Origin of the sequence: Streptomyces sp. 2114.4, from assembly GCF_900187385.1 — a bacterium.
In the GTDB taxonomy this organism is placed as follows: Bacteria; Actinomycetota; Actinomycetes; order Streptomycetales; family Streptomycetaceae; genus Streptomyces; species Streptomyces mooreae.
In genome coordinates this window covers 6992455-7049259 of sequence record NZ_FYEY01000001.1, presented here as the reverse complement: position 1 = coordinate 7049259, position 56805 = coordinate 6992455, and the positions used below count along the sequence as shown (strand labels likewise).

Genomic DNA, 56805 nt, shown 5'->3' with positions numbered 1-56805 from the left:
ACTGCTGGCGTCGGAGATCGCCCGCTTCCCCCAGGCGTGCCTGCGCAGTGACCGCGCCTCCCTGCTGGACCAGGAAGGCCGGGACGAACAGTCGGCGATGGCCGCGGAACTCCGCCACGGCCAGGCGGTGCTGGCCGAGTCACTGGAGGGCGCGGCCCGGTTCGCCGCGGGGGCGGGGCGGCACGGGGCGCCGGACGGGGAGCCCGGGGGCTGAACGGGCGTCAGGGGGTGCCGGACGGGAGTCAGGGGGCGGACGGGAACCAGGAGCAGACGGGAGTCAGGGGTGCCCGGCCGGGTCTGCCCCCAGGGGCTCGGCCCGTCGAGCGAGAGCGCCCCGAGCGGACCGGACCGGCGGCCGTGAGCGTGGCCGATCACTTACGGTCCTCGCAGCACCGTCTACGGTCCTCGCAGCACCGTCTCGCTTACGGTTCTCCGCATCACCGTCGCCTCCCCCGCCCGCCCGTCACTCGTCCGTCCGCCCGTCGTCCGCCCCCGAGGAGCCCGTCCCATGACCGACCTGAACTACCCCGAGCAGGGCGGCACTCTGCGCACTCCTCTGCCGCCCGGCTACCACCACCTCCACGAGGAGCTGCGGATCGGCCGCGGGCCGGCGGTGCTCGGCGCGGCGGGCGAGGCGATCACCAGCTTCCGGATGCATCGCGCGGCCGGTGCCCGCATCCGGTGCGATGCCCCGCGGGCCGCGCCGGGGGTGGGCGTCGAGGTGTCGCTGGGTATCGGCCCGTTCCGGCTGCGGGCGCCGTGCAGCGTGGTGTGGACGGTCACCGAGGAGGACCGGATCGGCTTCGGGTACGGGGCGAGGAAGGGGCATCCCGAGTGCGGCGAGGAGGCGTTCGTCGCCGAGCTGCGTCCGGACGGATCGGTGTGGTTCACCGTGACCGCCTTCAGCCGGCCCGCCCGGGCGGTCACCCGGCTCGCCGGCCCGCTGGTACCCGTGTTCCAGCGCCGGTACGCGCGCCACCTGGGCCGGACGCTCCGGCGCCTGGCGAACCCGTGAGGGTGCACTGAACCCGCACTGCCGGGAGAGGTCCGGGCCTCCCCCTCACGGCGGCCGGTGCACGCTCTCACCGTCTGGTCCGGCGATCCGCTCACCGCCTGATGGCCCCTGGAATACGCTTTGTTACCGGTGCGTAGCCGCAGAACTCGTGATCGCCATACGTCCACCCCGGCTTCATCATTTCGTCACCATCACCTCTGCCGGTCGTGAAAGAAAACCAGGCATGTGTGAAGACGAAATGATCCCGCCGCAGGCGGACATGACCGAGCGGGAGTGGCTGCGGACCGGCTCGGCGGCGACGGCCGGGGGGACGCCGGTGCGTACGACGGGGCGCGTTCCGCAGTGGGTGAACCGGCGGACCCTGCTGGGCGGTGCGATGGCCGGTGCGGCGCTCGCGGTATTGCCGTCGCCGGGCCAGTCGCCCGCGTCCGCCGCGCCCCGCCGTCGGCCCCCCGGGGCCTTCCCGTTCCCCGAACACCCCAACGGTGACGGCGAGTTCGCGATTCTGGTCACCGGTGACGCGGGGACGGGGGACGAGGCGCAGTATGCGGTGGCGTCCGCCGCGCGGGATGTCTGCAAGGCCGAGGGCATCGGCCTCGCGGTGGGTCTCGGCGACAATATTTATGAGAACGGCCCGGAGTCCGATGATGATTCCGAATTCCAGGACAAGTTCGAGAAGCCGAACAGCGGCATCGATGTGCCCTGGCTGATGGTGCTGGGCAACCACGACTGCTCGGGGCTGATCCCCGGCAGCGGCGGTGACCCCTCGCGCGGTGACCGCGAGGTCGCCTATGCCGCCACCTCACGGCGCTGGTACATGCCGAGCCGCTACTACAGCGTGCCGCTGCCGGCCGCCGAGCCGCTGGTGGAGTTCTTCGCGATCGACACCATCCCGTGGTCGTCGTACGTCGCCCAGCTCGACCCCCACTACCGGTGGGACGGACCGTACATGCGCGAGCAGCGAAGCTGGCTGGACGGTGCGCTGCGGGCCTCGCGGGCCCGCTGGAAGGTGGTGATCGGACACCACCCGTACCTCAACAACGGCAAGCACGGCAGCGCCGGTTCCTATGACGGTTTCGAGATCGGGAACTACACCAGCGGTGTCCACCTGAAGGACATGTACGAGAAGGTGGTGTGCGGACGGGCCGATCTGATCCTGTCCGGCCACGACCACACGCTGCAGATCCTGGAGCCCACGGCCCGTACGGGCGGCACCCGGCAGGTGGTGTGCGGTGCGTCGGCCAAGACGGAGGACGGCACGGCGCACTTCCACAACCCGGCGGCCTGGCAGAACTTCTCCGACCACGGGTTCATGGTCCTGAAGGTGTCCGGCGCGCGGCTGACCATCGATGCGTACACGGTCGACGTGGCCACGCGGAAGGCCACTCTGCGGCACCGCGCCCGGCAGACCCGGCCGGTCGCGTCGGTGCCGGCACCCGCCTGAGAGCCGGGGGCCGTCCCGGGGGGCCTGCCCGGGACGGCTCACCGGACGGGACCGGACGGCGGCTGTGCGGGACCGGACGCCGGCCGGGTGCCCACCGGGCGCGTCCCCCTCTTCCGTCCCCCTGGACGGCATCCGGAGCACCGGACATGCGGGGCTTCCGGCCCGCGCCTAGGGTGAGCGCATGGCCGCGTTCCGGTGGATATCGGCCCCGGTCAACGGCCCGCGACCGTGGGCACGAGGCAGGCTCGGCCCGGCGTCGCCGGCTGCTGCCGCGATGCGCCGATGCCGCGGACGCGCGCGTGCGGAGGTTCTGCGACGCACGCACCCGGAGGTCCTGCGACGCATGTGTGTGGAGGTCCCGCGCCGCCCGGCCCCCAGACGTGGCACGCCATGACCGACGTCCCCCCGCACCCGTTCGACGAGGGCTACGACCCCCGGTCCAACCGGGACTGGCGCCTCGTCGAGGAGGACGCGCCCGCGGTGTCGCGCCATGAGCCGATCGGACTGCGCGAACGGCTCTCGCTCAACCGGATGGGCACCTTCGACTGGAACCTGGACCGCGGCTTCATGGATCTGGACCCCGGTGCCATGGACGTCTTCGATCTGCGCCCGGACGAATACGACGGCGCGCCGGCGTCCCTGGTCACGCGGGTGCCGCCGGCGGAGGGCCGGCGGCTGGACGAGGCGCTTTCCCAGGCCCTGCTGGACGGCCACTCGTCCTACGGCGCCTACTTCCGGGTCCAGTGCCGCGACGGCACCCAGCGCTGGACGCACTCCCAGGGCCGGATTCTGCACACCGCGGACGGGGTGCCGTACCGGGTCATCGGCATCGTCCGGGAGGCGACCAGCGAACTGGCGGACTCCGCGCTGCTGCGCTCGCTCCAGCAGGAGCGGCAGCGGCAGACGGTGATGGTGCAGCAGACCACCGCAGCGCTGGCCCGTGCGCTGTCGGTCAAGGACGTGACCCGGGTGCTCACCGGCCCCGGCGGCGCCCGGCGGTTCGGCGCGGACGGGCTGGTCCTCGGCCTGGTCACGAACGACCGGTTCGAGGTCATCGCCACCGCCGGGCTGGAGGGCGAGGTGCCCGACAACATGATGACCTCGCGGCTCGACGACACCCTGCCGCTGGCGGACGCGGCGCGCTCGCGGCGCCCCATCTTCCTCAGCACCCGCGGCGAGCTGATCGCCCGCTTCCCGCGACTGCGCCCGTACACCGGGGTGCTCCCCGCGGGCAGCGCGGCGTTTTTGCCGCTGGTCGCGCAGAACGCCGTCATCGGGGCACTGGGGCTGTTCAACGCCGAGCCGGCGGTGCAATCGCCGGAGGCCAGGAACCTGGCACTGGCGCTGGCCGGTGTCGTCGCGCAGTCGGTGCAGCGGGCGACCCTCTTCGACCAGGAGCGGGAGTTCGCGACGGGGCTGCAGGCGACGATGCTGCCGCGCCGGCTCCCGCCCATCGAAGGCGGCGCGGTCACCGTCCGCTACCACCCGGCGAGCGTCGGGCGGGACATCGGCGGCGACTGGTACGACGTGATCGCACTGCCCCAGGGGCGGACCGGACTGGTGGTGGGCGACGTACAGGGCCACGACACCCATGCGGCCGCCGTGATGGGCCAGCTGCGGATCGCCCTGCGGGCTTACGCCAGCGAGGGGCACTCACCGGAGACCGTGCTGGTACGGGCGTCCCGGTTCCTCGCGGAGCTGGACACCGAGCGGTTCGCGACCTGCACGTACATCCAGGCCGATATGGAATCGGGAGCGCTGCACCTCGCGCGGGCCGGCCACCTCGGCCCGCTGATCAGCAACAGCTCCCGGCACATCGACTGGCCCGAGGTCCGCGGTGGGCTGCCGCTCGGCCTGGCCACGGTCTTCGGGCACGACCACTTCCCGGAGACCCAGCTGTTCCTGGAGCCCGGGTCGACGCTGCTGCTGTGCACCGACGGCCTGGTCGAACAGCCCGGCCAGGACATCTCCCGCGGTATCGACGCGCTGTCCGCGGCGGTCCGCACCGGGCCCACGGACCTGGAGGCGCTTGCCGACCGGCTCTCGGACCATCTGTGGGCCGACCCCGGCTCCGAGGACGACATGGCCCTCCTGCTCCTGCACCGGCTGCCCGGTTCCGGTGCCGTCACCACCCCGCGGCTGCGGCTGCACGTCCATCAGGCCGACCCGTCGGGCACCGCGGAGGTCCGCTCCGCGCTGCGCCGGACGCTGGACCAGTGGCGGGCGGGCGCCGTCATGCACAACATCGAGGTCGCCGCCTCCGAGCTGATCGCCAACGCACTGACCCACACCGAGAGCGGCGCCCTGGTCTCCATGGAGCTCCTGCCGGGCACCCCGCGCCGGATCCGGCTGGAGGTCGAGGACCGTTCCAGCCGGTGGCCGCGGCGGCGCAGCCCCGGCGAGACCGCCACCTCCGGACGCGGGCTGATGCTGGTCGAGGCGCTGGCGGACGAATGGGGCGCCGAACCGCGCGGCGCGGGCAAGGCACTGTGGTGTGAGTTCGCGGTACCGGACGGCCAGGAGGCGGTGTGGTGAACACCGGGCCCGCCCCGGAGCGGTGAACCCGGCAGGATGACGGCCCGTCAACTCATCTGCTGGATCCGGGGAATGAGCCTCCACATGAGGCCCGGCAGTGGCCGAGCCGACCAACCTGGCCGTTGGCCGACTCGACCTGACCGGAACGTACACCTTCACGTCCATGACGCAAACCGCTCCGGCACATGCGCCCTCCCGGGGCGACCGTTTCCGCCACCCGGCTCGGTCTTCTGTCACCGGCTCAGGTTCGCGGCTCGGGGTTTGCGGCTCGGGGTTTGCGGCGCCGACCCGGGTTCCTGCCTCAGGTCCCGGCACCGGCTCAGCTCTCAGGTGCCGGGCCAGGTTTCCGACTCATTCCCGCGGTGCCGGCTCGCTCCTCCGGTACCGGGTCATTCCGCCGGCTCCGGCTCATTCCTCAGCCGCCGGGTCACTCCTCCGGCCCATACCACAGCGTCGTCATATTGCAGAACTCCCGGATGCCGTGCCCGGACAGCTCCCGCCCGTAGCCGGAACGCTTGGCCCCGCCGAAGGGAAGGCCCGGGTGGGAGGCGGTCATCCCGTTGAAGAAGACACCGCCGGCCTCGATGTCGCGGGCGAGGCGCTGCTGTTCCTCGGGGTCCCGGGTCCAGGCGTTGGAACTGAGGCCGAACGGGGTGTCGTTGGCGAGGCGCACCGCCTCGTCGAGGTCGGCGACGCGGTAGAGCGTGGCGACCGGGCCGAACGCCTCCTCGTGGTGGATGCGCATCCCCTCGGTGATGCCGGACAGCACGGTCGGCTCGTAGAACCAGCCGGCGCTGTGCTCGGGTGGCCGCCGGCCGCCGCACAGTGCGGTGGCGCCCTGGTGGACCGCGTCGTCGACAAGCTCCTCCAGGTCGGAGCGGCCCTGTTCGCTGGAGAGCGGTCCGATGTCGGTGTGCTCGTCCATCGGGTCGCCGACGGTCAGCGCGGCCATGCGGGCGGTGAACCGCTCGGCGAAGGCGTCGTAGATGTCCTGGTGCACCAGGAACCGTTTGGCCGCGATACACGACTGTCCGTTGTTCTGGACACGGGCGGTGACCGCGACGCGGACCGCCTTGTCGAGGTCGGCGGAGGGCAGGACGAGGAAGGGGTCGCTGCCGCCGAGTTCGAGGACGGTCTTCTTGACCTCGTCACCGGCGATGGACGCCACCGCGCGGCCGGCCGGTTCGCTGCCGGTCAGCGTGGCGGCGACCACCCGCGGGTCACGCAGGATGTCCTCGACCGCGCCGGACCCGACCAGCAGGGTCTGGAAACACCCCTCGGGGAAACCGGCGCGCCGGAAAAGCTCCTCCAGGTAGAGCGCGGTCTGCGGCACGTTCGAGGCGTGCTTGAGCAGCCCGGTGTTGCCCGCCATCAGGGCGGGCGCGGCGAACCGTACGACCTGCCAGAGCGGGAAGTTCCAGGGCATCACCGCGAGGACGGGGCCGAGGGGGCGGTAGCGCACCACGGCACGGATCGCGCCGGAGTCGCTCACATCGGCCGGATCGGGGTGCTCGTCGGCGAGCAGCGCCTCGGCGTGGTGGGCGTACCAGCGCATGGTCTTGGCGCACTTCGCCGCCTCCGCACGCGCCTGGGCCAGCGGTTTGCCCATCTCGGTGGTCATGGTGCGGGCGATGCCGTCCTGGTCGGCATCGAGCAGGTCGGCGGCCGCGAGCATCCGCTCCCTGCGGTAGCCGAAGCTGGTGGTGCGGTGCTCCTGGAAGGCCTGGTCCGCCCGAACCAGATGATCTTCGATCTCACCCTCGTTGAGGGCGTCGAAGGTCTTCAGGGTCTCGCCGGTGGCCGGGTTGACCGTGGCGATGGCCATGATCAGCACCTCCTTGGTGGGTGCGGGAGCGGGGTACCCCCGGTGAAGGGGGCGACAGGCCCGGGCGGCTCTCCTAGGAGAGCGGCGACGGCTGCGGGGACGGCTCCGGGACCGGATCGGGATCGGGTCCGGGCGGACGGGGTATCGGCGACGGCTCCGGCGGAATGGGATCCGGTTGCCCAGGCGGGCTCGGTGGGCCGGGAAGCGGGTCCGGGACGGGCGGCGGGCCTCCCGGATCCGGGGGCGTGGGCTGCGGATCGCGGTCGAGCGTGCGCTCACTGCGCGTATGCGGTTGCCGCTGCACGGTGGGCCTCCAGACTGAGATGGCTAGTGGCACATGAGCCCCCGTACCCGAGTTTCGCCCGTCCATGGCCCCCGCGCACGGCGGATTGCCTCGGACGGGTTGCGCACGGCCCGGGGGCGGCGTATATGACCTGATCGGGCGGCGCCGGGCGGGCCTTTCGCGCTCTAGATTGCGGTCATGCCCATGATGCGTACGAGGATGACGCGCCTGGTGACGGGCGGGAGCCCGGCCGCGGCCGGGCGCATGGTGCGGGCGGCGCGGAGGGTCCGGACGGAGCGGAGGGTCCGGACCGTAGGGAGGGTGCGGGTCGCGGTCCGGTCCCGGGGCCGGGCCGCCGCGTCGCTGTCCGGGCTCGCCCTGGCGCTGCTCGCGCTCGCCGCGGCCGCCCCGGCGGCCGACGCGTCCGCCACCGCTCCCGTCCACCATGCGCCCCTTCCCGTCCACCACATCCCCCTGCCCGTCCTCATGGCCGACACCGGCGGCGGCGAGCAACTGATCACCGCCCGTGCGCCCACGACTCGCTCCACCACCGGGACCGTGCGGTGGTGGCAGCGGCGCAACGGCCGCTGGCGGCAGGAGGGTTGGGCGCCGGCCCGCTTCGGGGCCGGCGGGCTGACCGAGGGCAGTACCCGGGTGCAGGGCACCTCGACCACCCCGACCGGGCTGTACGACCTGCCGTTCGCCTTCGGGACCGCCCCGCCGCCGCCCGGCACCGGCGCGCCGTACCGCCGGGCCGGCGCGGACTCCTGGTGGTGCGAGGACAACGCCTCCGCCTCCTACAACCGCTGGGTGGCGCCGCTGCCGCCGGACTGCGCGGCGGGTGAGTCCGAACGGCTGGCGGACTATCCCACGCAGTACGCCCGGGCCCTGGTGATCGGCTTCAACTACCACCGTCCGGTGCACGGCCGCGGCGCCGGGATCTTCCTCCATGTCAACGGGAAGGGCGCCACGGCCGGCTGTGTCTCCGTACCGGCCGGGTCCATGGCACGAATCCTGTCCTGGATCCGGCCGTCCGCACACCCGCACATCGCCCTCGGCACGGCGCACGGGCCGACGGCCCTCACCCGTTACTGACGGCGGGCACGGCCGCCTGCCGCCGCTTGCCGGGCGCTTGACCCGCTACTCCGTGGTACTTTGTAGCAGTACTCGGTGCTACGCAGTACCCAGGAGAACCGAAGAGGACCGGCGATGGACGATCTGACGGAGATGCTGAAGGGCACGCTTGAGGGCTGCGTGCTGCACATCATCGGCAGCGAGGAGACCTACGGGTACGCCATCACGCGTCGGCTGAACGAACTCGGCTTCACCGACGTCGTCGAGGGGACGATCTACACCATCTTGGTGCGACTGGAGAGGAACGGGCTCGTCCAGGTGACGAAACGACCGTCCGGATTGGGTCCACCGCGCAAGTTCTTCGCGCTCAACGACGCAGGGCGCCAAGAACTCGCGAAGTTCTGGGCGAAATGGGAGTACCTCTCCTCACGAATCGACATGCTCAAGGAGGGCGGGCGATGAACTTCTGGGAGACCATTACGGGCAGCGACCTCACGAGGGACTGCAAGGCGTTCGAAGCCCGGGCCGAGGCACTGCCGGCCGACTATCGGGCGGCGTGGGAACAGATCAAGGTTCACCTCTCCCCCCACTCGGACTTCACGGGTCGCAACCTGATGCCGATTCTTGACGGCGTCCTGGGGCTGCTCGAAGAAACAGCGGCGGAGGGGCAGAGCGTTCACGAGGTGCTCGGCGACGACATCAATGGCTTCTGCGTGGCGCTGACCGGCGGAGAAGGGGCCCGGAGCCATCGCGACCGGTGGCGCGAGCAGTTGAACAGGAACGTCGCAAGGAAACTGGGCCGGCTAGGGGGCTGACATGGGCATCCAAGACATCATCCAGGGCAAGCAGCAGTGGCGGGCGCACCTGGCGCGGGTCCAGGCGCTGCCGCCGGACTACCAGATCGTTTACAAGGAGATCCAGAAGTACCTCTTCAAGGTCGGACCGGTCGACTTGCCTGACGGGCGCCTGCTCTCAGGAATTGTCGACTTCTTCGAGGAGGGCGTGGCGGCCGGCAAGGGAGTCCTTGAACTCCTCGGCGGCGATGTCGCTGCCTTCTGCGACGACCTGGTCAAGGACTCGCGCACCCACGCGGATATCCCTCAGGATTCCCTCGGCGGAAAGCCCGGAACGGCCGAGAAGTGACACCACCGTCGATTCGGCCAGTGGCTCAGTGCATCCCCTCGGGGTCGACCCCGGTCAGATCACGGCTCGCGTCCCACAACCGCGCCGCCGGGGAGGGGTCGGCGAGGTGGTTCCACACCGGTTCCCGTCGGGGCTCGCCGCGCAGGCCGAAGACGCGCGGTCCCCACAGCTGGCCCCCGCGCACGGCCGGGTCGAGCACCGCCCGGACCGCGGGCCACGCACCGGCGTGCTTGCCCTGGACGAGGAGAGCCGCAGGTGCCGCGCTCAGCCGTGCGCCGGTGGTTCGCACATGGACCGGTGGCCGTGAGGGGGTGAGGGAGTCCAGCGCGCCGCCGGGGTGGACCACCACGCTCGCCACCGTGCTGCCGGCGGCGCGCAGGCGGCGGTCGAGTTCGACGCCGAAGTACATCTGAGCCAGCTTGGAGCGTCCGTAGGTGCGCTTGGGCCGGTAGTCCTGCCGGGACTGCAGGTCGTCCAGGTCGAGCCGTTCGGACTTCGCCGCGAAGCTGCCCATGGTCACGACGCGGGCGGCCGGCGCGGCTGACAGCAGCGGCATCAGCCACCGGGTCAGCGCGAAGTGCCCGAGGTGGTTCGTGCCGAACATCAGCTCGTGACCGTCCCCGGTCTCCTTGCGCGGCGGGTCGTCAAGCGCGACACCGGCGTTGTGGACCACCGCGTCGAGGCGGTCCACGCCCAGTGCTTCCACGACTGTACGCAGCGACGAGAGGCCGGCGAGGTCCAGCCGTACGGCCCGCACCCGCGCACCCGCGACCCGCGCACGTATCGAAGCCGTGGCGGCCTCGGCCTTGGCCGGATTCCGGCTGCCGAGGACGACGGTCGCGCCGGTTGCCGACAACTGCTCCGCGACGAAGTACCCGATGCCGGCGTTGCCGCCGGTGACCAGGAAGACGCGGCCATCGGCACGCGGCAGCCGTTGGACACTCCATGGCGGGGTGGGGGATGCGGAGGACATGGTGACGGGACTCCCTTACCGGTGAAGAGGGCTGCGGCTGCTTGCCGGGCCACTCGGCACTCACGGTTCCAGCGGCCACCGACACGTCGCCCACGGATCACCGACAGTCCCGCCGGCCGGCCGACATCCCGCCGACACGGTGCCGGCCCGTCGCCGCACCATGCCGGTGAACCTCACAGGAACGTCACGTCGGCCAACCGGAGCGTTCAAAGGCGCCCCGGGGCGCTCGGCCACCGGAGAGGAAAAGGCAGGCTATGGCTGCGGATCCCGTGCGTCGTAGCGGGCGAAGGCGCGGCGGCCGAGGCCCAGGCCGGTCACCACCAGGACACAGGCCAGGCCGCCGCCGATCACCGTGGTGGCCGGGGAGGTCAGATCGGCCATGGATCCGGCGAGGAAGTCGCCCAGCCGCGGCCCGCCGGCGACCACGACGATGAAGACGCCCTGGAGCCGGCCGCGCATCGCGTCCGGCGTCGCGGCCTGCAGCATGGTGCTGCGGAAGACCATCGAGATGGTGTCCGCGCAACCGGCCACGGCGAGGAAGAACAGGCCGAGCCACAGCTGCCGGGAGAGGCCGAAGGAGGCGATGGCAGCGCCCCAGGCGGCCACCGCGATCAGGATGGCCAGGCCGTGCCGGCGGATCCCGCCGAGCCAGCCGGAGAACAGCCCGCCCAGTACGGCGCCCACCGCGGGCGCGGCCACCAGGAGGCCGACGGTCTTGGCGTCCCCGGCGAACCAGAGCACCGCGACCGCGGGAAACAGGGCGCGCGGCTGGGCGAGCACCATCGCGGCCAGGTCCGAGAGGAACGTCATCCGCAGATTCGGCCGGGTGGCGAGGAAGCGCAGGCCGTCCAGTACGGAGGCCCGGCGCCGTGGCCCCTCCCCCTCGGGCCGCATGGACGGCAGCCGCCACATCGCGTACAGCGAGCCGCTGAAGGCCGCCACATCGATCAGATAGGCGGCCTGGTAACCCCACAGACCGACGATGACCCCGCCCAGCATCGGCCCGCCCATCATGCCGAGGTTGCTGGTCAGGGAGTTGAGGGCGTTGGCGGCCGGCAGCTGTTCGGTGGGCAGCAGCCGCGGGATCATCGACGAGCGGGCCGGTGAGTTCATCGCGAAGCAGACGGCCTGGAAGGCGACGACGGTGTAGAGCAGCCAGACCCGGTGGTATCCGGCCAGGGCGGCGCCGGCCAGGGTGAGGGACATCGCGGTGGCGCCCGCGGCGCTGTAGAGACCCAGTTTGCGGCGGTCGACGGTATCGGCGATGGCGCCGCCGTACAGCCCGAAGACGACCAGGGGGACCAGTGAGCACAGTCCCACCAGGCCGACCGCGAAGGTGGAGTGGGTGAGGGTGTAGACCTGCAGGGAGACCGCGAGCGCGGTCATCTGCTGGCCCATCCAGGAGATGGTGTTGCCGCACCACAGGCGGCGGTAATCCGGGGAGACGCGCAGCGGGGTCAGATCGGCGAATATCCGGGAGCGCAGGGGTATTTCGCTTTTCTCTGGGGTCGTTGTAGGGGCCACGCGGCGCAGTAAAGCACGTGGTGGGGGCGTGGTGGGCGGCAGGGCGGAAGCGGCGCTCGGGCGGATCGCCCCTTACCCGCCCGGTGTTCGGGACGCTCCGTGTTCGGCGTGATCGGTGCGTACGGCCGTCATAGGCTCGTGTCCGCCCCCTGTCAGCCCTGTCAGCCCTGTCAGCCCTCCGGAAGCCCGTACACCCTGCGGGCGTTGTCCGCGGCGATCATCGCGCCGACCCGGCGGGCGTCCTCCTCGGACCACGCCCCGGAAGCCGTCCAGTCGCCGAGGACGGTCGCCAGCGCGGTCCGGAACAGTGCGCTGCCGACGACGTACAGCTCCGGCAGGCCGTAGGCGTCGGTGGAGAAGAGCAGTTTGCCGAAGGGCGTGAGCTCCAGGAATTCGGCGAGCACGGCCGCGGCGCGCGGGCCGGTATGAGTGAGCGTCAGCCCGATGTCGGCGTAGACGTGCGGGAACACGGCTGCCAGGTAGGCGGCTTGGCGGTGGTACGGGTAGCAGTGCAGCAGCACGAGGTCCGTGCCGGTGTCGGCGGTGGCCCGCGCCAGGTCGGTCAGCAGTGCCGGGTCGGCGTGGTCGAGCCGGAGGTCGGGGTCGCCGAAGCCGGTGTGGAGCTGGAGGGGGCGGCCGGTGGCGACGGCCAGCTGGACGAGATGGCGCAGCAGGACCGGGTCGGTGAGCCGGGGCGCGCCCGCGGCCAGCCAGGAGCGGGCGGCGGTGTGCACCGCGCCCGGGGCGGGTGGCGCGGGGTCCAGGGCGAGACCGTGACGGTAGGCGGCGACGGTTTTGAAGGCGACGGCGGTGCGGGCGGCGTCCCGGACCGCGCGGGCGAGCGTGTCGGTGAACTCCTCGGCGTCGCGGGCGCCGGCCGCGGTCCGCTCGGCCAGCGTCTCCAGCCGTACGACCTCGAAGCCGGCGCCGCCACCGTCCCCGGCGGTCTCGGCCGGACCCGTCAGGTCGCCGGGCAGCCCGGTGTCGAGGAGGTAGGTGCCGATGCCGGTGGCCCGCAGCAGACGGCGGCGGGTCTCGTCCGGGCCCAGTTCGGCGCGGCGGGCCAGGTAGCGGTCGGACGGGCAGTGCGCCGGCAGGCCGAGCAGCGGCGGGCACCAGCGGCGTACCGCGAAGCCGGCCTGGGTGTCGAAGAAGCTGGTGCCCGCGGCGGGCGGCCGGTCCGACTCGGTGAGATAAGCGGCGAACGCCTTGGGGTCCGGGGCGTGCCGGAGCACTCCGTGGCAGTGGTGGTCCACCAGCGGCGGCAGGCCGTCGCCGGGGTCCGGGACGCTGCCCGCGGGGTCGGCGGGCCTCACCAGCGCCAGCGAGTGGCGGCGGCGATCTCGTCGTCCTCGCTCCCGGCGAAGTGGGCCTCCTCCGCGCGCCGGACGGCGAGCACCGCGCCGTGCAGCACCTCGCCCATGGCCTCGTACAGCGGGGCCGACTTCTCCAGCCGGTCGGCCGCCTCGGTGAGCGTGGCGGGCAGCCGGACGATGCCCCGCCGGGCGCGCTCGCGGACGCCGAGCGCGCCCGGGTCGCCGGTCTGCGGTTCCGGCAGCCGGTCGGCGGACTCGATGCCGTGCAGTCCGGCGGCGATGACCGCGCCGACCGCGAGGTACGGGTTGGCGGCGGCGTCGAATGTCTTGATCTCGGCGTGGCCGCCGTTCGGGTCCTCGGGGGCGCCGGTGATCAGGCGCAGCGCCGCCTCCCGGTTCTCCACGCCCCAGCACTGGTAGACGCCGGCCCATTGGGAGGGCTGCAGCCGCAGATAGCTGGCGGGTGAGGGGCAGCCGATGGCGAGGAGGGCGGGCAGGGCGCCGAGGACGCCGCCGAGGAAGGCCGCAGCGTCCGGCGCCAGGCCCCACGGGGCGTCGGTGCTGCGGTGCAGGCTGGTGCCGTCGCGGTACAGGCCGAGGTGGAGGTGGCAGCCGTTGCCGACCGCTCCGGCGACGACCGACGGGGCGAAGGAGGCGCGCAGTCCGTGCCGGACGGAGACGGCGCGGATGGTCTCGCGGACCAGCACCACATCGTCGGCGGCGCGGACCGGATCGCCGGGGGCGGTGGTGACCTCGAACTGGCCGGGGGCGTACTCGGGGTGGAGCTGGAGGACGTCGATGCCCTGGACGCTCAGCGCCTCGGTGACATCGCGGAGGTAGTCGGAGAGCTCGACGACCCGGGTCATGCCGTACGCGGGGCCCGCGCAGGGGTAGTCGAGCGGTTCGTCCGCGCCGGGGGCGGCCTGGTGGCCGGCGGGGGCGCGGGCGACCACCCACTCGGTTTCGAAGCCCATCCGCAGCTCCAGGCCGGCGGTCGCCGCCCGCTCCGTCATCCGCCGGGCGAACTGCCGCTGGCAGGCGGGGTGCGACCGGCCGAGCTGGTCGTAGCGGTCGGCCGGCGCCCAGGCCCAGCCGGGCTGTGCGGCGAGCGTGGTGACCCGGTCCAGGTCGGGGAAGAGCCGCAGGTCGCCGTCGGGTCCGCCGAGGTGGTCGGAGGCGGTGATGGCGTCGTCGGAGGTGAACACGTCGAAGACGGGCGACATCCCGACTCCGCGCTCCGCCGCGGCCGCGAGCCGTTCGGCCGGCACGGTCTTGACGCGGACGATACCCGCGTTGTCCACCCAGGTCAGCGCCACGTTCCGGACGCCTTCCGCGGAGAGACGTGCCGCCAACTGGCGGGCTTCCTGGCGCTGTTGTGCAGCCCGCGATCCCATAGAGCCGTCCTCACTGACCGTGCCGATGCCTCGGCGCCCGTTCACGCTGTGTGCCCTTCGTGCCCTTCCCGGTGCGGTGCGACGCCTTCCCGGTCAGGAGCAGTTGAACTCGCACCATACGCACTTTCCGCTGCCGCGCGGTTCCACACCCCAGACATCGGCCAGGCGGTCGACGAGCAGCAGCCCGCGGCCGGAGACACCGGCCTCCCCCGGCTCACGGCGCCGCGGCAGACTGCTGGAGTGGTCCTCGACCTCCAGCCGCAGCAGCCGCCCGACGCTGTGCGGCATACGGATGTTGACCACGGCCTCGCCGTCGGTGTGCAGCAGGGCGTTGGTGATCAGCTCGTCGGCGACCAGCTCGATCTCCTCGGCGCGTTCCGCCGCGCCCCAGGCCCGTACCGCGGCCCGGATCATGTGCCGGGCGGCGGACAGGCCTTCGGGGTCGGCGGGCGCGATGTGCTGGCGGAACCGTCCGACGATGTCGTGTTCGGGGGCACCGAGGCGGCGCAGCAGAAGCAGCGCCATATCGTCCTCGCCGGTCCGCTCGTCCGCCGACTCGCACAGCCGGTCGGCGAGTTGCTGCACGTCCTGGGGGCCCTGGCGGACCTCGCGGGCCAGATGGCGCATCCCGTCGTCTAGGTCGGTGCCGGGCTGTTCGACGATGCCGTCGGTGCACAGCAGCAGGGTGTCGCCGGGGGCGAGCAGGACGGTGGTGACCGGGTAGTCGAGCCGCCGGAATGCGGAGGCGATACCGAGCGGCAGCCCGCCGGCCACCGGCAGCCTGCGGCAGATCCCTTCGGCGTGGCGCAGCAGCGGGTCGATATGGCCGGCCCGGACGATCCGGGCCGCGCCGGTGCTCAGATCGGCGTCGACGTAGGTGCAGGTCGCGAAGCGGTCGGTGTCGAGCTCGTTGAGGAAGGCGGAGGCGCGGGCCATGACGGTGGCCGGGGCGTGCCCTTCGGAGGCGTAGGCGCGCAGCACGATCCGCAGCTGGCCCATGAGCGCGGCGGCCTGGGTGTCGTGGCCCTGGACGTCGCCGATGACGGCGGCGACCCGGCCGTCGGGCAGCGGAATCACGTCGTACCAGTCGCCGCCGATGTCCCGGCCCATCCGGGCGGAGCGGTAGCGGACGGCGATCTGCGCACCGGCGACGCCGGGGATCCGGCGCGGCAGCATGGCCTGCTGGAGGCCGGCGGCGAGCTCGTGCTCCTGGTCGTAGAGCATGGCGCGGGCCAGGCTCTGCGCGATGCTGCTGCCGAGCGCCACCAGGACGTTGCGCTCCTGGTCGTGGAAGTCGCTCTCCCGCTCGAAGAAGAGGCCGATCACACCGATCGGGCGGCCCTGTGCGATCAGCGGCAGGTAGGCCGCCGAGTGGACGTTGAGCGGTTCGATGGCCGGCCACAGCCGCGGGTAGTTGCGCCGGAATTCCGCGCGGCTGCCCACATAGCGCGGAGTGAGGGTGCGGACCACTTCGCTCATCGGGAATTCGTCGCCCACCCGGGTGTATTCGAGATCGGGCACAAAGCTGCCCGCCTTGCCCTCGGAGACCAGCCGGATGCGTCCCGCCTCCACCAGCCCGAGGATCACGTTCTCGGCACCCAGCCGGCTCAGCCCCTGCTCGTCGGCGAGCACGGCGATCACTTCGCCGACCGTTCTGGCGTGTGCCAGGGCGGCGGTGGTGCGCTCGACGACGCTGGTGTGCCGACGGCGCTCCTCGTCGACGGCAAGCCGCTCCGCCGCATGGGTGTACTCGTGGCTGGCGTCGCGGACCACGCCGATGATGCGGCGGGGCCTGCCGGTGCTGTCCCGGCGGATGCTGCCCTGGCTGTGGAGCCAGCGCAGCTCGCCGTCGCGCAGCCGGACCCGGAAGTAGGCGCCGCAGGAGTCGCTGCCGTCCTTGAGCGCCCGGGCGACCGAGGCGTCCAGGCGGGCCGCCTCATGGGCCGGGAGGCGGCAGCCGAGCGTGGCCGGACGGTCGTCGTACTCCTCCGGCAGCATGTCGAACACCTCGAGGGCGGGCGCGTCCATGTGCATCAGCCCGCTGTCGAGGTCCCAGTCGAAGCCGCCCATGCCGTTGAGGGCCAGGGTCAGGTCCGGGTGGGCGGGCCAGTCGTCCGGCACCGACACGGTGGGCCGCTTCGCTCCCCGGTCAGCCATGTCGTTACTTTGCCACATTCACCCGGATTGCGGAGGGTCTGACCGTTTCACCCGGCCTTGCTCCTGCAGCACCGGCCCTCGCACTGACTCCTGCATCAGCAATCCCGCAACACCCTCCCTGGAAGCCCAGCAGCAGCGGCATCCATGGAACTTCGCCTCCCCGATCCGTTGCGATGTTCTCAACACGCTGTTACGGTCCCCGACCATGGAGGACACCCCCGGAACCCGGGTCACCGACGACGCCGGAGAGATCACGGACCGCGTCCGTGAGGTGATCGGCCGGCTCGGCTGCAGCCACCGCGAATTCGCCCGCCGGATCGTGCTGGACCCGTCGAAACTGTCCAGGTCACTGGGGGGCACCCGGCGTTTCACCCTGGCCGAGATCGTCCGTATCGCCGACATCGGCGAGGTCGGCACGGGCTGGCTGCTCGGCGCCCCCGAGCGGCCCTCGGCACCGCCGGACCGCGCGCCGGCGGCCGTCCCCGAGGGCGGCCGGCCGTTGCAGATCGTGCGGGAAACCGTCCGGCTGATCGCCGAGCACGGCTTCCACGGCGTCCGGGTCGCCGATATCGCGGCCGCCTGCGGTACCAGCCCGGCCGCGGTGCACTACCACTTCCCCGGCCGCGACGAACTCCTGGAAGCGGCCGTGCGCTGGTGCATGGACGAGGACACCGAACGCCGCGCCGCGGGCCTGGCCGCGGCCCCCGACGCCCGCGGCGAGCTGCTGCATCTGATCGCGCTGCAGACACCGCGCACCGAGCAGCAGCGCCGGCAGTGGCTGGTCTGGCTGGATCTGTGGGCCCAGGCCGCCCGCTCCACGGCCGTGGGGCGGCTGCACGAGCACTACTACCGGCAGTGGCGCACCACCGTCGCCGATGTCGTGCGCCGCGGCGTCGGCCAGGGCGTCTTCCGCACCGTCGATCCGGAGTTCGCCGCGCTGCGGCTGACCGCCCTGATCGACGGCCTGGCCACCCAGGTGCTCGCCACCGCGCCGGACAGCACCGGCCCCGACACGATGCACGCCGCGCTGCTCGCCTTCGTCGACAGCGAACTCACCGCCGCCCCCGCCGACTGAGGGCGCCACTCCCCCGCCGCAACCGCCACTCCCCCGCGCTCACCGGACCGGGCCCCGAGACACGACACGAGGCACGACACCCACCGAAGGGAACCCGTGAACAACGAGGTCATCATCACCTGCGCGCTCACCGGCGCCGGCGACACCGTCCACCGCTCCCCGCACGTCCCCGTGACGCCCGAGCAGATCGCCGCGTCGGCCGTCGAGGCGGCCGCCGCGGGCGCCGCTGTGGTGCACATCCACGTACGCGACCCCGAGACCGGCGCCCCGTCGCGCGACCCGCGGCTGTACGCCGAGGTGGTCGAGCGGATCAAGGAGACCGGCACCGACGTCGTCATCAACCTCACCGCGGGGATGGGCGGCGACCTGGTGATCGACCCCGACCGGCCGCTCCGGCAACTGCCCGGTACGGACCTGGTGAGCGGCCTGGAGCGGCTGCCGCACGTCGAGGAACTGCTGCCCGACATCTGCACCCTGGACTGCGGCTCCCTCAACTTCGGGGACGGCTCCAACCTCTACGTCTCCACCCCCGACATGCTGCGGACGGGCGCCCGGCGCATCCAGGAACTCGGGGTGCGGCCCGAGTTGGAGATCTTCGACACCGGTCAGCTGTGGTTCGCCAAGCAGCTGCTGGCCGAGGGGCTGCTGGACGACCCGACGGTCTTCCAGCTGTGCATGGGCATCCCGTGGGGCGCGCCGGCCGACCCGGGCGTCCTGCAGTCGATGGTGCACCTGCTGCCCGAGGGCGCTCAGTGGGCGAGCTTCGCGCTCGGCCGCATGCAGCTGCCGTGGGTCGCCCAGTCGATCCTCCTCGGCGGCCATGTGCGGGTCGGCCTGGAGGACAACCTCTACCTCAGCAAGGGCGTCAAGGCCACCAACGGCCAGCTAGTCGAACGCGCCGTCCGCATCACCGAGTTGCTGGGGGCCTCGGTCGCCGGCCCCGACCGGGCACGTGCCCTCCTGGGCCTGAAGCCGCGCGGCTGAGGCCTCGCCACCCGCCCGTCCCTCCACTCCCCAGGAGCCGCTCCCCCATGCCCGAAACCACCTCTGCCCCCTGTGCCCCCGAGGACGTACGCCGTATCGCCTGTATCGGCGCCGGAGTGATCGGCGGCGGCTGGGCCGCCCACTTCCTCGCCCGCGGCTACGACGTCACCGCCTGGGACCCGGCCGACGACGCCGGGGAAAGGCTCCGCCGCCTGGTCGCCGCCGCCTGGCCCGCGCTGGAACAGATAGGCCTGGCCGACGGGGCCTCGCCGGACCGGCTGACGCTCGCCCCCACCCTCGCCGAGGCGGTCGCCGACGCCGACTTCGTCCAGGAGAGCGCCCCCGAGAACCTGGAGTTGAAGCGCTCCCTGCTCGCCGAGCTCGCCGCCGCGACCCGCCCCGGCGTGGTCATCGCCTCCTCCACCTCCGGCTACCCGATGACCGATATGCAGACGGCGGCCGAGGACGCCGGCCGCCTGGTCGTCGGCCACCCCTTCAACCCGCCGTACCTCATCCCGCTGGTCGAGGTCGTCGGCGGCGAGCGGACCGACCGGGCGGCCGTCGCCTGGGCGTCGCGCTTCTACGACCTGGCGGGCAAGTCCGTGATCACCATGGACCGCGAGCTGCCCGGCTTCATCGCCAACCGCCTCCAGGAAGCCCTCTGGCGCGAGGCGCTGCACATGGTCGCGAACGGCGAGGCCTCGGTCGAGGACATCGACGCCTCGATCACCGAGGGCCCGGGGCTGCGCTGGGCGTTCATGGGCCCCTGTCTGACCTTCGCGCTGGCCGGCGGTGAGGGCGGGATGGCTCATATGCTCGACCACTTCGGCCCGTCCCTGAAGTCGCCGTGGACCCGGCTGGCGGCTCCCGAGCTGGACCGCGAGCTGCGCGACGCCATGGTCGACGGGTGCGCAGAGGCGGCGGGCGGCCGTACGTACGCGGACCTGGTCGCCGAACGCGACCAGGGCGTCATCGACGTCCTGCGTGCCACGGGCCGGCTGGGGAGCACCCGCCGGTGACCGGCGACACGGCGGGCGGCCTCCCGCTCTTCCACCAGACCGTCCGGGACGACTGGATCGACTACAACGGCCACCTCAACGAGGCCTACTACGTCCTGGTCTTCGGCTTCGCCACCGACGCCCTGATGGACGCGGCCGGCCTCGACGCGGCCTACCGGGGCCGCACCGGCTGCTCCCTGTACACGGTCGAGGCGCACGTCCGCTATCTCCACGAGGTCGCCCGCGGCAGCGAACTCACCGTCCGCACCACCGTATTGGGCGTGGACGACCGAAAACTGCGCCTCCTCCACGAGATGTTCACCGGTGCGCCGTCCGGCTCCGCGGTGGCCACGGAGGAGCTGTTCGCCCTGCACGTCGACCGGGCCGCCGGGGGCGCGGCGCCCCTGCCCGACGCGAGCCGGGAGTACTTCGCGGGGCTCCTGGCGCCGGCGCCGCCGTGGGCGGGCAACGGGATCCGCGCGGTGCGGCCGCCCCGGTAGCGACCGCGGGCACGGCCGGGGCGCCGCCGGGGCCCCGGCCGTGCCTCCTCCGGGTGCCTCCGCCGGCCGGGCCCGCCGCGTCGTTCCGGTGCCATCCTGGAAGGAGCGAGGATCTTCACCACTCACCGAGGGAAGCCACCATGACCACCACCAAGGGCCATCACATCGAGGTCAGGCAGGGCACCGACCACGTCCGCGTCACGGTCGGCGGCCGGCTGCTGGCCGACAGCCGCCGCCCGCTCCTCCTCCAGGAGACCGGCTACCCCGTGCGCTACTACCTCCCGCCCGAGGACGTCCGCACCGATCTGCTGACCCCGTCCGAGACGCACACCGTCTGTCCTTTCAAGGGCACCGCCTCCTACTGGTCGCTTCCCGACGGCCCTGAGGACATCGCATGGGCCTACCCGGAACCGCGTGCCGCGGTGGCGCAGATCAAGGATCACTTCTGCTTCTACGAGGTCGACACGGACTGAGCCGGGTGCGGCAGCGGGCCCCGCCCGCGCCGCGGGACCCCCGCACGGCGCACAATCGAAGGGTGAACGACGCGGAGCGACCCCACGACGAACCCGGCACCTCCCGCGAGCCCGGCGCGCCGCCGCCGCACGAGGGCGGCGACCCGGCCTGCTGGCTGGACCAGGTGTGCGACGCCTGCGGCCGGATCCGGGAGCGGCCCCGCAGCGCGGTATGCGAACACTGCGGGGCCGGGCCGGACGGGACGACGGCGGGGGCGGCGCCGAGCGGGGCGGGCTCATCCGCCACCGGCCGGCGGGCCCCCCGGCGGGATCGGGATGAGGAGGGCCGGGCCCGCAACGCCCGCCCGCGCGACGGCCTCGGCCGGCCGCTGCCGTACGGCTCCCCGGGTGTGGCAAGGCAGCCGGAGGGGGTGTCCCGTACGCCCGCGCAGTCACTGGCCGAGGCACAGCGGCTGCTCGACGACGGGATGCCGTTCCACGCCCATGAGGTGCTGGAGGACGCCTGGAAGGCGGCTCCGGAGGCGGAGCGGGAGCTGTGGCGGGGGCTCGCCCAGCTCGCGGTGGGCCTCACCCATGCGGCGCGGGGCAATGCCGTGGGCGGCACGGCTCTGCTCGACCGGGGTGCGGCGGCCATCGCGCCGTATGCGGACGCCGCCCCGTACGGGATCGACATCGCAGGACTGACGGCGTGGGCCGGGGAACTGACCGGACGTCTGACCGGCACCGGGGCGGCCGTACCGGCGGCACGAACGGCGCCCCGGCTGCGCGCCACCGGACACGACGCCGGGGACCACCCCACCGGCGACGAGACCGGCGACCGCCCCGGCGCGGGCGGCTGACGCCGGGCTCCGCCGGGACGAGCGGAGCCGCGGCTGACCGGCCCCTGGGCCTACGCCGCCCCTTCCCCCTGCCTGCGGCGCCTGCGGGCCTGGCGCCACCGGCCGAGCAGCGCGCCCAGCCCGAGGGCCGCGACACCGGCGCCGCCCGCGCCCAGGACGAGGGTGGAGTTCCTGGGCGGGCCGCCGCGTGCTGTGGCCGTGGTGACCTCGGCGGCCACCGGGTGGAGCGGGGCGTCGCCGTCGTAGGCGGTGCGGACGGCGTGCAGGGTGCCCACCGGCTGGGTCTTTCCGGCGGTGTCGAAGCCCCAGTCCAGCAGCGAACCGGCTTCCTTGTAGACGGCGTTGGTCTCGTTCGACTGCGGATTCAGCACGGTGACCAGCAGGGTGCGGCCGTTCCGCCGGGCGGCGGCGATCAGGGTGTTGCCGGCCTTGCTGGTGTAGCCGTTCTTGACGCCGATGATGCCGGGGTAGCGGGACAGTCCGTGCGAGCCCACCAGTATCCGGTTGGTGTTCTCGATCATGGTGGTGCCGCCGGCGCCGGGGAAGGCGGCGCGGGTGGTGGCGCAGTAGCGGGCGAAGTCGTCATTGGCGAGTCCGGCGCGGGCGAAGACGGTCAGGTCGTACGCCGAGGACACCTGACCGGGCGCGTCATAGCCGTCCGGGGACTTGACGGTGGTGTCGCGCGCTCCGAGTTTGCCGGCGGTCTCCTGCATCTCCTGGGCGGTGGTCCGCCAACCGCCGTTCATCGCGGCCAGCACGTGCACCGCATCGTTGCCGGAGCGCAGGAAGACGCCGCGCCACAGGTCGGCGACGGAGTAGCTGCGGCCCTCCTTGACGCCGACGACGCTGCTGCCGGTCCCGATGCCCGCCAGGTCCGCCGAGCTGACCCGGCGTACGGCACCGGCCGAGAACTTCGGCAGGACGGTGACCGCGAAGAGCGTCTTGAGGGTGCTGGCCGGAGGGAGCTTGCGGTGCGCGTTCTTCGCGGCCAGCACGCTGCCGGTGTCCGCGTCGGCCACCATCCAGGACAGGGCGGACAGACCGCCGGGCAGCCTCGGGGTGCCGGGGGCGGCGACGGGCTGCACCCCGGCACCTGCCGCGGAGGGCTGACGGGACGTCGAGTCGTGCGCGGCAGCCGGTATGGACGTGAGCGACACCGCGGCGGCGGCGATCAGGGTCATTGCCGCTGCCTTCTTGGACACACGCGCGTCAATTGCCATGCCGTCACGCTAAGAAGCGGGGCCGCGGGCCGCAGCACAGTTGAGCCAGACGGACCACGCGGCGTGTCGGGCACCCGGCGTGTCGCAACTGCAATGGCTGCAAAGAAGGACCCGCCCGGTGCGACGGGGGATGCACACCGGGCGGGTCTCAGGAACCTTTCTACCTCATGAGCGAACGGTTACGCCTCAAAAACTTGTTCGTTCGCCGCTCAGAAGGTGACGGGGAGCGAAATCAGGCCACGTGACCGCAGGGACCGACGATGCCGCAAATGGCCACGCGGGACGTCCAGACGCAGCCCCGGAAAACGGTCGAGGAGCGCTTCCAGCGCGATGGCCGTTTCCATACGGGCCAGTGGGGCGCCGAGGCAGTAGTGGATGCCGTGTCCCAGCGCGAGGTGCCCCGAGAGGTCCCGGCCGCGGTCGAAAGTGTCCGGATCCGCAAAGCGCGCCGGGTCGCGGTTCGCGGACGCTATCGACAGCAGCACGCTCTCCCCGGCCGCGATCCGTACACCACCGATCTCCAGGTCCTCCTTGGGGAAGCGGCGGAGCGCCAGCGGCCCCGGCCCGTCGTAGCGAAGGAACTCCTCCACGGCGGCAGGGATTTCGGCCGGATTGTGCTGCAAGTGGCGGAGCTGGTCGGGGTGGTCGAGCAGGGTGAGCACGGCATTGCCGATGAGGTGGACGGTGTTCTCGTAGCCGCCGAAGAGGATGAGAAAAGCGAGCGAGGTCAGTTCGTCCTCGCTGAGCCGCTCGCTCCCCTCGTCCGCCGCCTCGATGGCGGCCGGGTCGTCGCGTACCGCGATCAGGTCCGAGAGCAGATCGTCGCCCGGCTCCGCACGCTTGGCCGCGATCAGGCCGGTGTAGAACACCTGCATCGCCCCGATCGCCTCCTTCATCAGCTCCGGACGGCTGGGATCCGGGGTAATGAGCGCGTCCGACCAGGCCAGGAAGTCGCGGCGGTCACGGTGCGGAATACCGAGCAGATCGCAGATGACGGTGATCGGCAGCGGGCCTGCGTAGTCGGCGATCAGATCCGCCCGGCCGCGCTCCGCCATCGCGTCCAGCAGTTCTTCGGCGGTCTTCCGCACGGGCGCGCGCAGCGCCTCGATGCGGCGCGGGGTGAAGGCCTTGGCCACCAGGCGGCGGATCCGGGTGTGGTCCGGCGGGTCCATGTTCCCCAGGTTGGCGTCCAGCGCGGGCGGGAGCGAGAACCCTTGGTAGCCGCCGGGCGCGGCATGGCGCTTGTCCAGGGAGAGCCGGGGGTCGGCGAGAGCGCGGCGGACGTCGTCGTAACGGGTCACCAGCCAGGCGGGCGTCCCGTCGGGGCCGGTGATCCGGTGCACCGGCCCGGCTTCGCGCAGCGCGGCGTAGGTGACGTACGGATCGTCGAGAAGCGGCGTCACGTCAATGGGGGCGTCGGGCCCGGTATCGGCGGTGTTCGGCATGATCCCGACCTTAGGCCCTTAGGGGGTGTCTCCCCGAGCGCCCCTGCACCCTCGGGCAGGCCGTGTGCCCGCCTTCCCAAGTCCCTGATCTCACAGGGCTTCTGAGGCAGCGGGACCGATCCGCCGGACCGGTGCCGCCTGGGTGGTTCGGGCGGCCCGGACCCCCGTACCGGGCCACCCCGTCTGTGGGTGCTTCCTCAGCTGCGCGCCAGCGCGCTCCGCTGGCGCAGCTCGGTGAGCACGGTCTCGATCAACGGTGAGTGGTAGACGTCCGCGACCAGCGCCAAGTGCTCGTACTCCGCGGTGAGTTCGGCCGGTTCCGTGCCGCTGGAGACCACCACGCTGTCGGCCCCGTGGACGGGGACATGACCCACCGCGCGGTTCTCCAGACCACGGCGGAGTGCGGCGGCCTCGGCGACGGCCGCCAGCTGCCGGTCGTCCAGGGCGACGGCGCGGGCGCGTTCCCGGGCGATGTCGAGGGCGTCGGACTCCACATGGCGGCGGATACCGCGCTGTACGTCCCGGATCTCGGCCATCTGGCGGTTGGCCCGCCACTCCAGATCCGCGAACGGCCAGCGTACGGCCCACGCCGAGGCCTCCATCGTGACCTCCGGGGAGCGGGCGGTGACGGCCCGCCAGAGCGGGGAGAGCCGACGCAGCCGGCGCCAGGCGGCGACCCGGGGGCCGGCCGCCGGCAGCGCGAATCCGGCGAGGACCATGAGCGCCGCGACCGAGGCGCTGAGCGGGGCCACCCCGTTGGAGAGCCAGAGCGCCGGGTGGCCCGTCCAGGACAGGACGAAGCCGATGACCTTGCAGCCGCAGTAGCCCAGGCCGAGCCAGCAGCCCGCGGCCAGCAACCGCAGACCGCGGGCCAGATACGTCGTGCCGAGCCGGGCGGCGAGCCGCGGGCACAGCGTCCCCAGGGCCGCCGAGCTCATGCCGAAGATGGCCAGATACAGCACCAGGAACAGCATGACACCGGGCGAGTCGGTGTAGGCGGTGCTGAAGTCGCGGGGGTGCTCGACGGCGTCCGGCCTGCCGACCGCGAACCCGGTGACCGCCACTGCCCACAACGCGGCCACGGCCCCGACGGCGGCGCGCGCTCTGGTCCGCGCACGGGCCCGCGCGGCCGCGCCCTCGCCCGCCGTCCAGCGCAGCATCAGTACCAGCGCGCCCGCGGCGAACACCACGACGGAGGAGTAGAGGAAGACCATGGCGAGGTTGGCCACGCCGGCCAGCCGGTCGAAGGCCCGGTAGAGGCTCGGCGCGGAGAAGAGGAAGACCGTGGCCACACCCCCGGTCATCAGGCAGGCCAGCCCCAGGTCGGCATTGCTGCGGTCGCGGAGCCAGGCCCGGGACTTGTACCCGACGATCGCCCACGCCGCCACGCCGAACGACAGATAGATGACATCAAACACGCGGACCCCCGTCCCCCGTCGCCCCCGCACCGACACCGTCGCCGCCCGTGCCGCCGGACGGCGCTTCCTCCCGCCGTCTGAGGTGCTGCAACGCGGGCCCGAGCGCCGCCGCCAGCTCGGCCGCCTGCCCCTCCAGGGGCAGTTCGCGCTCGCCCGCGGACGGCGCCACCCGTTCCATCAGCAGCGTGCCGAGCACTTCGGTCTCCCGCTCGGCGAGGTTGTCATAGCCGTGGTGCCGCGCGAAGCCCATGGTCAGCCCCATGCGCCGCATGGCGGTGGCCACATCGACCGAGGGCGTCCACAGCTTCAGCGCGTCCTCGGTGACCGCGGGGTCCTGGCCGTGCCCCAGGAGCAGATGGCCCAGTTCGTGCAGCACGATGTGGGCCTGGTGCCAGGGGGAGGTCTTCAGCTCGTAGAAGACCCAGTAGCCGTCGTCGGTGACGGCCGTCATCCCCGAGACCACCCCGCCCAGGCTCATCGGCACCAGGTGGACGGGCCGCGCCACCCGTGCGGCGACGATCTCGCACATCCCCCGCAGGTCGGTCGTGGCGGGCAGCGCCAGCTCCTTGATGAGCCGCTTGCACCGCCTGCGTATCTGCCCCACTCGCATGCTCGTCCCGTCCTCGTGTCCGGCCCGCTGCCAGGAAGCGAAAATCCGGCCGCGCTCAGCGGTCCGCGTCGGCTCACTCACCGTGCCGGTCACCGCCCCGCTCCGGCGGATCGGCCGGCAGGTTCATCTGCTGCCGGAACTGGGAGATGATCGTCGTCAGGCTGTCCTGCACCTCCGGCGGCAGCCCCACGGAGCGCAGCGCGATGGCGCGCACCCGCTGGTCGCGCATGGCGGCGAGGAAGCGGACCTCTTCCTCCACCCGCGCGGCCTGCGGCTGCGAGAGGTCCCCCAGCAGATAACCGACCGGTACGGCAAAGAACTTGGACAGCGCGCGCAGCAGTTCCGGGCTCGGGTTCGTCCGCCGGCCGTTGCGCAGCATCGACAGATACTGCTCGGTGACCTTGACGCCGCCGTACTCCTCGTCCCCGGCGCTGATCTCCTCGGCCACAAAGGCGTTGGTATACGGGGCCCCCGGCGGGTGCATGTTCGCGAAGAGATGGCTCAGCCGCTCCGCGAGCGTGCTGCCCGCCTCGTCGGACCGGCCGTCGTCCCCCACGCTCATGCCCACCGTCCCCCCATCGATCGGCCCCAACGAACAGTTAAGGCACCGTCACCGCCGTTCTCATCCTGGCACGGGGGGTACGGGGCGCACCAGTCCACTTACGGACAGTAGGGACCGCTCCGGCTTAACCAGGAGTTGAGCTGGATTTGAGGTTCGCCGCCGACCTGGGCCGGCCGGACCGCCGCGCGGCTACTCCCGGCGGTGGTGAGCGCCCGGGGTGTATCCGTAGGCACGGCGGAAGACATCGATGAAGGCACTGGTGGAGGACCAGCCGCAGCGGCGGGCGACGGCGGTGACGGATGTGCCGTCGGCGAGCATCTTCAGGGCGTGGTACAGCCGCAGTTGGGTGCGCCACTGAGGGAAGGTCATGCCGAGCTCGGAGCGGAAGAGGCGGCTGAGGGTGCGCTCCCCGGTGTGCGTGTGGGCGCCGAGCTCGGCGAGGGTGCGGGAATCGGCGGGGTCGTCGTGCAGGAGGGCACAGACGGCGGCCAGTCGCGGATCGGCGGGGGACGGCAGTTGTACGGGCTGCTGGGGCGAGGCGCGGAGCTGATCGAGGAGAACGGCGCGCAGGCGGCGGCGCTCCGGGCCGCTCCCGGCGGGGTCTCGGGTGTAGGCGAGGATCAGCTCGCGCAGCAGGGGGCTGACCGCCAGGACGGTGGGCGCGTCCAGGCGCAGGGGGTTGTCGCCGACCGGCAGGCCGAGGGTGTGCAGGTCGAGGTGGCCATAGGCACGGTGGGCGTGGACGGTACCGGCGGGGACCCAGATGGCGCGGGTGCCGGGGGCGAACCAGGTGCCGGCGTCGGTGGTGACGGCGAGGACGCCGGAGCCCGCGTAGACGATCTGGTGGTTGTCATGGCGGTGGGCGTCGATGCGTTCACCGGCCGCCAGCGCCAGCGCGTGGGCCGGCGCGGCAGGTGTGTGGCGGATATTCGACATGTGTTGGCACTTTATCGGAAGCGGGACAGCCGGCGCGGCGGTGACGATCGGTGGGTGTCCACCAACCAGTCCCCAGCGCGCTCCACCACCTCCCTCAAGCTCCTGTCCCTGAGCCACGCCTGCGTCGACATCTACCAGGGCGCGGTGGCCGCGCTCGTGCCGTTCTTCCTCTCCGAGCGGGCCTACACCTACGCCGCGGCCTCCGGCATCGTCCTGGCCGCCTCGCTGCTCTCCTCGGTGGCCCAGCCGTTGTTCGGCGCCCTGACCGACCGGCGGGCGATGCCCTGGCTGCTGCCCGTGAGTGCCCTGACCGCGGGCGTCGGCGTCGCCCTCAGCGGCATCGGCGGGTCCTACGCACTGACCCTGACCGTCATTGCCGTCTCCGGTGTCGGGGTGGCGGCCTACCACCCCGAGTCCGCCCGTATCGCCCGTATCGCGAGCCGCGGCAGCCACACCGCGATGGGCCTGTTCTCCCTCGGCGGCAACATCGGCTTCGCGGCCGCGCCGCTGATGGTCTCCGCCGTGATCGCCACCGGCGGCCTGCGCGCCTCTCCGCTCCTGGTCGTCCCGGCCCTGGCCGGCACCGCCCTGTGCGTGGCCGCGCTGCGGACCGTCGGCCTCCCCGCCCCGGCCAGGGCCACCTCCGGTGCCGGAGGCCGTCCGGCGGGCAAGGATGACTGGCCGGCCTTCCTCATGATGTCCGGCGCCGTCGTGTGCCGCTCGATCGTCTTCGTCGGCCTGAGCGCCTTCCTCTCCCTGTACGCACGCCAGCGCACCGGAGGAGGGGAATCCGCGGGCACCGCGGCCCTGTTCGTGCTCTACCTCGGCGGCGCCATCGGTACCGTCGCCGGAGGCCGGCTCGCCACCCGCTACGGCCGTACCGCGGTGGTCCGCTGGTCCTACGCCCTGACCGTCCCCGCCGTCGCCGGCGTCGTTCTGGTCCCCGGCCCGCTCCTGTACCTGTTCACCGCCCTGACCTCGGCCGGCCTGTACGTACCCTTCTCCCTGCACGTCACCCTCGGCCAGGACTACCTCCCGCGGCACGCCGGCACCGCCGCCGGCGTCACCCTGGGCCTGACCGTCAGCATCGGCGGCCTCGCCGGCCCGCTCATCGGCGCCGCCGCGGATGCCACCTCCCTGCAGACCGCCCTGACCCCGCTCATCGCCTTCCCCGCCCTGGGATGGCTGCTGCTGCGCACGCTGCACGAACCCGAGATGCCGGAAAACGTGCCGGCGACCGCCCCCGGCCCACAGAAGAGCGCCACTTCCGTCGCCCGCTCGTGAGCCGGCCCGGGCAGGTAATGCCCGGGTCCCGGTCATGCAGCGGCGGCTTTGTGGAACGCCTCGTCAAACAGGAAGGCCGCATGTGGTGCGACGGCGGCGAGCACGCCCGCGCTCCGGCGCCGCTACGCGCCCTGGCCCGACGGAGCGTTCACCCGCCCCCGGTGAGCCTGCGCACCGCCGCCTCGGTGTCCCGGTCATCGGGCAGGTAGCACAGCAGGTGATGACCGGGCTCGTCGACGGCTGCCAACTTGACGTAGCGCAGGCGCAGTTCGCCCGCCGTGGGATGCCGGAAGTGCCGCACGGCGGGACGGTAGATCGCCGTCTCCCGCTCGCCGTACCAACGGGCCGCGTCCACGTCCTGGGTGATCTCGGCGACGATCTCGGCGTACCGCCGGTCCGCGGGGTGGCGGGCCGCGTTGGCGCGGAACTGTCCCAGCAGATAGCGCGCCTCGACCTCCCAGTTGACGATCAGGACACGAGCGGGAGCCCAGCGGAACACCAGCCACGGCAGATTGCGCCGCTTGGGCGGCAGCCGCGCGGGGTCGGTCAGCAGCGCCGCGTAACCGGCGTTCCAAGCCAGCAGGTCCCAGTGCGGGTCGATGACCGCGGCCGGGTTGGGTGAGACCGACTCCACCAGCGACAACAGGTTGCGCGAGACCCAGCCCGGCGGCTCCCCGGCCGGTGCCGGGTCCTCGGTGAACGACAGGACGTGCGCGGTCTCCGCCTCGTCCAGCCGCAGGGCCCGCGCCACCGACCGCAACACCTGCTCGGAGGTGCGCACCCGCCCTTGTTCCAGCCACGCGTACCAGGAGCTGCTGATGCCGGCCAGGTCGGCCACCTCGCCGCGGCGCAGGCCCGGGGTGCGGCGTCGCGGCGCCACCGGCAGGTCCAGCTCAGTCGGGGAAAGCCGTTCCCGGCGCGAGCGCAGGAACGCGCCCAGCTCCCGGCGCAGGGCTTGCGCCGTACCGCCCTCGCCGGCCGGCCGCTCCACCCCGCCGCCCATCACGCCCCCTTCCCCTCTCCGCCGAGCCACGGTGTTCACACAGCGGCGCACGGCAAGGGTGTGAGCGATCGTAACCGCTTACGGCGGCCATCCGGACGGCCAGGGTGGTGATCTTGAGGGGACCCGGTACCACCCGGGCACAGGACAGAAAGGAGCCGGCTTCCCGTGACCACCGTCCCCACCACCGCACCCCCCAACTCCGCCTCCCTATCCTCCCGTTCACTCCGGCTGTTGCGTTCGGCCGGATTCGTCAGCAACTTCGACCGCTTCTGCATCACGCCCATGCTGGTGCTCATCGCCGCCCAACTCGGCGCCGGCATGGCCTCCGTCGTCCTCGCGGCCAGTGTCTACTTCCTGTGCTACGGCCTGATGCAGCCGGTGTGGGGGCTGGCCAGTGACCGCCTGGGCCGGGTGCGGGTGATGCGGCTCTCGCTGACGGCGGGCACCGTCTCCTCCCTGCTGTCCGCCCTCGCCCCCGACCTCACGTTCCTGATCGTGGCCCGCGCCCTCGCCGGGGCCTGCTTCGCCGCCTGCGTCCCGGCTTCACTGAGCTACGTCGGCGACGTGGTACCCGCCGAGGTCCGCCAGCGCCCGCTCAGCGACCTGATGACCGCCTTCTCCCTGGGGACCGCGCTGGGCACCGTGGTGGCCGGGGCGCTGGCGCACTACGCCGGCTGGCGCACGGTGTTCCTGCTGCCGGGCCTGGTCGCGGCCTACCTCGCCCACGCGCTGCGGCACCTGGCCGAGCCCCAGCGGGAGCCCGCCGGATCCCTGCTGGCGCCCTTCCGTATCGTGCTGCGGTCGCGGTGGATGTGGTTCGTGATGGCGCTCGCCCTGGCCGAAGGCGCCGTACTGCTGGGCTTCTTGACGTACCTGGCGCCCGCGCTGGAGGCCCGGGGCGTGCCGACCGCCGTGGCCGGGGCGGTGTCCGCGCTGTACGGCGCGGGGGCCATGGGTTTCGCGCAGGTGGTCAAGAGACTGGTGGGACGGTGGAGCCCGGCAGTGCTGCTCCTGGTCGGCGGGGCTGCCGCTGCCGCGGCCTACGCCGCCGCGGCGACGAGCCGGTCCCTCCCGGCACTGGCGGTCACCGCACTGCTGCTGGGTGGCAGTTGGTCGTTCATGCACACCACGTTGCAGTCGTGGGCGATCGCCGTCGCCCCGGCGGCCAGGGCCACCGGCGTGGCGATGTTCGGGGTCAGCCTCTACGGCGGCAGCGCCCTCGCCAGCAGCCTGACGGCCACCACGGCGGCGGACCACAGGTACGGGCAGCTCTTCCTGATCGCCATGCTGCTGACGGTTCCGCTGACCCTCGCGGCGGTGGTGGGGCGCAGGCGGTACCGATGACCGGGGAACGCCGGGCCGGCCGTTTACCCCGGGCATCCACCCGGGCGAGCCGCCCGCCGACCATGATCATTGCCGGTGCGGGAAGTCCGCGAGGAACCCGGAAAACGATCAAGAGCCCTGCTTCACTCTCGTGAAACAAGGCTCTGACCTGCGACAATGGAGAGAACTCCAGTCGGGACGACAGGATTTGAACCTGCGACCCCTTGACCCCCAGTCAAGTGCGCTACCAAGCTGCGCCACGTCCCGGTGCCCGTTCCGGCCGGGAATCCCCGGCTGACCGCGCACGAGAACAATACCGCATGTCAGAGGGTGGGTGCTGCCATACCGGTGCGTCGGGGCGGGTACGGCCGACAGGAGAGATGAGTACTCGTACTCATGCACCGCCGTCACGGCGCCGTCACGCTACGCGCATGACTACTCCATCGATTCAGCGGCCGACGACCACGGCCTTCTTCGTCCAGGCCGCGATCTCCTTCGGGCTGTCGCTGGCGGCGCTGGTGATCGGGATCATCAAACTGCCGGTGGGGCCCTGGGAGCGCGGCTTCCTCGCCATCGGCCTGGTCTTCGTGGTGTCCTCCGCGTTCACCCTGGCCAAGTGCATCCGCGACCGCCAGGAGGTCGAGGAGGTGACGAACCGGGTGGACAAGGCCCGGATCGACAAAATCCTCATCGAACAGGACGTCTTCAAGCCGGGGCAGGTCTGATCCGGCGACCGGGGCCGCGGTCTGACGTCCGGGCCGCGGCCCCGGTTCCCGGCCGCTGCCCGGGCCCGGGCAGCGCTCAGACGTGCTTGTCGAGCCAGGCCAGCAGGTCGTCCTGGACCTCGTCACGGTTGGTCTCGTTCAGGATCTCGTGGCGGGCGTCCGGATAGGCCCGCCAGGTCAGATCGCGGGTGCCCAGATAGCGGAAGTCCTCCAGGAGTTCGTGGATCAACGTCATCCGCTGGTGGCAGGGGTCCTGGTCGCCGACGGCGAGGTGGACGGGCAGTCCGCGCGGGATGCGGGCGAGGTGTGCCGGGTCGTTGATCTTGCGGATGGCGCGTACCCAGTCGGCGGCGAGACCGGCGCAGAACGGGAAGCCGCAGTCCTCGTCGGCCACGTAGGCGTCCACCTCGGCGGCGTCGCGGGAGAGCCATTCGAAGCCAGTGCGGTGGGGGAAGGCGTCGTTGAAGGAGCTGAAGGTGCGCGGGATGAAGGAGGAGAGCGCGCGGCGGCCGTGCCGGGCGATCTCCTGGTCCAGTTCGTCGACGGCGCCGTCGAGGTCCAGGCCGGGCAGGGTGCGGAAGGCGCCGGTGAGGATCAGTCCGGCGAGGTCGGCGCCGTACTCCTCGGCGTAGTCGCGGGCCAGCATCGCGCCCATGCTGTGGCCGAGCAGCACCAGGGGGACGCCGGGATGGGCGGCGGCCGCATGGTTGCCGATGCCCTTGAGGTCGCTGACCATCGCCCGCCAGGCGTCCTCGCCGACCACCCCGCGGCCGCCGGTGGAAGCGGCGGTGGCGCCGTGGCCCCGGTGGTCGGAGGCGAGGACGGCATAGCCGTGGCCGGTCAGGAAGCGTGCGAAGCGGTCGTAGCGCCGGCCGTGTTCCGCGGCGCCGTGGGCGATCTGGACCAGGGCGCGCGGGTGACCGGACGGCGGGAGCCAGGTGTAGGTGGCGATACGGGCGCCGTCCGGGGCCTGGTGGAAGTCCTGCTGCATGGCCTGCATGGCGTCGTCTCCTGACTGCCGGGGCGGTGGCTGACGGGCGGTGGCTGACGAGTCGTCGGCGCCCACTCTTGCGCGCGGGGCGGCGGTGCGCCACGGGGCGCGCGTGGCGTGGTTGCCCCGGTCCCCGGGCGGCGTGACACGATCAGCCGGTTCTTTGATGACTCTGTGCCGCAACCCCCTTTCGCAGGAGGAACGTTGGACACCACGGATCGTTTCGAGGATCGTTTCGAGAACTCCCCCCTTCTCCCCGCGCCGCTGTCCCGCCGCAGATTTCTGCAGGGCACCGCCTCGGCCGCCGCGGCGGCGGGTCTGGCCGGTGCCACGGCTGCCGGCGCCTGGGCGCAGGACGCCGGTGCGAGCGGCGCCGCCCTGTCCTTCACTGCCGCGACCAATGGCGCCGCGTCCCTCTCCCCGGCCGGTGACCGGCTGGTCGCCGAGGTCCAGAACGTCCTGTGGTCCCTGCCGCGGGCCGGCGGCGAGGCGGTGGCGCTGACCCCGCCCGACCTGGAGCCCACCCGTCCGGTGCACTCCCCCGACGGCCGCCGGATCGCCGTCTGCGCCTACCGGGGCGGCGCCTTCCATCTGTGGACGCTCGCCGCCGACGGCTCCGGTCTGAGGCAGCTGACCGACGGCCCGTGGGACGACCGAGGCGCCGCCTGGTCACCCGACGGCACCCGGATCGCCTTCGCCTCGGAGCGGGGCGGGGACGCGGTGGCCGGCAGCCCGTACCGGATCTGGGTGCTGGAGGTGACGACGAAAAAGCTGACCCGGGTGACCGGACTGCCCGGTCAGGAGGGCCCGCACCAGGACGCCGCCTGGGAGGACTTCGACCCCTGCTGGTCGCCGGACGGCACGCGGCTCGTGTTCGTACGGGGGCGGGTGGCGGGCGCGGCGCTGGTCTCCCGCACCGTCGCCTCCGTGCCGGCCGATGGGCGGGGTGCGGTGCGCACCGAGCACAGCGAGACAGCGACCGCACAGGTGCTGGCGCCGGCGCTGTCCCCCACGGGGCGGCTCGCCTATCTGCGGACCACGGACTATCCGGGGCCCACCTGCGCGCTGGTGGTGGATGGTGGGCGGGTCGCGGTCGACGGCGATGTGGAGCCGGTGCCGCCGCGCTGGGTCTCACGGGACGAGCTGCTGCTGACCGTCGGCGGACAGTTCCGGATCGTCCGGCCCGATGCCCCGCAGCGCGCCGTGACCATCCCGTTCACCGCGCGGCTGCCGCTGGAGCGCCCCCGCTATCGCGTCAAGGACTACGGCTTCGAGCGGACGGCCGCCGGTCCGGTGCGCGGGGTGCACCTGCCCGCGCTCTCGCCCGACGGCCGCAAGGTCGCCTTCGCCGCGCTCAACGGCCTCTGGATCGCGCCCACTTCGGGCGGCGGCACCGCACGCAGGATCGTCCGGTCCGATGCCACCCGCTACGTCCTGGCGCCGAGCTGGTCCCGCGACGGGCGGGCGCTGCTCTACGCCGACGACCGGGACGGGCTGTTCGCGGTGCGCCGCCACGATCTCGCCTCCGGCGAGGAGACGGTCCTGGCCACCGGCGGCCGGGTGCAGCCCGCACTGTCGCCGGACGGCGGGCGGCTGGCCGCTCTGGACATGTCCGGAAATCTGGTCGTACGGACGCTGCCCGACGGTGCGGAGACGGTACTGGCCGCACCGATGGGCGCCGGCGGGCTGCCCGGCCGTCCCAGCTGGTCACCGGACGGGCGCTACCTGGCGTACTGCGACCGCACCCGCCTCAACCGCCGCTTCCGCGAGGGCTACAACGTCATCCGGATCGTCGACACCGAGACCGGCAAGGACCGGCTGCACCCGGTCGCCGAGCATGTGTCGATCGCCGACCGCTATGACTCGGGGCCGGTCTGGTCACCCGACGGGCACTGGCTGGCCGTGATCGTCGAGTCCGCGCTGTGGGTGCTGCCGGTGCGGCCCGACGGCACGCCGGACGGTGCGCCGCGGCAGCTGACGGAGGAGAGCGCCGACCATCCGTCATGGTCCGGGGACTCCGGCACGCTCCTGTATCTCTCGGCCGGGAAGCTGCGGCTGATCGGGGTGTCCGGCAGCACCGCACGGACCGTCCCGTTGTCCCTCGGGCACCGCCCCGCGCGCGCCCGGGACACCGTGGTGCACGCGGGCCGGTTCTGGGACGGCACCGGCGACGAGGTGCGGGAGGACGTCGATGTGGTGGTGCGCAACGGGCGGATCACCGCGGTGGAGGCGCACCGCCCGGCCCGGTCCGGCGCCGCCCGCCGGGTGGACGCCTCCGGGCAGACCGTGCTGCCCGGACTCTGGGACGCCCACACCCACCCCTGGCAGACGACCTACGGCGGGCGGCAGACCGCGCTGCAGCTCGCCTACGGCATCACCACCGCGGTCTCCTGCGGGGGCTTCTCCTATGAACAGGCCCGCCTCCGGGAGGCGGTGGCGGCCGGTGCACTCGCCGGGCCGCGCCTGCTGACCTGCGGCGAGCTGCTGGACGGCGCCCGGGTCGCGTACAGCATGGGGCGGGCGCACCGCACCCGGGCGGGGCTGCGCCGCTCACTGGCGCGCGGCGCGGCCCTGGACTGGGATTTCGTCAAGACCTATGTACGGGCGCCGGGCTGGGTGATGGAAGAGGCCGCGCGCTTCGCGCACCAGCGGCTCGGGGTCCGGGCCGGGAGCCATCTGCTCACCCCGGGAATCCAGCTCGGCCAGGACCTGACGACACATCTGCAGGCCACGCAAAGACTGGAGTTCGGCCATGCCGTCAGCGGCTCCGGGCACGCCTACCAGGACGTCGAGGAGGTCTACACCGGCACCGACTTCCACCTTCTCGCCACGCCGTTCTCCGCGGCCGCACTGCTGGGTGACGATCCGGCGCTGGCCGACGACGTGCGGGTCACCCGGCTGATGCCGCCTTGGGACACCGCGCTCGTACGGGAGAACGCCGGGCATCGCCCCACTCCGGCACAGCTGGCCGATATCGACAGCGAGGTCGGCCTCTACCGGCGGGTGCTGGCGGGCGGCGGGCTGGTCGCGCTCGGCACGGACCAGCCCCTGGTGCCGGTGGGACTGGGCCTGCATCTGTGCTTGCGGGCGCTGCACCGCGGCGGCCTCAGCGTGAGCCGGACGCTGCGCACGGCGACCGCGCTGCCCGCTCAGGTGTTCGGCGCACAGCGGGATCTGGGGACGCTGGAGGTCGGCAAGCTCGGCGATATGACGCTGGTGGACGGCGATCCGTTCCGGGACTTCAACTCGCTGGTGCGGACCTCGGCGGTGCTGCGCGGTGGACGGCTGTTCGCACAGCGGGAGCTGACCGACTCCTTCCCGGCGCCCGCCGCACGTTCACTGCGATCGGCCGGCACCGACTGGCTTGAGGTGGGCCGGCAGCAGCGTCGCGAGTCCTGCTGCGACGTCTCGCACTGACGCCCCGCACCCCCGTCACGGCGGGGGTGGGAGGCGTGGGGTGGCGCGGTTCCCGGGCCGGAGGAACCGCGCCGCACACATCCTCGAACAGGGGGTGGTGCGCCTCCACTTCGCGCCTCAACTCACCACCTAAATGCGCCCAGTTGATGTTTTATGCGCCCCGCAGTAGGTATGCCAACGGGTATTGCACGGGGTAAGCGAAAGATCACTTTCCGGCACGTTCGCTGCGACGGCACCACCGGGTGTCGTCCGAGGCGTGATGCGACCAGCACGGGGGAGATCGCGAAGGAGGGGCTCGTCTTGCATCGCTACTTCACGGACCAGCGGCATGAGGTACTCCGGCACCAGGTGCGGGAGTTCGCCGAGAGGGAGGTCCGCCCCCGGGTGGCAGAAATGGAGGCGAACCGTTCCGTTTGTCATGATCTCTCGCGCCTGATCGCGCGGCAGGGCTGGATAGGCGCGACCGTGCACCGCGCCTACGGCGGAATGGGAGCCGGCCATGTCGCGAAGACCCTGATCATCGAAGAGCTCTCCCGGGTGAGCGCCGCGATGGGCGCCATGGTGCAGGCGTCGCAGCTGGGCGTCGCGAAGATCGTCCACTTCGGCAGCGAGGAGCAGAAGAAGACCTGGCTGCCGGCCATAGCCTCCGGCGACTGCCTGCCGACCATCGCGGTCACCGAACCGCAGTCCGGCGGCCATGTGCTGGGCATGGCCACCACCGCCGTCCGCGACGGCGACGACTACGTCCTCAACGGCCGGAAGATCTACGTCGGCAACAGCCACGTCGGCGACCTCCACGGCGTGGTGGCCCGCACCGGCGAGGGCTCCAAGGGCCTGTCGGCGTTCCTCGTCGAGTCCGACCGCCCGGGCTTCCGGGTCGGCCCGCAGCAGCCCGCGATGGGGCTGCACGGCTTCAGCTTCGGCGAGCTGTTCTTCGACAACTGCCGTATTCCGGCGGCGAATCTGCTGGGCCGGGAGGGCGACGGACTGTCGGTCGCCTACTCCTCCAGCGTGCTGTACGGGCGGCCGAATCTGACCGCCGTCTCGCTGGGCATCCATCAGGCGGTGCTGGACGAGACCACGGCGTTCTGCGCCGGGCGGCAGCGCTACGGCAAACCGCTGGCCGACCTCGGCAACATCAAGCTCAAGCTCGGCCGGATCCAGTCACGGCTGCTGCTGTCCCGGCTGTCCGCGTACCACGCGGTACACCTCCTGGACCAGGGTCTGCCGTGCGATGCGGAGCTGATGAACGCGAAACTGGTCAATGTGGAGTCGGCACTGGAGTCGGCGCGCGACGCGATGGACATGCACGCCGCCTGCGGGCTGTTCACCGACCGGCCGGTGGAACGCTTCCTGCGCGACGCCCACCACATCTTCGCGCCGGCCGGCACCTCCGACATCCAGTTGCTGCGCCTGGGCGAGCTGGCCCTGGGACGGGCACGGGGCGAGTGGTCCAGCCGGCTGGCGGACCTGCTGCGGCTGGAGCCCTCGGAGTGGCCCGAAGAAGCCGACGCCCCCGCGGACGTACCGGCGCCCGCCGGGCGGGCCGAGGACACCACGGCCACGGTACCGGGCCAGCGCACCGGCCCGGTGTCCGGACGCTCGCGGTGCGTCGGGCCGAGATGAGCGGCAGCCTGGGTCACGGGGTACGCGGTCACCGGCAGCCGGCCGATGCCGCGGCCCCGGGCCGGGCGTCCGGCTCCAGGGGATGTCTCTCCCGGAGCCGGACGCGCCGGGCACCGGGGCCGGATTCCGGACCGGGGAGGCGCACTGGGCGAGGCCTCCCCGTGCGCCTCCTCAAGCGTCGCTCTGCTGCTTCTCCATACGGTGGATCTGCTCGACGAGTTCGGCGGCCATCGACTTGATGGTCTCCAGCCCCTCCCGGCCCCAGGGACGCGGTTCGAGGTCCACGACGCAGACGGTGCCCAGCGCCGTCCCCGTACGGTCGATCAGCGGCGCACCCAGGTAGGAGCGGATGCCGATCTCGTCCACGACGGGGTTGCCGGCGAACCGCGGATAGTCGCAGACGTCCTCCAGCACCAGGGCCTTCCGGCGGACGATGACATGCGGGCAGTACCCGTGGTCACGGTCCATCACCCGGCCCGGCTGGGCGCTGGCGGGGGCCGGCCCCAGCTCGACGGCCCGGTCCTGCGCGGGGGTGTAGAGGCCGGCGAAGTACTGCCGGCGCTCGTCGATGAAGTTGACCATCGAGTACGGCGCCCGGGTGGTCCGGGCGAGCTTGCGGGCGAACTCGTCGAAGGCGGGCAGCGGGGACTCCCCGATCCCCAGGGCACGCAGCCGGGCGACCCGCGCAGGGGCCTCGTCGTCCTGCGGGGTGAGCAGGAGATGACGCGTCGGATCGTAGGAGAGGTAGGGGACGCGGGAGGCGGGGTGGTTCACGGCAGCTCCGGGGTCGCGGCGAGGGCGGGGGTGAGCAGATGCTGGACGAGCGAGACCAGGACGTGGGTGGCCGAGCTGCACCGGCGGGCGTCGCAGAGCACGACGGGAATGCGGGGAGAGATGTCCATGGCGGTGCGGACCTCGTCCGGGTCGTAGTGGTAGGAGCCGTCGAACTCGTTGACGGCGATGATGAAGGGGATGCCGCGCCGCTCGAAGAAGTCGACGGCCGCGAAACACTGGTCCAGGCGCCGGGTGTCGGCGAGGATGACCGCGCCGAGCGCACCGTTGGACAGCTCGTCCCACATGAACCAGAAGCGCTGCTGCCCCGGCGTCCCGAAGAGATAGAGGACGTGCGCGGGGCTGAGCGTGATCCGGCCGAAGTCCATGGCGACGGTGGTGGTGTCCTTGTTCTCGACACCCGCCAGATCGTCCGTACCCACGCCGATCTGGGTCAGGAGCTCTTCCGTGCTCAGCGGCTCGATCTCGCTCACCGCACCGACAAAGGTCGTCTTGCCGACCCCGAAGCCCCCCGCGACCAGGATTTTGAGCGCGGTGGGGAAGAGGTCGGTCGAGGGGTCCCCCGGGGTGTGGGGGTCACAGTCGTTTGCGAAGTCCATTCAGCACCGCCTCCAGCAGGGCTCGGTCGGTACGGGACGCGGGCCCTGCCGAAACGGCCGCGGGGGCCCGCGCGGTGAGCGCCCCGCAGTCGACGAGGTCGGCGAGGAGCACTTTGGTGACCACGGCGGGCAGCCGTATGTGGGCGGCGATCTCCGCGACGGAGACCGGCCCGCCGCACAGCCCCAGCACCTGGGCGTAGTCGGGGCCCTGGCAGGAAACGGGCCGCCGGCCGGTGGCCATCACCATGGTCAGCAGGTCGAAGTGCGCCGTCGGACGGGTCCGACCGTTGCTGACGGTGTACGGGCGGACCAGCCGGCCCGCCGCGTCGTCATACCACGGCTCTCCGCCCTGCCGCCGTCGGCGACGCACGGTCATGGTCAACGACCGCCCGCGGGCGTCTGGTGGCGTGCGGGGGTGGACAGATAGGGCCGGACGCTCTTGACCAGCATCGACATCTCGTAGCCCAGTACCGCCACATCGGCTTCGCGGCCGGCGAGCACGGCCAGGCACGCGCCCGATCCGGCGGTGGAGACGAACAGGAAGGTGGACTCCAGCTCGACGACCACCTGCAGCACTTCGTCGCCCTCCCCGAAGCGCACACCGGCGCTGCGGGCGAGGGAGTAGAGGCCGGAGGACAGGGCGGCCATGTGGTCGGCGCTGTCCGGGTCGAAGCCGTGGGCGGCCTTCACCAGGCCGTCCGAGGACAGCAGCAGCGCGCTCCGGGCGTGCGGTACCCGCTGTACGAGCCCGGTCAGCAGCCAGGACAGGTCGGTGTGCTGACCTGACTGCAGCTGCGAATGCGCCTGCGCACGCACATCACTCACCATGGTTGCGGTCGTCTCCTCGGGGGCGGGCCATCGTGGCATCGCGGTCACGGTCGTAGAGCAGGTCGTTGCCGGCCGGGCTGCTGGTGTCGCCGCCGTGGGCCGTGGTGCCGTTACCGCCGGCGGTGCCGCCGGCATAGGTGTCGTCGGCGAGGCTGAAGCCACGCCGGAAGGCGGCCATCAGGCCGGGGTCGTGCTCGGGCTCGGGCCCCGTACGAGGGGTCGCGGAGGGCAGGATCGGGTCGCCGCGCAGCTCGGGAACGAGGTGCGTCTGCTTGCGCCGCCGGGGCAGCCGCGGGCGGGCGCTGTGGTCCACGGCAGGCGGGGCGGGCGGAAGCACGACCGGGCCGGGATCGGCGGGACGGTCGGCCGGAGCGGCGTCGGAGGTGTGCGGCTCGGGCAGCCGCGCGGCGGGCAGGCGGACGTCGGGAGTGTAGGAACCCGTTGCGCGGACCAGCCGGCGACGCGCGGCACCGGCGTCGGGATCGGAGACGGGATCGGAGACGGGATCGGTGTCCGTGGGGAGGGGCCTTGGGGCCGGAACCGGGGCCGAAGCCGGGGCCGTTCCGTCGCCGTAGCCGCGTGGTGCCGTGTCGAGCGCATCGGGGGCGGGAGCGGGGCTGGGGATGGCCACGGTGCGGCCGCCGGGGCTCAGTCCTGGGTCATGGCACTCGCCAGGCTCCACGAAGGTGTGATCGCGGGGGCGTTCGCGACGCGCATGGGCCCCGTCGGGGTCGTCGGGGTCGTCGACGAAGCCGACGGCGTAGCCCCCGTCGTGCTCGCGCGCCGGGTCGGTGTCCGGCGATGAGACGCGCGGCCCCTCCGTTCCCTCCGCGTCCCCCTCGGCCGATTCCTCGCCGAGCAGTTCCTGGGGCACGATCAGCACGGCCTGCACACCGCCGTAGATATTGCTCTGCAGCCGCACCACGATGCCGTGCCGCCGCGCGAGCGAGGAGACCACGAACAGTCCGATCCGGCCGTCGCTCAACAGCTCGGCGACATCGATGTGTTCGGGGTCGGCCAGCAGGGCGTTCATCCGCGACTGCTCGTCCGCCGACATGCCCAGGCCGCGGTCCTCGACCTCAACCGCGAGACCCGCGGTGACGAGCTGGGCGCGCAGCAGGACCGGGGTCTGCGGGGCGGAGTAGATCGAGGCGTTCTCGACGAGTTCGGCGAGCAGGTGGATGACGTCGGCGACGGCGTGTCCGTGCAGGGTGCCCTCGATCGGCGGCACCAGCTTGATCCTCGGGTACTGCTCGACCTCGGCGATCGAGGAGCGCAGCACCTCGGTCATGGACACCGGGCGGCTCCACTGGCGGCGCGAGATGGCGCCGCCGAGCACCGCGAGGTTCTCGGCGTGCCGGCGGATCCGGGTGGCCAGGTGATCGACGTGGAACAGGCCCTTGAGCAGGTCCGGGTCCTCGACCTGGTTCTCCAGCTCGTCCAGCAGCTCGATCTCCCGGTGCACCAGGGACTGCAGGCGGCGGGCGAGGTTCACGAACACCTCGACCTTCTGCTCGCTGCCGCTGGCGTTGCTGCGGGCGATGGCCACCGCGTCGATGACGGCGGACTCGGCGGCCCGGCCCGCGGCGGCCACCTCGTGGGCGAGCAGGTCGAGCGTGTCACCGGTGGGCGCCACGCCCTGTTCGGGCTCGCGGCGCTGGATCCACTCCCCCTGCCGTACGCGGTCCAGCAGGTCGTACAGGTCGGACTGGCTGCGGGCACAGACCTGGCGCAGCCGGGCGTAGCGGGTGACGGTGGCGCGGGCCTCGGCGTTGGCGGCGGCACTCGCGGTGAGCACGATGACGCAGACCAGCGCGAGACCGCCGCACAGCACGACCCACTCGCGGCCGGTGAGCCGGGCGCCGCCGGTTTGCACCACGAAGGCAGCGGCGCCCGTGCAGATGACGGCGACGAGGAGGCAGGGGACGGCGGCGAGCCGGATCAGGCGGGTCCGTATCGCCGAGTCGGCAGCGGATTCGGGGAACGAGGCCCGACCGTGTCGTCCGCCCTCACGCTCCCGCCGCCGGGCGGAGGCGGGGACGGGGACTGCCCCCGGGGAACCCTGGGGCCCTGGGGATCTGTGAGCCTCCTGGAACGTCTGGTTCCCCTGGGGGAATGCGGTAGGCATCGGCGCCCTCCGGATCGGCCGTGGCAGTTCGCGGAGCACGCACGCTAGTTGTTGCACGGGTGGGGTCCGGGCCCACTTCGGGGTTTCGCTACCCCTCGCCACCTCCTTGAGTGGGCGCCTTGCGTACGCCAGTACGAGGAAATTCGAACTTCCGTTCATGGCCGGTCAGTGGGAAGGCACTCGGCGGGCCGGCCGGTCCCACGGTCGGCACCCCGCTGCCGCCTCAGCGGTCCGCGACGAGATCCACGTCGGTGGGGGAAACCGCCGGCGGCCAGGTGGGCCATCCATGGACGGGGGGCACGGCAATCGCCCGCCACCACGGATAGACGGCCGGAGGGTCGGCGGGCTCGAACGGCTCTCCGGGCCGGGGGTGGGCGCTGGTGACCCCGGCCTTCCGGGCGGCGGTCAGGGTCCACTCGGCGGGCTCGGCCCACGGGTGCGGTGCGAGGTTGAACGTGCCCCAGTGGATCGGCAGCAGCACGCCACCGGGCTCTTGTCCCTGCAGGTCGAGGTGGGACTGCACCCCCTGCTCGGGGTCCATGTGGATGTCCGGCCAGAAGTCGCTGTAGGCGCCGATCTGGATCATCGTCGCGTCGAACGGGCCATATGCCGCGCCGATCTCCGCGAAGCCGGAGAAGTAGCCGGTGTCGCCGCTGTGGAAGATCCGGTGGCCGGGTCCCGCGACCACCCAGGAGGCCCACAGGGTGTGCTGCGGGCCGCGCAGACCGCGGCCGCAGAAGTGCTGTGCGGGCGTGGCGGTGAGGGTCAGCCCGCCCACCCGTGCGGACTCGTGCCAGTCGAGCTCGGTGATCCTCTCCGCGGGCACACCCCAGAATTCCAGGTCGGCACCGACGCCGAGCGGGACGACGAAGGCCGCTCCGGTGCCGGTCAGGCCCTGGACCGTCGGCATGTCGAGATGGTCGTAGTGGTCATGGGAGATCACCACGACATCGACCGGCTCCAGCTCGTCCAGCCCGATGGGGACCGGGTGCATCCGCTTGGGGCCCGCCCAGGTGAACGGGGAGCAGCGCTCGCTCCAGACGGGGTCGAAGAGCACCCGCTGACCGTCTATTTCGGCCAGCACGCTCGAATGACCCATCCAGGTGAGCCGCAGCCCGGAGGCGGGCGGCTCCGTCCCGTCCGCGGCGGTCGGGCGGTAGACCGGGATCCGGCCGACCGGCGCCCGGCGCAGCCGTCCCTCCCGGCTCAGCTGGGTACGTGCCATCGGCAGCGCGGAGCCGTGGAGCAGCTGCCTGGTCTCCACGGGATTGCGGAACTGGCCGTCCACGAACTGGGGCGACCTGCGCAGCCTGGCCAGCCGCTCCCCGGTGGGCACGGCGCCGAAAGCCGCCGGCCGCAGCGCGGAGAGTCGGGAGCGACGGGGTCTGGAACCGGTCACGGCACCTCCATGGTCGGGGCAGTCGCGAAGTGAACGGGCCGCGTGGGCGGCGGGTTCCGGTACGCCGCGCCACACGGCGCCGCCGTACGGTTTCCGCACCACGACACCCGGACTCTCCACACCATCACCCGCAGACAGCAACGGCGCGACCGGCCGTGGCATTCCGGAGTAACGGTGTGATCTTTCCCGGGCACCACCGCCGATACGGGACGGGCCGGCAACTCGAACGCGTCCATGGGAGCGGGGCCGGGCAGGCCGCCCTCACACCCTTTCCACGACCGCGGGCGGGCCGGGGAGCCCGGGGCGGCGGGGCAGGAAGACCGTGCGCAGGAAGACCCGCGGGGCGACCAGGCGGGTGGGCGGCGCGGTGAGGCAGAAGACGTCCCGGAAGGCCGCCCCGACGACCGGGTCGATCGCGGCACGGGCGGAGAGCCGGTCGAGGTACCACGTGGTCAGCCGCTCCCCGGGACCCGCCTTGGTGCCGTCGGGGCTCGCGTACGGGCGGTCCGAGCCGACCGCGGCGAGCCAGGCGGGTTCCGCGGCGCGGGCCACCGCCCGCTGCGCCTCCGCGGCGAGCCCCGGGCGCAGACCGCCGCCCTCGGCGAACGTGGTGCGCACGGCCAGCGCGCCGAGTGCGGCGACCGACATGCCCTGGCCGTAGACGGGGTTGAAGGTGCAGCCGGCGTCGCCGAGGACGAGGAACCCCTCGGGGAGGGCGCCGGGCCGCTCGTAGTGGCGGCGGCGGTTGCAGGTATCGCGGAAGCTGTGGACCGGCGAGAGCGGTTCGGCCCGGGCGAGCAGTTCATGGACGTAGGGGTCGCCGATGGTGGCGGTGAAGGCGGTGAACTCCGCCGCGTCCGTCGGCGGGTGGTGCCCCCGTACGCCGGACAGCGTCAGCAGCCAGTTGCCGTCCTCGACCGGCACATACGCGGCGCCGCGCGGGCACTGGGGCCAGCCGGGCACATTGACGCCCGCGTCGGGCGCGGTGGCCGGGTCCTTGGGGCGGTACATCCGGGTGGCATAGGCCAGTCCCGCGTCCACGGTCTCCTCCTGCGGCGCGGCCCGGCCCAGTCCGGCGAACCACTGAGGGGTGCGGGAGCCGCGGCCCGAGGCGTCCACCACGAGATCGGCGGGCAGCTCCCGCTCGGACCGCGCGCCCGGCTCACCGTCCCGTGACCGGACACGTACCCCGTTCACCCGGCCGGCGTCCCCGGTCAGACCGATGGCCTCGGTCGCCTCCAGGACCCTCACCCGGGTGGCCGAGCCCGCCGCGGCCCGCAGTGCCCGCTCCCGGACCACCGAGTCCAGCACCGGACGGGTGACGCTCAGCGTGAGATGCCGGCGCTCGTCGAAGCGGCGCTGCCAGCCCGTGGGGGTACGGGTGAGCAGATCGCGCGGCAGATACAGGCTGCGCGCGCCCGCCTCGCTGAGCGCGGTGACCGTTCCGGGCAGCAGTTCCTCCAGCGCGCGCTGACCACCGCTGAGGAGGATGTGCAGATGGCGGGCCTGCGGGACGCCCTTGCGGAAGGCCCGCCCCGCCGGGTAGCGGTCGCGTTCGACGACGGTGATCGCGTCGACCTGTCCGACCAGGGCGGTGACGGCCAGCATCCCGGCCAGCCCGCCACCGATCACGATCGCGGTGCGCCCGCCCCGGGAGTTCTCTGTCCTATCCGCCGCCACGTCCCCCTCGCTCCCCCGCCCGTTCCGCGCCGGCCACTGATCACCGGCGCGGCTTCTGCGGCCCCTTTTCTCCCTCGTGTCACCGGAGTCCCTGACATCCCCTGATGAGCCGAGTGTGCGTCTAGACTCCCGGCAGCGGACGCACCTCGTCCGCAAACGGTTCCACCAGCAAGGGATTCGTCTCACCAGCAAGGGATTCAGGGACGCTTGTGACATTCCAGCAGGTTTCTGAGCCGTATGACGCATACGACGTACTCGTCGTCGGCGGGTCGGGTGTGGACACCAACGTGTCGGTCGCCGCGCTGCCCGTACCGCTCGCCGACTCCTATGCGGTCCCCCCTCTTCACGAAGGGGCGGGACACACCGGCACCGGCGTCGCACTCGGCTGTGCGGCACTCGGGCTCACCACGGGATTCGTGGATTTCCTCGGCGACGACCATCCGGGCAGCCTGGTCCGTGAGCGGCTGGCCGGTACCGGCGTCGACTTCCGGCCGCTGCTCTCGCCGTACGGGACCCGCCGGGCGGTCAACCTGGTGGCCTCCGACGGCCGCCGGATGTCGTTCTACGACGGCCGCGACCCGCTCGATCTGCGGATGCCGCCCGAGCACTACCTCCCGCCGCTGCGCCGGGCCCGGCACGTCCATCTGTCGATCATGCACTTCGCCCGGTTCCTCTACGACGACATCGAGGCTCTGGGCATCCCCGTCTCCACGGATCTGCATGACTGGGACGGACTGACGGACCATCACCGCGAGTTCGCGCTCCGCTCGGACCTGGTGTTTCTCAGTACGGCGGGGGCAGGGGAACGGATCGGCTCCGTCATGCGGGAGATCCTGCACGAGGGACGGGCCGAGGCGGTGATCGCGATGGCGGGGGCGGGCGGCGCCTACCTCCTCACCGCCGACGACCGCACCCCACGCCTGGTCCCGCCCGCGGTCCCGCCCGGCCCGGTTGTGGACAGCAATGGCGCGGGCGACGCCTTCACCTGCGGGTTTCTCTACGGCCGGCTGGCGGGCCGGGACCTCGACGAGTGCGCACGCCTGGGGGCGGTCGCCGGGGCGTACGCCTGCACCTCGCCGGGCACCCACACCCGCCTCGCCGGACCGGAGGACCTGCGCTCGGCCCTCACCACCACGGCGCCGCCCCTCACCTCGGCGGCACCGGCCACCGCCACCGCACCGCCCGGCGACGGGCAGCGGCTCGCGGGTCCGCCGGACGCCCGGGTCTCCCCCGCGGACGCGTAGCTCGCCGGGCGGGAACCTCCGGCCGGGCCCGCGGGCCCGGCCGGTCAGCCCTTGCGGCCCACCCCGCCGTAGAAAATGGTGTTGTTGAGTTCCTGCGCCCCGGGCACCGGGCCGTTTGGCCGCCACAGCGGCACCCGCACCACTCCCGGCTCCAGCAGGGCGAACGGCCCGAAGAGCGGCGCGATCTCGGTCTTCGACCGCAGGTTGAGGGGAGCGGTGGCGCTCTTGTAGACGTTCACCACGCCGTCGCGCGCCTGCTCGTTGATGCGGCCCGCCTCATAGGCCTCATAAGGCTCACCGGTCGCATGCGACAGGACGAGGTGGCTGCCGGTCGGCAGCGCCTCGGCAAGGGCGGCGATGAGGCCGGCGGGGTCCTCGTCGTCCCGGATGAAGTGGAGTACGGCGACCAGCAGCAGCGCCACCGGCCGGTCGAAGTCGATCAGTTCCCGGACGGTGGGGTGGTCGAGCAGCGCCTTGGGGTCGCGGACGTCGCCGAGCACGAATCCGGTGCGTTCGGTGTTGGTCAGCCGGGCGCCGGCGTGGGTGGCGACGATCGGGTCGTTGTCGACGTAGACGACCCGGGTGTCGGGCGCGGTCTCCCGGGCCACCTCATGGGTGTTGGGGGAGGTGGGGATGCCGGTGCCGATATCGATGATCTGGCGGATGCCGCCGGCGACCAGGTCGCGCACCGCCCGCCGCATGAAGGCACGGTTGGCGCGGGCGCTGAGCCGGACCTGGGGGTGGACCTCGATGACGCGCTCCGCGGCCACCCGGTCGACCTCGTAGTTGTCCCAGCCGCCGAGGTAGTAGTCGTACATCCGGGCCGGATGCGGCCGGCTGGTGTCGATCTCCTCGGCCGCGAAGCCCGAGGGCTCCGGCCCCTGGACGTACGGTCCGATCTCATGGAACGTACCCTCCGGCGCGCCCGGGGGCAGGTCCTGCTCGCTCATGCCGTCCTCCGCTCGGTGCGCCGGCCCGGCGCCGCCGAGAGCAGGAAGTCGGCGTGACCGGCCTTCGCGCCCTCGATGAAACTCACCATTTCGTGGTGGGTGTAGATCAGCGCCGGCCCGTCCGGGTCGGTCGACTGGCGCAGCGCGATCCGGCCGTCGCCCAGCCGCATGGCCTCGACGCACTCGCCGCCGTTTCCGCCGCTCCACGGCTTGTGCCAGCCCTCAGTGCCCAGTTCCTTGGCGGGCATGCCGTTGTAGATGCGTATGCGATCCATGGTTCAGATCTCCTTGCGAAAGCCACCCAGAATGGCCTCGGTGGTGTGTGCCGGCGCGGCCTGCGCACACATCCGGTCCAGGGCCTCCAGGAACTGCGAGACGTCGTTGCGCTGGTCGAAGTACACGGCTCCGACGAGGCTTTCCGCGTAGGCGATGTCCGGGAGTTCCGGAATCGGGAAGCGGAAAATGTGGAAGGGGCCGTACATGGCGGGGTGCGGGCCCGCGGCGAAGGGCATGACCTGCAGCCGGACGTTCGGCAGTGCGGTGGCCTCCATCAGCCGGGTGATCTGGTCGCGCATCACCTGGGCCCCGCCGATCGGCCGCCGCAGCACGGTCTCGTCCATGACCACCCACAGCATCGGTGCGCCCTCACGGGTCAGCAGTGACTGGCGCTCCATGCGCAGCGCGACGATGCGGTCGATGTCCGCCGCGGAGGCGTGCGGCATGCCGGCCCGCAGGACGGCGGCGGCGTAGTCCTCGGTCTGCAACAGGCCGGGGACGTAGTGCGGTTGGTAGGCCCGGATGAGGTTGGCTTCGCTCTCCAGACTGACGAACGCGCTGAACCACTCGGGAAGGACGTCCCGGAACCGGTGCCACCAGCCGGGCTTGTTGGCCTCGCGCGCGAGGGAGAGAAAGCCCTCGATCTCGTCCTCGTCGGTGACACCGTAGGTCGCCAGCAGCTTCTCGACGTAGGGGAGCTTGAGGCCGACCTCGGCCTTTTCCATGCGCCGTATGGTGGCGTGGGTCACGTCGAGGGCCGCGGCGGCCCGTTCGAAGGAGATCCCCGCCTTCTCGCGCAGGTCCTGCAGTCGCTTGCCGAGCACCACCCGCAGGACGGTCGGTGCACCTGCCGACCGTGGGTCCGCCACGTCCGATCGCCTCCAACTGACTTCAGTGGTCAGCAGTGTGTCATGCCGTCAACAGCGCGAACAGACTGCACCTTACGATTCTGCAAATTGCAGAGTGATCCTTGCCATCGGTGACCGGCATCGCACATAGTTACGGAGTGGCTTCCTCCAACAACGCTCCCTCGTTAGGGCGCTGTGGCGGCTTTGTCGCCCAGTACCCGCAGGACGCGTTCCACTTGCCGGCGCGACGCACGTCCGTTCCCGAGGCGCGCAGACGCGTCAGTGCGCTGCTGCACGAGTGGGGCGCTGCTCAACACGTCCTTGACGACGTGGAGTTGGTGGTTTCCGAGCTGTTCACCAACGCGGTGCGACACACCGACAGCGAAAAGGTCGGCTGCGAACTCGCCCTCTTCGGGGCGCACATACGCATAGAGATCACGGACCAGGGCGGCCCGGAGGATTCGGCGCCGCACGTCCAGCCCGGCAGCGTGGACAAGGAGTGCGGACGAGGACTGTTCCTCGTCGGCGCGCTCTCCGACAGCTGGGGATCACGACCCGCCGACAGCGGTCGGGGCCGGGTCGTCTGGGCGGATCTGCCGTACTCCTCGCTCGCCCACTGAGGCCCCGCTCCGCATCGGCGGAAACGGGGCCTCCGGCACGCCTTGGGCCCCTGAAGCCCCGGCCGTCCAGAGGCGAGACGCCTCTGGACGGGGTCCCTAGAGCGGCAGCAGATCCGGCCGCTTGGGCTCGACATGGTCACCGGACGACTCACCGCGCAGCCGGCGCCCGATCCACGGGACCAGGTGCTCCCGCGCCCAGTGGATGTTGTCCCGTCGCGCCTCGGCGGCCGACCGCTCCGCCTCCGGCGGCCACGGCTGGTCCGGGTCGGCCGGCACCCGCAGCCCGAGCACCTGTCCCGCGCGCAGCGCCACCCGGGTGTGGCCGTCGGCGGACAGATGCAGCCGGTCGTCGCTCCACGCCCGCCGGTCCTGCACCGACTTCAGCGACCACAGGTCCAGGACCGGGCAGTCGTGCCGGTCCGCGATGGCCCGGACATGCGCCGTGTACGTGGCGATCTTGCCGCGCAGATGCTTGAGGACGGGGATGCCGCGGGTGTCGAAGCCGGTGCAGAGCAGGACCGTGCCGACCTCCTGCCGCAGATCGGCGACCGCTGCCTCGTAGCGCTCGGCGACCGCGTCCGGATCCGAACCGGGCCGCAGGATGTCATTGCCGCCGGCGCAGAACGTCACCAGGGCGGGAGCAAGCTCCTTCGCCCGGGGCACCTGCTCCTCGACGATCTGGTCCAGGAGCCGGCCCCTGACCGCGAGGTTCGCATAGCGGAAGTCCCCTTCGGCCTGCTGATCCGAGAGAAGGACCGCCAGGCGGTCCGCCCAACCGATGTACGCCCCGTCAGGGCCGGGATCCCCGACCCCCTCTGTAAAGCTGTCCCCGACGGCTGCGTACGACCCGATGGCGCCATGGGCGCCGTTGCTGAAGTACTTCGAATCGTCTGCCACGTCAGGACATACTTCACCTCAAGAAGTGACCTACGCCACCGTAACCAGGGGTTGACGAGGGGTGATTAATGCCACCAAGTCAAATCCTTGTCAAGTTGGAATAAAGATCGGCCGTGCCCTGCCCTGCAGAGCGCGGCGCGTTCGTGTCGCCCATGTCGGCCCGATTGCCTATTGCATCAATGTCGTATCGTCGGAAGTGCCCGCCTCGCCGACGAGCGGCGTCGGCGAACGAACCCGAGGAGCGCGCGTGACGCAGCAGACGCCGCAGGTCCCACAGGCCCAGCCCGAACTCACGGAGGTCCGCAACTTCCGCGATGTGGGCGGTCTGCCGACCATGGACGGGCGTCGCGTACGGGAGGGGAGGCTGTTCCGCAGCGGGCACCTCGCCCATGCGACCGAGGCGGATGCCGCGTTTCTGGCCGGCCTCGGGCTGCATACCATCTTCGACTTCCGCAACGCCTCGGACATCAAACTGGAAGGCCCCGATGTCACGCTGCCCGGCGTGCGCAATGTGAACATCCCGCTCACCGACCCGGCCGACGGCGCGGAGTTCTGGGCGATGGTGCGCGACGGTGAGCTGGACCAGCTGCGTTCCGCGCTCGGCGACGGCAAGGCCGCGGCCCGTATGGCCAAGACCTACCGCCACATCATCACCACCCGTACCGAAGACCACAGCAGGGTGCTGAACGCGCTGGCCGAGGACAGCGTTCCGGCGCTGATGCACTGTGCGGCGGGCAAGGACCGCGCGGGCCTGTCCGTTGCCGTGACCCTGCTCGCGGTCGGCGTGGAGCGGGACGCCATCGAGGCGGACTACCTCAAGTCCAACGACCCCCACCGGCGCTACAAGATCCGCCGCTCCGACAACTCCGCGGTCGGGATGTCGCAGGAGGTCATGGAGCTGCTGGCGCCGCTGTTCGGGGCGCACACCGACTACCTCGCGGCCGCCTACGACGCCATCGAGCAGACCTGGGGCTCGACGGAGAAGTACCTCACCGACGGCCTGAAGCTGACGCCCGCCACCCGCGAACGGCTGCGTGACCGGCTGCTGACGGACTGACCACCGGCGGGGCCCGCCCCGACCCCGGCTCCGACGCCCCGCCCCGCGGCCGGCGCGTCGGAGCGCGGGAGCCCCGTGTCACTCCAGCACGTTGGAGCAGACCGGGGAGATCTCCTGGGTGTCCTTGATCTCCTCCTGCAGCGCCTTGCTCGCCACGAGCGCGGCCACGACATCGGGGTGCATACGGGCATCGTCACCCTCGCGCTCCTTGGCGTCGGCCACGCTGTTCCGCTCGTCCGCCCGGGTCTGGAGGGCGGACTTCACCTTGGCGTCGGTCGCCTTTCCGGCCGCGGCACGCAGGCCGGCTGCCACACTCCTGGACCGTTCGACGAAGGCTTTCGTCGTGCGCAGATCCGTCGGCCGCTGGGTGGGAGCGATGATCTGTTTGGCCTCGGCGCAGCCGGCGGGCACCTCGTTCGCGTTCGTCACCACCACGACGGTGGCGGCGGCCGCGACCGCCACGGCGGCGGTTCCCGCCGTGGCGGCAGTGTTGGCGGAGGCGAGTTTTGCCAGGTAGCTGAACAGGCTGCCGATCTTCGCCGTCGGGGCGACCGGCGCGGCCAGGAGCGCCAGCGCTGCGGCCACGGCGAGTTTGTCGCCCTTCAGCAGATTGCGGATCTGCTCCTCGGTGCTGACGAAGTACCTGAGGTCCTTGCTCATTCCGCCGTGCGTCGCGGCGATCTTGCCCAGCATGTAGAGCTGCAGCGCGATCTGCCCGCGGCCCGCTGTCAGCGCGGCCGGCGCGGCGACCCTGACCAGGCGGGAGAGCAGTACCCACTGCTGTGCGTCGTTCAGGGCGCGTGCGACGGTCAGCAGCAGATACGGGTCCGGTCCCGGCGGCGCGGTCTTCGCCGTGAGCCCCGCCGTCAGGCCTTCAGCGGCGGTGGCCGCAGCGGTGGGGGCCCAGTTCTGGTGGCGGACCGCGGCGAAGGCGTCCTCGGTGATCCGGTAGGTGCCCCCGCTGTAGGTGACCAGACGGCGGTCGTAGAGCTCCGACCCGGCCTCCGCGGCCCGCGGGTCTCCGGTGACCGGGGCGAACCAGGCATCGGCCAGCGGCACGCCGAAGGTCGCCAGCGCGACCAGCGCGCTGCGGGCCGGTTCGCTCAGGGCGACGGCCAGGGCCTCGGCCTGATGCCGGGGGCTCAGCCGGTCCGGATCGACCGGCGGGGGCTGGTCATGGGGCTCCCTGGCCGCCCTGGCACGCCATTGGTCGGAGCCCTTGATGAACTCCGCGTACTGGCGCAGGCGCTGGGGTTTTCCCTCGGCCATCCGGTAGGCGTGGTCGAACTGCAGGTTCTGCAGGCCGACCGGGCCCAGCGTCAGCCCGAGTTCGGAGCTGAGCAGCTTGATCGCGGCGGCGCGGGCCAGAGGCTGGACATGGTGCGCCGCCGCCATGTCCGGCAGGGTCGGGTACGGGGACGTGAAGAGGAACGTGCAGCCGGAGAAGGTATGCATCACCCGGGCCACGTCCTCCCGGCTCAGTGCGCAGTCGAAGACGGTGAGGTGGACGTCGGAGACGTGGGCGACGGCCTCGTGCAGCATGGTCTCGTCGACTCCGCGCAGGAAGGTCTTGCCGAAGAACGCCTCGGTCAGCCGCTGATAGAGGCTTTCCAGGGTGCCGGTCTCCCCGGCCCGGGGCGCCAGCACGTGGCCGCGCCGTCCCTGCGCCGCCAGCTTCCGGTGCACCTCCTCGGCGATCGCCTTCTTCCCGACGTCGGCAGCCCCGTACAGCTGGACGCTGGTGCCCTCGGTCAGCTGCCTGACGGTCCGTTCCACGATCTCGTCGCGGCCGAACAGGTCGGCCCGGGCGGGAGCCCGCAGGGGAGGGGGCTCGCGCAGCGGCAGTTCCAGCACGCTCTCGGTCTCGACGAACTTGCCGTCGACGTAGACGACGTTGAGGGTGTAGTCACCCGTGCTCACATTGCCCTGGACATCGCCGTGGACCACGACCGAGCGCCGGTCGTCGGAGCGGGCCGGTTCTTGGGGCACCGGGGCCGCGGGCCGGTCGGCCGGCCCGGACTCGCCGCTCACCGGCGCTGGATGTTGATCGCGGCGTCTCCGGTCGACACGATCCCGGAAACGCTCCCGCTCACCGCCACGCTCCGGGCACCGTCGGCCTGTGCCGCCGGCGGTGCGGGAAGCAAGGCCGCCAGCTCCGCGGCCAGGGACGGGTTTTCTTCCAGAAGGCCCCTGAGCCGAAGGCGCAGTGCCGCCAGCGCGTCCGGATCTCCGGCTGTGGCCGCCAGGTCGGTGACCGCCGCCTCGATCGGCGCGCGGTCCGGAGTGCGGCGCAGGATCCGGTCGAGCAGCCGCTGGCCCAGCCGTACCGTCGCGTCGGCTGCCTGGTCCTCCGCCCGGCTCAGCACGCTGACGCCATAGGCGCCCACTGCCGCGCCGACCGCGGGCACGATCTGACCGACTAACGCATGGATGTCGGACACTGTTCTCCCCCGTGGTTGCCCTGATGAACAACAGTCAGGTCGACAAGCGCGGCTCATCCCGGACCGGGCTTCACACTGACCGCCCTACGTCTTCCCGGAACGCCGCCGTTTACTCCCGTCCACGCCCGTCACTTCGGTCTCGACGGCGGCACCCACGGCCACCCCACCCGTTTTCGCGAGCATGAACTTGCTGTTTTCGAACGCTAGTTACTGGTCATTAAACATAAAGTCAATGTGTCGTCCATCACTCTCCGCGAGAAAAGCGCAGGTCGCAGCACTGTGTGCAGTTGATCGATCACGTTCGGCTGATTATCTGTGCGTCGCGATTAACCCTGAGGGGGTCCCCCATCGGTGAGAGGGGCAGGAACGCACGTTCCGCCCCACCCGCCACAGTGCGGGTGGGCAGCAACTCTCTTGAAGGGAGGGCTCGTGGAGCACTTGGGGCACTCATGGCCCTGGTACGCGCTGGCCGTCTTCGGCGCCTACCGGTTGACCGCCGCAGGACTCGACGCCCTTGTCCGGCGTGTGACCCACACCGCCTCGCAGGCCGCGGTGCACCGGCACGTGTGCGGAGGTGCCGCGCCGGGACAACGCTCCGGCGCACGCCTCACCCCCCGTCCGGAGCACGGCACCCGCCCCGTCCCCGGCGGCCCGGCGGTGCCGCGGCCGCCGTCGGGCCCGCGCTGCGGGGAGGGCCGGTGAACGAGAACTTCCCGGCGGCCCGGCCCACCGCCGACCTCCCGCTGGACTTCGAAGCCTTCTTCCAGCGCGAGCAGAAATCGTTTCTCGCCCTCGCGTGCTTCAAGCTCCGGGACCGGCGCGACGCGGAGGACGCCGTCCTCGAAGCCGGCCGCCGCATGTACGCGAAGTGGGAGCGGATCCTGGCCCATGTGAATCCGACGGCGATGGCCTACCGGATCCTCCATGGCGTGATCGGCGACTTCTACCGCAGCCAGATCCGCGACGCGCGCGTCCAGGCCTTCGCCGAGCCTCCGGACAGGCCGGACAGCTCGTACCTCAAGGAACTGGGTGACCACGAACCGCTCGACCTCGCGCTGGACGAGCTGGAGTCCCGGGCTCCTCTCCAGGCCAATTCCGTGCGCCTCTACTACCTGGCGGGACTGTCGTACGGGCAGATCGCCGAACGGCTGGGGACCACTCCCGGCTCGGCGAAGGTCAGCGTGAGCATCGGTCTGCAACGCCTCAAAGAGATCATGACGAAACGTTCCGGAAGGGACGAGTGATGCTCGAAAACGTGCTCCGGCTCCAAGCCGAGAAGATCCGCGACGAGTACGCCGACCACGACGTGGCCGCCTTCACCCGACGCCTCGCCGAGGCCATCGCCGACAAGGGGTGCCGGACCCCCGGGCGCGTCACCCGCGCGGCGGCCGGCGGCGGCCGCCCCGTCCCCGTCCGCCCGGCGGTGCTCCGCGGCCGCCGCCGGCGCCGGCCCACCCCTCTCCTCGACCCGGCGGTCGCTCCAGCGGCCGTCCTGGTCGAGGTCCGGCGGCTGTGCCAGATCGTGCTGCGCAGCGATGACGTCGATGCGCTCGGCGCGTTCGCCGCGGATTACGACCCGGTGGGCGCCCGGACGTTCGCCTGCCTGCTCTACAGCCTCGACAAGTGGGAGGGCGCACTGTACTGGTGGCGCTTCGCCGCCGGGGCGGGCGACGAGCTGGCAGCCCATCTGCTGGCGGTTCATCACGCGGCCGTCGGGCCCTGGCCCGAAGCCCGGGTGTGGCGTGCGATGGCGCGCCTGATGGGCTTCGCCTTCGACGCGCACCTGCCGGTGCCCGTACGCGGGTCCTCGGAACTCGCCCAGGGTTTCGCCCGCTCCCTGGACAGGAGCCTGCAGACGTTCCTGACCGACAGCCGGCTGCCGGCCGGCCTCTGACCCATCGGTTGTCCGGCGGACCTCCCCCGCCGGACAACCGGCTTCGCCACGCACGCGGCCGGGGACCACCGGGCGTCCCGGGCCAGGTCGTCATACGCCGCGTCCCGTGGTCCGGCCCGGCCGGCACCGGCCTACTCGCGGCGACCGAGGTGCGCCTTGACCAGCGTCCGGCCGAAGTCCCACATCAGGCCGCCGCCTGAGTGGGCATCGTCCATGACGGCCGTGAACGCCTCGACGAAGCGGTCGACTTCGCGTTCGCCGATGATCAGCGGCGGGATCAGCTTGATGACTTCGAGGTGGTCGCCGGAGACCTGGGTCAGGATGCGGTGGCGCTGCAGCAGCGGCACGACGACCATCTGCGCGAACAGCCCCTTGCGGGCCGCCTGCAGCATCGTCCAGCGGCTGCGCAGGCCGAGCGAGGTGGGGCGGCCGAACTCGATGCCGATCATCAGGCCGCGGCCCCGTACGTCGTGCAGCAGCTCGTATGTGTCGACCAGCGCGGCGAGGCGGGTGCGCAGCAGCTCGCCGGTGCGCCGGGCGCCCGCGACGATCTGCTCGTCCTCCATCACCGAGAGCACCGCCAGACCGGCCGCCATCGCCTGGGCATTGGCGCCGAAGCTGGCGGAGTGCACCAGCACCCGGTCCATGGACGAGTAGACCTTCTTGAAGATCCAGTCCTTGCCGAGGGTCGCCCCCACGGGGACGTAGCCGCCGGACAGCGCCTTGGCCACACACACCAGATCCGGCTCGACGCCGTCCTCGTGCTGGTAGGCGAAGAAGTCGCCGGTGCGGCCGAGGCCGGTCTGCACCTCGTCGGCGATCAGCAGGGCCTTGTGCCGGTGCAGCAGCTCCTGTGCGGCGCGCAGGAATCCGGGCGGGGCCGGGTGGACGCCCTTGCCCTGGATCGGTTCGACCACGAACCCCGCCACATCGCCGCGCTTCAGCTCCCGCGCCAGTGCGTCCAGATCCCCCATCTCGATGGCGGTGTCCGGCAGCAGCGGGGCGAAGCCGTCCCGGAAGCCGTCCTCGCCGTTGACGGA

The 56805-nt window shown here is 72.2% G+C and carries 53 protein-coding genes and 1 tRNA gene (2 of these 54 cut by a window edge); 25 read left to right on the top strand and 29 right to left on the bottom strand.

Going from position 1 to position 56805, the window contains the following annotated elements; translation table 11 throughout:
* From CFW40_RS31135 to CFW40_RS31120, 4 genes are all read left to right on the top strand, one after another.
* A protein-coding gene (locus CFW40_RS31135) for a crotonase/enoyl-CoA hydratase family protein (RefSeq protein ID WP_088801104.1) crosses the window boundary here: on the top strand, positions 1–214 show its end. The gene continues 560 nt to the left of window position 1, outside the view; only the last 214 of its 774 coding nucleotides appear in the window; its start codon lies beyond the left edge, outside the window; it ends in the stop codon at positions 212–214.
* A gap of 294 nt (positions 215–508) precedes the next feature.
* Positions 509–1015, top strand: coding sequence for a DUF1990 family protein (locus CFW40_RS31130; protein WP_088801103.1), 507 nt, complete (start codon positions 509–511; stop codon positions 1013–1015).
* Positions 1016–1238: 223 nt separating this feature from the next.
* A complete protein-coding gene (locus CFW40_RS31125) occupies positions 1239–2459 on the top strand; it encodes a metallophosphoesterase (protein ID WP_088801102.1) in 1221 nt (406 codons plus the stop codon).
* A 390-nt stretch (positions 2460–2849) separates the two neighbouring features.
* Positions 2850–4994 carry a SpoIIE family protein phosphatase gene (locus tag CFW40_RS31120; RefSeq protein WP_088801101.1) on the top strand — a complete coding sequence of 715 codons (2145 nt, stop codon included), beginning with the start codon at positions 2850–2852 and terminating at the stop codon, positions 4992–4994.
* A 427-nt stretch (positions 4995–5421) separates the two neighbouring features.
* On the opposite strand, the gene CFW40_RS31115 is transcribed toward CFW40_RS31120, so the two are convergent.
* A complete protein-coding gene (locus CFW40_RS31115; protein WP_088802485.1) occupies positions 5422–6819 on the bottom strand; it encodes an NADP-dependent succinic semialdehyde dehydrogenase in 1398 nt (465 codons plus the stop codon).
* 604 nt (positions 6820–7423) lie between these two features.
* On the opposite strand from CFW40_RS31115, the gene CFW40_RS31105 reads away from it, so the two are divergent.
* From CFW40_RS31105 to CFW40_RS31090, 4 genes are all read left to right on the top strand, one after another.
* On the top strand, positions 7424–8197 hold the full coding sequence (locus CFW40_RS31105) for a L,D-transpeptidase family protein (RefSeq protein WP_256331188.1): 774 nt from the start codon (positions 7424–7426) through the stop codon (positions 8195–8197).
* Positions 8198–8311: 114 nt separating this feature from the next.
* Positions 8312–8638 (top strand): PadR family transcriptional regulator, encoded by a 327-nt coding sequence (locus CFW40_RS31100; protein WP_088801099.1) that lies wholly within the window; start codon positions 8312–8314, stop codon positions 8636–8638.
* Positions 8635–8991, top strand: a complete 357-nt coding sequence (locus tag CFW40_RS31095) for a DUF1048 domain-containing protein (RefSeq protein ID WP_088801098.1) — start codon at positions 8635–8637, stop codon at positions 8989–8991. Before CFW40_RS31100 ends, CFW40_RS31095 begins: the two co-directional genes overlap by 4 nt.
* Before the next feature lies 1 nt (position 8992).
* Positions 8993–9319 (top strand): DUF1048 domain-containing protein, encoded by a 327-nt coding sequence (locus CFW40_RS31090; RefSeq protein ID WP_088801097.1) that lies wholly within the window; start codon positions 8993–8995, stop codon positions 9317–9319.
* 25 nt (positions 9320–9344) lie between these two features.
* Here CFW40_RS31090 and CFW40_RS31085 read toward each other — a convergent pair whose 3' ends face one another.
* The 5 genes from CFW40_RS31085 to CFW40_RS31065 form a co-directional block, all read right to left on the bottom strand.
* Entirely contained in the window at positions 9345–10292 is a 948-nt protein-coding gene (locus CFW40_RS31085; protein ID WP_088801096.1) for an SDR family NAD(P)-dependent oxidoreductase, read from the bottom strand.
* Positions 10293–10544: 252 nt separating this feature from the next.
* Complete coding sequence (locus CFW40_RS31080) at positions 10545–11816, bottom strand: MFS transporter (protein ID WP_256331189.1); 1272 nt, start codon at positions 11814–11816, stop codon at positions 10545–10547.
* A 170-nt stretch (positions 11817–11986) separates the two neighbouring features.
* Positions 11987–13135 carry an amidohydrolase family protein gene (locus CFW40_RS31075; protein ID WP_088802482.1) on the bottom strand — a complete coding sequence of 383 codons (1149 nt, stop codon included), beginning with the start codon at positions 13133–13135 and terminating at the stop codon, positions 11987–11989.
* Positions 13129–14526 (bottom strand): glutamine synthetase family protein, encoded by a 1398-nt coding sequence (locus CFW40_RS31070; RefSeq protein ID WP_088801095.1) that lies wholly within the window; start codon positions 14524–14526, stop codon positions 13129–13131. Before CFW40_RS31070 ends, CFW40_RS31075 begins: the two co-directional genes overlap by 7 nt.
* A 93-nt stretch (positions 14527–14619) precedes the next feature.
* Positions 14620–16683 (bottom strand): SpoIIE family protein phosphatase, encoded by a 2064-nt coding sequence (locus CFW40_RS31065; RefSeq protein ID WP_088801094.1) that lies wholly within the window; start codon positions 16681–16683, stop codon positions 14620–14622.
* Positions 16684–16888: 205 nt separating this feature from the next.
* Between CFW40_RS31065 and CFW40_RS31060 the strand changes: the two genes are divergently transcribed.
* The 6 genes from CFW40_RS31060 to CFW40_RS31035 all read left to right on the top strand — a co-directional run bounded on the left by CFW40_RS31060 (position 16889) and on the right by CFW40_RS31035 (position 21552).
* Positions 16889–17758 carry a TetR/AcrR family transcriptional regulator gene (locus CFW40_RS31060; RefSeq protein ID WP_088801093.1) on the top strand — a complete coding sequence of 290 codons (870 nt, stop codon included), beginning with the start codon at positions 16889–16891 and terminating at the stop codon, positions 17756–17758.
* A 96-nt stretch (positions 17759–17854) separates the two neighbouring features.
* A complete protein-coding gene (locus CFW40_RS31055) occupies positions 17855–18742 on the top strand; it encodes a 3-keto-5-aminohexanoate cleavage protein (RefSeq protein ID WP_088801092.1) in 888 nt (295 codons plus the stop codon).
* A 47-nt stretch (positions 18743–18789) separates the two neighbouring features.
* On the top strand, positions 18790–19761 hold the full coding sequence (locus tag CFW40_RS31050) for a 3-hydroxyacyl-CoA dehydrogenase NAD-binding domain-containing protein (protein ID WP_088801091.1): 972 nt from the start codon (positions 18790–18792) through the stop codon (positions 19759–19761).
* Positions 19758–20240 carry a thioesterase family protein gene (locus CFW40_RS31045; protein ID WP_088801090.1) on the top strand — a complete coding sequence of 161 codons (483 nt, stop codon included), beginning with the start codon at positions 19758–19760 and terminating at the stop codon, positions 20238–20240. The genes CFW40_RS31050 and CFW40_RS31045 overlap by 4 nt, the downstream gene beginning before the upstream one ends.
* 140 nt (positions 20241–20380) lie before the next feature.
* On the top strand, positions 20381–20713 hold the full coding sequence (locus CFW40_RS31040) for a DUF427 domain-containing protein (RefSeq protein WP_088801089.1): 333 nt from the start codon (positions 20381–20383) through the stop codon (positions 20711–20713).
* A gap of 185 nt (positions 20714–20898) precedes the next feature.
* A complete protein-coding gene (locus CFW40_RS31035; protein ID WP_088802481.1) occupies positions 20899–21552 on the top strand; it encodes a DUF309 domain-containing protein in 654 nt (217 codons plus the stop codon).
* Between the two features lie 50 nt (positions 21553–21602).
* Here the strand turns inward: CFW40_RS31035 and CFW40_RS31030 are convergent, their stop codons facing one another.
* The 6 genes from CFW40_RS31030 to CFW40_RS31005 all read right to left on the bottom strand — a co-directional run bounded on the left by CFW40_RS31030 (position 21603) and on the right by CFW40_RS31005 (position 27743).
* Complete coding sequence (locus CFW40_RS31030) at positions 21603–22772, bottom strand: D-alanyl-D-alanine carboxypeptidase family protein (RefSeq protein WP_256331191.1); 1170 nt, start codon at positions 22770–22772, stop codon at positions 21603–21605.
* Between the two features lie 209 nt (positions 22773–22981).
* A complete protein-coding gene (locus CFW40_RS31025; protein WP_088801087.1) occupies positions 22982–24217 on the bottom strand; it encodes a cytochrome P450 in 1236 nt (411 codons plus the stop codon).
* A gap of 197 nt (positions 24218–24414) precedes the next feature.
* On the bottom strand, positions 24415–25635 hold the full coding sequence (locus CFW40_RS31020; protein ID WP_088802480.1) for an MAB_1171c family putative transporter: 1221 nt from the start codon (positions 25633–25635) through the stop codon (positions 24415–24417).
* Positions 25628–26239 carry a hypothetical protein gene (locus tag CFW40_RS31015; protein WP_256331713.1) on the bottom strand — a complete coding sequence of 204 codons (612 nt, stop codon included), beginning with the start codon at positions 26237–26239 and terminating at the stop codon, positions 25628–25630. The genes CFW40_RS31020 and CFW40_RS31015 overlap by 8 nt, the downstream gene beginning before the upstream one ends.
* 79 nt (positions 26240–26318) lie before the next feature.
* Complete coding sequence (locus CFW40_RS31010) at positions 26319–26807, bottom strand: helix-turn-helix domain-containing protein (RefSeq protein ID WP_088801085.1); 489 nt, start codon at positions 26805–26807, stop codon at positions 26319–26321.
* 189 nt (positions 26808–26996) lie between these two features.
* Positions 26997–27743 (bottom strand): helix-turn-helix transcriptional regulator, encoded by a 747-nt coding sequence (locus tag CFW40_RS31005; RefSeq protein WP_088802479.1) that lies wholly within the window; start codon positions 27741–27743, stop codon positions 26997–26999.
* A 54-nt stretch (positions 27744–27797) separates the two neighbouring features.
* Here CFW40_RS31005 and CFW40_RS31000 point away from each other — a divergent pair, with 54 nt between their 5' ends.
* Entirely contained in the window at positions 27798–29027 is a 1230-nt protein-coding gene (locus CFW40_RS31000; RefSeq protein ID WP_256331192.1) for an MFS transporter, read from the top strand.
* A gap of 148 nt (positions 29028–29175) precedes the next feature.
* On the opposite strand, the gene CFW40_RS30995 is transcribed toward CFW40_RS31000, so the two are convergent.
* Positions 29176–30030: a helix-turn-helix transcriptional regulator gene (locus CFW40_RS30995; RefSeq protein ID WP_088801084.1), complete on the bottom strand. Its 855-nt coding sequence runs from the start codon at positions 30028–30030 to the stop codon at positions 29176–29178.
* Positions 30031–30195: 165 nt separating this feature from the next.
* Between CFW40_RS30995 and CFW40_RS30990 the strand changes: the two genes are divergently transcribed.
* On the top strand, positions 30196–31374 hold the full coding sequence (locus CFW40_RS30990) for an MFS transporter (protein ID WP_256331193.1): 1179 nt from the start codon (positions 30196–30198) through the stop codon (positions 31372–31374).
* Positions 31375–31546: 172 nt separating this feature from the next.
* Here the strand turns inward: CFW40_RS30990 and CFW40_RS30985 are convergent.
* Positions 31547–31620, bottom strand: a tRNA-Pro gene (locus CFW40_RS30985).
* 164 nt (positions 31621–31784) lie between these two features.
* Between CFW40_RS30985 and CFW40_RS30980 the strand changes: the two genes are divergently transcribed.
* Complete coding sequence (locus tag CFW40_RS30980; RefSeq protein WP_030078864.1) at positions 31785–32078, top strand: YiaA/YiaB family inner membrane protein; 294 nt, start codon at positions 31785–31787, stop codon at positions 32076–32078.
* Positions 32079–32154: 76 nt separating this feature from the next.
* Here the strand turns inward: CFW40_RS30980 and CFW40_RS30975 are convergent, their stop codons facing one another.
* Positions 32155–33078, bottom strand: a complete 924-nt coding sequence (locus CFW40_RS30975) for an alpha/beta fold hydrolase (protein ID WP_088801083.1) — start codon at positions 33076–33078, stop codon at positions 32155–32157.
* Between the two features lie 195 nt (positions 33079–33273).
* On the opposite strand from CFW40_RS30975, the gene CFW40_RS30970 reads away from it, so the two are divergent.
* Together CFW40_RS30970 and CFW40_RS30965 are read left to right on the top strand one after the other, a co-directional pair.
* Positions 33274–36486: an amidohydrolase family protein gene (locus CFW40_RS30970; protein ID WP_088801082.1), complete on the top strand. Its 3213-nt coding sequence runs from the start codon at positions 33274–33276 to the stop codon at positions 36484–36486.
* Between the two features lie 300 nt (positions 36487–36786).
* Entirely contained in the window at positions 36787–38112 is a 1326-nt protein-coding gene (locus CFW40_RS30965; protein ID WP_088801081.1) for an acyl-CoA dehydrogenase family protein, read from the top strand.
* A 171-nt stretch (positions 38113–38283) separates the two neighbouring features.
* On the opposite strand, the gene CFW40_RS30960 is transcribed toward CFW40_RS30965, so the two are convergent.
* From CFW40_RS30960 to CFW40_RS30930, 7 genes are all read right to left on the bottom strand, one after another.
* Positions 38284–38886, bottom strand: coding sequence for a GAF domain-containing protein (locus tag CFW40_RS30960; protein WP_088801080.1), 603 nt, complete (start codon positions 38884–38886; stop codon positions 38284–38286).
* Positions 38883–39503, bottom strand: coding sequence for an ATP/GTP-binding protein (locus tag CFW40_RS30955; RefSeq protein WP_088801079.1), 621 nt, complete (start codon positions 39501–39503; stop codon positions 38883–38885). The genes CFW40_RS30960 and CFW40_RS30955 overlap by 4 nt, the downstream gene beginning before the upstream one ends.
* Complete coding sequence (locus CFW40_RS30950; RefSeq protein WP_088801078.1) at positions 39481–39879, bottom strand: DUF742 domain-containing protein; 399 nt, start codon at positions 39877–39879, stop codon at positions 39481–39483. The genes CFW40_RS30955 and CFW40_RS30950 overlap by 23 nt, the downstream gene beginning before the upstream one ends.
* Positions 39880–39881: 2 nt before the next feature.
* Positions 39882–40331 (bottom strand): roadblock/LC7 domain-containing protein, encoded by a 450-nt coding sequence (locus CFW40_RS30945; protein ID WP_088801077.1) that lies wholly within the window; start codon positions 40329–40331, stop codon positions 39882–39884.
* Positions 40321–42459, bottom strand: a complete 2139-nt coding sequence (locus CFW40_RS30940; protein WP_088801076.1) for an ATP-binding protein — start codon at positions 42457–42459, stop codon at positions 40321–40323. The genes CFW40_RS30945 and CFW40_RS30940 overlap by 11 nt, the downstream gene beginning before the upstream one ends.
* A gap of 223 nt (positions 42460–42682) precedes the next feature.
* Entirely contained in the window at positions 42683–43858 is a 1176-nt protein-coding gene (locus CFW40_RS30935; RefSeq protein ID WP_088801075.1) for an MBL fold metallo-hydrolase, read from the bottom strand.
* A gap of 261 nt (positions 43859–44119) precedes the next feature.
* Positions 44120–45538 carry an NAD(P)/FAD-dependent oxidoreductase gene (locus CFW40_RS30930; protein WP_371127247.1) on the bottom strand — a complete coding sequence of 473 codons (1419 nt, stop codon included), beginning with the start codon at positions 45536–45538 and terminating at the stop codon, positions 44120–44122.
* Between the two features lie 209 nt (positions 45539–45747).
* On the opposite strand from CFW40_RS30930, the gene CFW40_RS30925 reads away from it, so the two are divergent.
* Positions 45748–46782, top strand: a complete 1035-nt coding sequence (locus CFW40_RS30925) for a carbohydrate kinase family protein (RefSeq protein ID WP_088801074.1) — start codon at positions 45748–45750, stop codon at positions 46780–46782.
* A 44-nt stretch (positions 46783–46826) separates the two neighbouring features.
* On the opposite strand, the gene CFW40_RS30920 is transcribed toward CFW40_RS30925, so the two are convergent.
* Genes CFW40_RS30920 through CFW40_RS30910 form a run of 3 tightly spaced genes read right to left on the bottom strand, consistent with a single transcriptional unit; the run spans position 46827 to position 48877 of the window.
* Complete coding sequence (locus CFW40_RS30920; RefSeq protein WP_176956329.1) at positions 46827–47732, bottom strand: SAM-dependent methyltransferase; 906 nt, start codon at positions 47730–47732, stop codon at positions 46827–46829.
* Positions 47729–48007: a DUF397 domain-containing protein gene (locus CFW40_RS30915; RefSeq protein WP_088801073.1), complete on the bottom strand. Its 279-nt coding sequence runs from the start codon at positions 48005–48007 to the stop codon at positions 47729–47731. Before CFW40_RS30915 ends, CFW40_RS30920 begins: the two co-directional genes overlap by 4 nt.
* Before the next feature lie 3 nt (positions 48008–48010).
* Entirely contained in the window at positions 48011–48877 is an 867-nt protein-coding gene (locus CFW40_RS30910; protein WP_088801072.1) for a helix-turn-helix transcriptional regulator, read from the bottom strand.
* A gap of 137 nt (positions 48878–49014) precedes the next feature.
* On the opposite strand from CFW40_RS30910, the gene CFW40_RS30905 reads away from it, so the two are divergent.
* Positions 49015–49476 (top strand): ATP-binding protein, encoded by a 462-nt coding sequence (locus tag CFW40_RS30905; protein WP_256331194.1) that lies wholly within the window; start codon positions 49015–49017, stop codon positions 49474–49476.
* Between the two features lie 96 nt (positions 49477–49572).
* Here CFW40_RS30905 and CFW40_RS30900 read toward each other — a convergent pair whose 3' ends face one another.
* Positions 49573–50373 carry an SGNH/GDSL hydrolase family protein gene (locus tag CFW40_RS30900; protein WP_088801070.1) on the bottom strand — a complete coding sequence of 267 codons (801 nt, stop codon included), beginning with the start codon at positions 50371–50373 and terminating at the stop codon, positions 49573–49575.
* A gap of 247 nt (positions 50374–50620) precedes the next feature.
* Between CFW40_RS30900 and CFW40_RS30895 the strand changes: the two genes are divergently transcribed.
* Complete coding sequence (locus CFW40_RS30895) at positions 50621–51430, top strand: tyrosine-protein phosphatase (protein WP_088801069.1); 810 nt, start codon at positions 50621–50623, stop codon at positions 51428–51430.
* 78 nt (positions 51431–51508) lie between these two features.
* Here CFW40_RS30895 and CFW40_RS30890 read toward each other — a convergent pair whose 3' ends face one another.
* Positions 51509–53461: a hypothetical protein gene (locus tag CFW40_RS30890; protein WP_088801068.1), complete on the bottom strand. Its 1953-nt coding sequence runs from the start codon at positions 53459–53461 to the stop codon at positions 51509–51511.
* Complete coding sequence (locus CFW40_RS30885; RefSeq protein ID WP_256331195.1) at positions 53458–53871, bottom strand: hypothetical protein; 414 nt, start codon at positions 53869–53871, stop codon at positions 53458–53460. Before CFW40_RS30885 ends, CFW40_RS30890 begins: the two co-directional genes overlap by 4 nt.
* Before the next feature lie 429 nt (positions 53872–54300).
* Here CFW40_RS30885 and CFW40_RS30880 point away from each other — a divergent pair, with 429 nt between their 5' ends.
* The 3 genes from CFW40_RS30880 to CFW40_RS30870 are packed head-to-tail and all read left to right on the top strand — an operon-like array spanning position 54301 to position 55765.
* On the top strand, positions 54301–54573 hold the full coding sequence (locus tag CFW40_RS30880) for a hypothetical protein (RefSeq protein WP_088801067.1): 273 nt from the start codon (positions 54301–54303) through the stop codon (positions 54571–54573).
* Positions 54570–55115, top strand: a complete 546-nt coding sequence (locus CFW40_RS30875; RefSeq protein ID WP_088801066.1) for an RNA polymerase sigma factor — start codon at positions 54570–54572, stop codon at positions 55113–55115. The genes CFW40_RS30880 and CFW40_RS30875 overlap by 4 nt, the downstream gene beginning before the upstream one ends.
* Positions 55115–55765: a hypothetical protein gene (locus CFW40_RS30870; RefSeq protein ID WP_256331196.1), complete on the top strand. Its 651-nt coding sequence runs from the start codon at positions 55115–55117 to the stop codon at positions 55763–55765. The genes CFW40_RS30875 and CFW40_RS30870 overlap by 1 nt, the downstream gene beginning before the upstream one ends.
* A gap of 131 nt (positions 55766–55896) precedes the next feature.
* Here CFW40_RS30870 and CFW40_RS30865 read toward each other — a convergent pair whose 3' ends face one another.
* Positions 55897–56805: the 3' portion of an aspartate aminotransferase family protein gene (locus CFW40_RS30865; RefSeq protein WP_088801065.1), read on the bottom strand. The gene runs 477 nt beyond the window's last position; only the last 909 of its 1386 coding nucleotides appear in the window; its start codon lies beyond the right edge, outside the window; it ends in the stop codon at positions 55897–55899.

Coding starts and splice junctions, on each gene's coding strand:
- CFW40_RS30945 (WP_088801077.1), bottom strand. CDS start 40,331: ATGGTGAGTGATGTGCGTGCGCAGGCGCATTCGCAGCTGCAGTCAGGT.
- CFW40_RS30955 (WP_088801079.1), bottom strand. CDS start 39,503: ATGGACTTCGCAAACGACTGTGACCCCCACACCCCGGGGGACCCCTCG.
- CFW40_RS30995 (WP_088801084.1), bottom strand. CDS start 30,030: ATGGGCGGCGGGGTGGAGCGGCCGGCCGGCGAGGGCGGTACGGCGCAA.
- CFW40_RS30920 (WP_176956329.1), bottom strand. CDS start 47,732: ATGAGCGAGCAGGACCTGCCCCCGGGCGCGCCGGAGGGTACGTTCCAT.
- CFW40_RS31050 (WP_088801091.1), top strand. CDS start 18,790: ATGCCCGAAACCACCTCTGCCCCCTGTGCCCCCGAGGACGTACGCCGT.
- CFW40_RS31040 (WP_088801089.1), top strand. CDS start 20,381: ATGACCACCACCAAGGGCCATCACATCGAGGTCAGGCAGGGCACCGAC.
- CFW40_RS30980 (WP_030078864.1), top strand. CDS start 31,785: ATGACTACTCCATCGATTCAGCGGCCGACGACCACGGCCTTCTTCGTC.
- CFW40_RS31115 (WP_088802485.1), bottom strand. CDS start 6,819: ATGGCCATCGCCACGGTCAACCCGGCCACCGGCGAGACCCTGAAGACC.
- CFW40_RS31120 (WP_088801101.1), top strand. CDS start 2,850: ATGACCGACGTCCCCCCGCACCCGTTCGACGAGGGCTACGACCCCCGG.
- CFW40_RS31095 (WP_088801098.1), top strand. CDS start 8,635: ATGAACTTCTGGGAGACCATTACGGGCAGCGACCTCACGAGGGACTGC.
- CFW40_RS31065 (WP_088801094.1), bottom strand. CDS start 16,683: ATGGCTGACCGGGGAGCGAAGCGGCCCACCGTGTCGGTGCCGGACGAC.
- CFW40_RS30915 (WP_088801073.1), bottom strand. CDS start 48,007: ATGGATCGCATACGCATCTACAACGGCATGCCCGCCAAGGAACTGGGC.
- CFW40_RS31130 (WP_088801103.1), top strand. CDS start 509: ATGACCGACCTGAACTACCCCGAGCAGGGCGGCACTCTGCGCACTCCT.
- CFW40_RS31025 (WP_088801087.1), bottom strand. CDS start 24,217: ATGCCGAACACCGCCGATACCGGGCCCGACGCCCCCATTGACGTGACG.
- CFW40_RS31030 (WP_256331191.1), bottom strand. CDS start 22,772: ATGGCAATTGACGCGCGTGTGTCCAAGAAGGCAGCGGCAATGACCCTG.
- CFW40_RS31005 (WP_088802479.1), bottom strand. CDS start 27,743: ATGTCGAATATCCGCCACACACCTGCCGCGCCGGCCCACGCGCTGGCG.
- CFW40_RS31125 (WP_088801102.1), top strand. CDS start 1,239: ATGTGTGAAGACGAAATGATCCCGCCGCAGGCGGACATGACCGAGCGG.
- CFW40_RS31070 (WP_088801095.1), bottom strand. CDS start 14,526: ATGGGATCGCGGGCTGCACAACAGCGCCAGGAAGCCCGCCAGTTGGCG.
- CFW40_RS30870 (WP_256331196.1), top strand. CDS start 55,115: ATGCTCGAAAACGTGCTCCGGCTCCAAGCCGAGAAGATCCGCGACGAG.
- CFW40_RS30950 (WP_088801078.1), bottom strand. CDS start 39,879: ATGACCGTGCGTCGCCGACGGCGGCAGGGCGGAGAGCCGTGGTATGAC.
- CFW40_RS31010 (WP_088801085.1), bottom strand. CDS start 26,807: ATGAGCGTGGGGGACGACGGCCGGTCCGACGAGGCGGGCAGCACGCTC.
- CFW40_RS31060 (WP_088801093.1), top strand. CDS start 16,889: ATGGAGGACACCCCCGGAACCCGGGTCACCGACGACGCCGGAGAGATC.
- CFW40_RS31090 (WP_088801097.1), top strand. CDS start 8,993: ATGGGCATCCAAGACATCATCCAGGGCAAGCAGCAGTGGCGGGCGCAC.
- CFW40_RS31085 (WP_088801096.1), bottom strand. CDS start 10,292: ATGTCCTCCGCATCCCCCACCCCGCCATGGAGTGTCCAACGGCTGCCG.
- CFW40_RS30940 (WP_088801076.1), bottom strand. CDS start 42,459: ATGCCTACCGCATTCCCCCAGGGGAACCAGACGTTCCAGGAGGCTCAC.
- CFW40_RS31100 (WP_088801099.1), top strand. CDS start 8,312: ATGGACGATCTGACGGAGATGCTGAAGGGCACGCTTGAGGGCTGCGTG.
- CFW40_RS30975 (WP_088801083.1), bottom strand. CDS start 33,078: ATGCAGGCCATGCAGCAGGACTTCCACCAGGCCCCGGACGGCGCCCGT.